Source organism: Corynebacterium sp. ACRPO (assembly GCF_022347205.1).
Taxonomy (GTDB): Bacteria; Actinomycetota; Actinomycetes; order Mycobacteriales; family Mycobacteriaceae; genus Corynebacterium.
Genome location: NZ_JAKRNE010000015.1, coordinates 1 through 54763 on the forward strand (window position 1 = coordinate 1; position 54763 = coordinate 54763).

A 54763-nucleotide genomic window follows, 5' to 3' on the forward strand; every position below is an offset into this window, starting at 1 on the left:
GGGCTGGTTCGGGCTGGGATTGGGCGTCGACAAGCGGGGCGAGGGCGCCGGCATCCGCGTTGACCGTGTGGGCATCGACCACGGCGAGGAAGGGGCCGTTGACGCCGGGGCCGAAGCCCTCGGACATGATGTCGGCGGCCTTGCGCTGGGTGGTATCGGGATTGGAGGTGGTATCGGCCGGAAGGGCGAGTTCCATGTGGAGCACCGGCGCGGTCATCGCGCCCAGGGAGAGCACGACCAGCGCCATGGCCAGGCCGGGGACCTTCTGGACCAAGCGCACCCAGCGGTTGCCCATGGTGGGCCCGCGGCGGCGCTTGCCCTTGCGGGTCGGATTGCCGGCCACGCCGGGAATGCGGCCGTTGAAGGCCTTATCGCCCAGCAGACCAAGCATCGCGGGGATGAGCGTAAGCGAGACCAACACGGCGATGGCGACGGTGCCGGCGGCGGCCAAGCCCATTGCCGTCAGGAAGCCAATGCGCGCAATGAGAAGCGCAAAAAGCGCAGTAAAGACGGTCGCGCCGGCAAAGACCACGGAGGAGCCAGCCGTGCCCACCGCCATGCCTGCGGCATCTGGCCCGTCCATGCGGCGACGCTCGGCGCGGTAGCGCGACAGGATAAACAGCGCATAGTCAATGCCCACGGCAAGGCCAATCATGATGGCCAGGACCGGGGTCATATTATTGAGCTCAATCCAGTGGGTGGCAATGAACATGCCCAGCGCGCCTAGTCCCACGCCGATGACGGCGGACACCAAAGGCATACCCGAGGCCACCAGGGAGCCGAAGGTAAAGATGAGCACGATAAAGGCAACGCCGAGGCCGATGATCTCAGAGGTGGAATTGACCGCGATTTCATCGCCGAAGCCGGCACCATTGCCCTCTACCGTGAGGCCGCGGTCGCGGGCAATATTCATTGCCTCGGTAACGGTGTCTTTATCGGCCTGCTCCACGCTATAGGGCGACTCGGCGTCGAAATTAAAGGTGGTATAGGCAATGGTCTCGTCATCATTGACCATGGCGAGGTTATCCGCGTCCGCGCGGGCGGATGCTTCCGGCAATCCCATGTCCGTGAACTGATGGATCACCTGGTCCTGCAGGCGAGGCGAGACCTCAAGCGGGTTGCCAAAGCGGGTGGTATCGCCCATCTCTAGGTTGTCCTCGAGGTAGGAGATGGTGGCGTCGATGGCTTCGCGGTTGGCGGGATCAGAAAGCTTCTGGCCGTCTGGAGCCTTGAAGACCACGTTGACCGAGGGCGAGTTGGCAGGGTTGCCGCCCTCTGGGAAGAGGTCCATGGTCTTGTAGGTGGCGTCGATGGACGGGGTTCCCTTGATGGAGAACTCGCTCGTCATCGGTTTCATCAGCAAGGCGGCGGCACCGCCGACGGCGGCGAGCAGCAGCAGCCATGCCACGATGACCTTCCACTTATGGAGGAAAGACCAGCGCCCAAGACGATAAAGCAGTTTAGCCACGGGTAGATGTACCTTCGCATTCGCGTGGGGGACGGGTTGAACTTTGCCCTAGTGTAGTTGCCGTGCCCCTTATTCCCTATTACTTAGCCGCCGGGCAGCCCGTATTCACAGACGATGCCAAGGCAGCGGGCCAAGAAAGAACCGTGGCCACCCGATGCAGTCAAGGACTCGATCGGGTGGCCACGGCGGAGCGGCGTAGACAATACGGCCGCGAGAGCGCGCTCGCTGTTTAAACGTACTTCGACAAACTCAGGCCGGGAAGAACGAGGTCAGAGAAGAAGGCGCTAATTTTCTTTACCTGCTCGATAACAGCAGCAATGGTCTTGCCTAGTTTGCCGAACGAAGAACCGTGGAAAGAAGAGCCATCGGCTGCAGCGTTGTCGCCCGAAGGCTTCTTTTCTGGGGTCCCCTGGTCAGATGGTTTAGCGTTTTCGGAGGCACCGTCGAATGCCACGGTGAGATCAGAGTTGGCATCGTCAAGCGGCTGCCCCACCGGGTACTTGCCCAAGAAAATGTCGGAGCCCGTTTGGGTTAGCGAGGTGGGGGCATCAGTTGTGGCGTAGGACTTGCCGGTTTCCGGCACCAAGGGTTCAGTAAGCGTGAAGGTAGAGATTGCGGCGTCATCGCCAGACAATTCAACCGGCTTGTTCTTAAGCGGGCCCGAGGCGCCCGTAAGTTTATAATCCGCAGTGATGGTGGCGTTTTCGCCTGCTACTTCTACCTTAATATCCGAGAATGTGAGATCCAGGCCGTAGGAACCATTAGGGCCGAAGCCTGGATAGCCTTGAATCTGCACGGATCCCTGAGTACCAATAGTGCCGTTTCCCTCAGCATCCAGCGTGGTGTGGGCGGCATCGACCGGGAAGGTGAAGTCCTTTCCTACCTTCTCCGCGCCTTCGGTGGTATTGATTATGCCTTTGGCAAGCGGATTGGTGTCCACGTGGTGAATGAAGGATTCCTTGATGGGCCAATTCAATTGGCCGGATTCCACGGCGGGGACATCGGCTGGAGCCTCATCGGCAGAGGCTACGGGCGCGGTGACGGCGCCGAGTGCAACCGCTCCAACGGCAATGACGGATGTTGTTTTCATGAATTTCTCCTCTTGAGAGCAGTGGTGAAGCTTTGCCTAAAACATTAGGCGAGCCTTACCTTAATTGGAAAATTAGAAAAAGTAAATCAGTGTCGCTTATCAAGCTCGGCGAAGATTCCCGAGTTGAAAGCGAATGCGCGCTGCGCCTCCGAGAGCAATGCCTCACGCTGCTCCGCAGTCAGCATGAGACTGTCTAGGCGTTCGCGGTAGCCCTTGCGGTACGGCGGAATCTTGCCGATAGCACTGAAGTCATAAAAGTTCAGTGCATCCGGTTCGATGTCATAAAGCGTGCCGAGGCGCGCGGCAATCACCTGGCCGCCGGAGATATCACCGAGATACCGAACATAGTGGTGGGCTACCACTTCTGCCGCACTGCCGGATACCTCTTCTAGGCGGGCAACGTAGGATGCCGTGGCCGGCAGGATCCGGATCTTTTCGCGCCAGTCGCTACCGACGAGCGCCGCCAAATCCGCCTCCAGAGCGAAGCGCCGCTCAAGGCGTGGATCGGCCACCGCACCGGCGATTGGAGTATGCGCCACACTGCGGACTCCATGCTCCAGAGACTCATAAACAAACCACAGCTGGCCACTCAAATCGGCTGCGGCCTCAGCGCTCAGCTGGCCCGACATGAGCCGCTGCATAAACGCCGAACCCTCCGCGTTCTCGTGAGCCTGGGCGGTCTCCTCGCGCAATGCGACGGATAATGGTTTCTTGAGCGTCACAGTCACTGACTTCCTCCAAAGTAATGCTTACCTAATGTCTAAATATAAAAGTAAGGTTAGGCAACCCTTATCTACAAGGCTTGTGGGGAGAAATCAACCAAAAGAACTAACTCCCCACCCCCGCAAGCAGTGCTCACGGTATTGGGATGTGGCTGCCGGCACGGGGCGCTTAGCTAACCCCTATTACCTGTGGAGAAGAGCACGCACGCTCTCAAGGGCGCCCGACTTTATAAAGGCCTGCCCAAGAATGGCAAACATGCTGCCAATGGTTGCTACGCCCAAGATGTAGTTCCACACCTTGGCAAAGCTAGAACCGGAGGGAGTGTCCTTCTCAGGCTTATCAGTTCCCGGCTTCTTAGACTCCGAAGATTCAGGGCTCTTTGAGGTCTCCGGCTTCTTCGGCGATGCCAGGGTCTGCGAGCTCGCTGGTGGCTGACTCCGTGGCTTCTCTTCCTTTTCCGGCGAAGCTACCGGCGGCTCCGGAGCAGGCTCATTCTGCGGCTTTTTCTGATCCTGCGGCAATTCTTCCTTCTTCTGGCCACAACCAGAGGAAACCTTGAGGGTTAGGTGGGCATCATCAAGCTCAGGCTTGTTCTCCGAGCTATACATGCCCATGAAGAGTTGGTCTACGCCCTCGATTTTTCCATCTTTTGTTCCCTGCTGCTCCTTGTACCGCACATCGCTGGCGGAAAGGGTGAGTGTATCGCCCTCCTTGGTCCATTGCGCCGTGCCGTGGCCAAAGATCCCATCCCCGGTGCGCTTATTGGCGTCGATGTGGTCGTCCTCGGTGTATTGAAGCATATTCTTACCCTCTACGTGATAAACCTCGTAGCCGGAACCGAGATGGGCTTCATTACCGGAGGTCTTGATGAAAGGTGCCACAACCGTGGAATGTAGAGCGCCGTGGTGACCGGTGAACGTGATCGAGGAGTCTTTGCTTTCGATATTGGACGACACCACATTGCCCTCCTCATCTACCGTTACCGTAGAGGTTTCAGGATCTACCTCGAAGCCGAAAGAGAAATCCTTCCCCTTAGGATCACCGGTTTGCGTCACTGGGCCACTAGTGGACCAATCACCAGCAGCGAAACCGGTTTTGAGGTAGGAACGCCACGAGTACTTAATTCCCCAGTTCAAGGAACCGGATTCTATGGTGCAGGTTTCTTCCGCAGAAGCGTGTGGCACGGTGAGTGCGGTCGCCGCGAGAGCAGTGACCACTACTTTCTTAAACATGGAAATCCTCCAATTTGTGTGAGAAGAGTGGGTTGATGGTGGGCGTTGCACGCTGCGGATGTACCCGCAGCCCCTCGACGGATATCGGCCAGCCATACGCTTGAGACAAGGTAGGACCGGTAAAGACCTCATCTACGCGCCCTTGGGCTGCTAATCCCCCGCACGCTAGGCATACGAGATGATCGCAATATGCTGCTGCCGCATTGAGGTCATGCAGCACCACGAGGACGGCGACGCCTGCCTCGCGGGCAAGGGCTTTTACTGAGCCCAACAGTTGTTCTTGGTGCCGGATATCCAGCGCGGCCGTTGGCTCATCGAGCAAGATCACCGGGGTATTTTGGGCAAGCACCCGTGCGAAGGCCGCGCGGGCACGCTCACCGCCGGACAGCGTGCTGATGTCTCGGCCCGCTAAGTGCGCGACGCCGGCGGTATCGAGGGCGGCGTCAATAAAGTCATCGTCAAGGTCTGCGTAGGCAGTTCCTTCCCACGGGCGGCGCCCCATCGCAACGACATCGCGGACGAGGAATTCGAAGGACACCGAGACGTCCTGGAGCATCACTGCACGCGTGCACGCGAGCTCTCGCGCTGGCGCCTTGGGCGATAGCCCACCCACGGTGATTTCACCGGAATAATCGATGTCTCCGGCAACGGCGGCAAGTACGGTGGATTTGCCGGCGCCGTTCGGGCCGATAAGCCCGGTAACTTCGCCCGCTTGGGCGGTAAAGGACACTTGGTCCACGAGGGTGTGCTCCCCCACGCGAACAGTTAAGTCTTTGACGTTTATCATCAGTGCGCTCCTTTGCGCATCATGCGCCGTAGCAGGATGAAGAACGTGGGACCGCCCACCAGCGCGGTGAAAATGCCGATGGGAAGATCCGCAAAGGGAATCATCGTGCGCGCTGCCACGTCAGCGAAACCAATGAGCACAGCACCGCCAAGGGCGGAAGCCGGCAGCAGGATGCGGTTTTCTGGTCCGACGATGCTGCGCAGCAGGTGGGGAACGATAAGTCCCACAAAGCCAATGAGGCCGGCGAAGGAAACGGCCCCTGCAGTCAACACTGCCGATGCCACGATCGCCACGATGCGCAGCCGTGGCACGTTCACACCGGTATGCGCGGCGGCGCGCTCGCCGAGCGCGAGGACGTCTAACTGCTTACCCAGGCGCAAGGCCACTGCGAGGCCAACCACCACGATGGGCAGTACCGCCCACACGTGTTTCCACTGTGAGCCGTTGAGGGAGCCCATCTGCCAGAAGATGATCGCTTCGCGGTTGGCGGTCGGCGCTAGGTACACCATGAAAGAGATAATGGCGTTGCATACCGCATTGATGGCGATGCCGGTGAGAATCAGGTGCACCACAGCCACCCGTCCGTTGTGGCGCGCAAGCTGATAGATGATGAAGGTAACCAGCAGCGCGGTCAGGAAGGCCGCGGCTGGAACGGTAAAGGTACCGAAGAACTCGATATTAAAGACGATGACCACGGCCGCACCAACGCCCGCACCGGAGGTAACGCCAATAATGGAGGGTTCTGCCAAGGGGTTGGCAAATACCGCCTGCATCAGCGTGCCGGCAACGCCCAAGGCCGCGCCCACCACGAGCCCCAAGGCCAAACGCGGTAGGCGGATGCCCCACACCACACTTGCGGTCAAGGAATCCTCCCCGTGGCCAGCTGCCAAAATGCGAAAGAGATCAGACAGCGGTACATAGTATTGCCCCAGCACGACGGAGATGAGCGCCGCGACAACGGTGAGGATCCCCAGCAGTACGAATATCCAAGTCCGCTGCGTGCGTCGGCGTGCGAAGGTGTCCGGGTCCTTACTCATTGTCCGGGTCATACACAGCCTTTGCTAGCTTCACCAGCGTTTGCCCAGTCATGGGACCAAATGCCAACGACTGGCCGTCCGGGATGGTCACGATGCGCTTCTTTTGGCCGGCGGTGGTTTGAGCAACGCCGGGCCGCTCCAGCAAGCCGTCAATTCCGCCGGTGGATTCCAGGCCATTGGTCATCATGATGATCACCTCTGGATTGATGCGCGCCAGCGCCTCAGCATTAGCGGGTTCCGCATAGGAAAGGTTGTTTTCTGCAGCCACATCCACACCGCCAATGCCTTCAATCAGATCTTGCGCACCGGTACCATCACCCATGATGAAGAAGACGCCACCGTTTCCGCGAGCGTAAAGGAACGCCATGCGCATTGGATCATCGGGAACCAACTTCTTGATGGCTTCCTTTGCCTCGTCGATTTCCTTGGTGGAACGATCCGCCAGCTCGCGTGCTTCATTGGGCAGGCCGAGGGCATCGCCAAGCGTGGTGATGTCCTCACCCACCGAATCGATCGTGCGCTCAGGTTCCATCACCACGGTGGTGACACCCGCCGCGCGGATTTGATCGATGGCATCGCGCGGGCCAATGGAATGGTCTGCAATGACGAGCGTCGGCTGCAGCTCCAGCACCGCCTCCACGTTGATGTTGTGGCCACCTTCGGTCACCACCGGAAGATCGGCCAGGTTGGGCTCGGTAGAAGAAACTGTGCGGCCGACGATATTATCCGCAAGCCCCAAGCCGCTAAGGGTATTGGTATAGGTGCCATAGATATCCAAAGCCAGGATGCGGGAGGCATCGGTGACGGTAACGTCGTTACCATCGGCATCGGTAAGCTCCACCGGAAGCGCCGGCTCTGCCTTATCAGTAACCGGTTCGATATCGTCAAAATCTTTGACGTCACTGACACCTTCAAAAGATCTGGGATCCGAGAGATCAGCGGGATCCGGTAGCTGATCGGTATAGCTTCCCTGCACACCGCACGCGGTAAGACTGAAGATGCACAGGAATGGTACGAGGAAACGAAGAACAAGTTTCACGGCAATCTTTCTAAGAGTTGTTCATGACAAGCCGGCTGGTGGAGCCACCGGCGATGATCAATCCGACAATGAAGAGCAGTAGATAGGTCGTCGGGTTATCTAGGCTCCCGCCGGGAGACGTCGCGGACTTGACCTTGAATTTGTTCGATCCGTCCTCGTATCCCTGCCCCGAGTCACCGGCTAGCACTGGATCCCCGGCCCCGGCATGAGCGCCGCTTTTGGAACTAAGAGTTCCCTTTCCGTTTCCGCCTGCGCCAGATCCACCGGATCCGCCGGATCCAGAACCAGAGCTAGATCCGCCACCACCGGATACGGCGGCGCAATCAGCGCTTCCACCCAAGGTGGCGTGGAAGCTCAACGGGTCCAGCTGGGTGCCTGGTTCATAGAACTCAGCGAGTGCCTGGGAACCGGCTTCAGAAAGCGATACCGCAGCTTCACCGGACACGGCGTCCGTGCCGATGTCGAGGGATTTAAAGTTCAGGGTGCCAATAACAGTGCGTCCAAAGTCATTCTTCTTCCCTTCCATATTGGAAGAGCGCACGTCAGCAATAAGCTCGCCAGAATTGCCGTTAAAGGTGATTTCCAGGTTGGCGATGTTAAGGTCCAACTTGCCGTGGTGCCCAGTGAACTGCATGCTTCCGCCATATTGCACGGAGCCCGCGCCATCTTTTACGGCACCAGAGTTACCCGTGAATTGGAAACGCCCATTGTCATAGCCAACACCAGAGAGATCCCATCGGCCCTGGGCAATGGATCCGGTGATATAGGACTGGAAGGATTTCTTTAAACCCCACTGAGCAGTGGCTTGAGTAACACCAGTAGCCTCACAGACGGCACCGTCCCCGCCAGATCCTCCCTCGCCCGAACTACCTGAGCTCGGGGTGCCAGAGCTCGCAGATCCAGAGTGCGCAGGACCAGAAGCCGCTGTTTTGCCAGCACCTGAAGCACCGCTGCCTCCGCCCGAACCAGAGTTGCTCGGTGATGAATTTCCCGATGCAGAGTTAGTAGAAGCCGAGTTTCCTCCAGTGGAGTTCGACGTACCCGAAGTAGAACCACCCGAATTCGAGTTCGATCCACCCCGGTTATTGAAAGACTCCAACTCATCCAGGAACGCCTGGGTATTGCCCATGAACGTAGTAATCCCGTTCATCGTGTCATTGGTTTCAGACAAGATGTCCATAGCTTCCTTGTTAAAGCCCGTGAAGGAACCCGTAATGGAGGTCAATGGGCGCTTCCCACCGGAATCAGAGCCAGAACCGGATCCGGCGCACGAGCCGTCGAGCGCAATGCTGCCGGAGGACGGATCTAAGGCTTCGCCCGGCTGGTAGAAGCCGGTAAATAGCTTGGCCCCGCCGGAGGTCAGAGCGGTAGATCCAGACAAATCAACCTTCCCGGCACCATCTTCGACGGGGTTGGCCAGATTAATGGTGGCGATTACCTCATCATTGCCTTGGATCTTTTTACCGCGGCTGAGGTCTTGGCGGTTCATCTCATAGGAGACGTAGTCCACGGAAATCTGCGCTTGCTTTCCAGAGGCCTTGACCTTGAAGTCCGACATCGTCATGTCCAAGATCCCATCGTGGCCGGTAAAGCTCAGCGTTCCATTGAACGGAATCGTGACGTTTCCACCAGACGCATCGGGCTTTCCTGGGGTAAAGACGAACGCACCATCGCCCTGTTCGTCGCCTGTAAAGCCAATGCCATTGGCACCCCATCCACCGTGGGCGATATTGCCCTTGACGTAGCTGCGGAATGACTGCTTGATACCCCACTTCCATGTGCAGGATTCATCTGCGTGGGCCACTGGAGCAGATGACAAAAGTGGGGCGAATGCCGCGACGAGGAAAGCAGCGACGATGATGCCGAACGCCGACTTCCACAGTTTTCCAATCATATTGAGAACCTTGTTTCCGTGTCTAAAGACGATATAGGCTAGGCTTGCCTTAGTGCAGTAAGTTTATCCTGTCCTAGCTTCTTCCAACTGTCAATAAACCACCCCTATAAGAAGCAAAGAATGCAAAACGACTCCCGCAAAGACATCTTCACCAGCATCTATCCAGATGTGGATCCCACACAGAACTTCCCACTCACGTTCGGTGAACGCTTATCCTTAGCTCTTTCCGTCGGCGTATTTATGTTCGGCGGCGTAAGCGGCAACCTGCTCATCGCCAGTATCGGATTGGGCTTTGTGGTCGCCTGTTCCTTGACACTTGGCCATAAAACGCCACGCCGCATCCGCGCAGAGGCCCGTAGCCGATTCCCACGGGAACCGTGGGCCGAACAACCCAGCTTCCTCGTGCCCGTCGCATGGATCGTCATCGCAGCAATCGCGGCCCTGGCGTGGTGGTTTACCCCCGTGAAATACCTCACGTGGACCGCGGGCATTATTGCTGTCGTCGCGGCTATCGCAACGTGGTTCCTCCCCACCCTGCAGCACCGCCGCGCGCGGTCTGCACGCGCAAAGCAGGACGCTTTAGCTACCCCAGCGCCCCAAGGCTCCCTGGCGGAGAAAAACTAAAATAGGCCCCGACCTGCATTAACAGGTCGGGGCCTCGCGCGGTGGCGGCGGGATTTGAACCCGCGGTTGGGGGTTACCCAACAATCGCTTTCGAGGCGATCACCTTCGGCCGCTCGGACACGCCACCGCGTTCCAGATTACGGGAGTGGGCCCGAGCGACAAAATCGCTGCGCCGGCGGGGTGCCAGCGCAGCGATATGAGAAACGGGGACGAGGATTAGTCGTCCTTCAGGCCACCGATAACCTCGTTGGCCTTGTCCTTGATGCCTTCGGCAGCGTCAGACAGCTTGTCCTTAGCCTCGGAGGTGACCTGGTCGGCCTTGCCCTCGTTAGCTACGTCCTTGTTGTCGGTAGCTTCGCCGTAGGCTTCCTTTGCCTTGCCTACAAGGCCATCCTTCTTGTTTTCCAAATCGCCCATGTTCACTCCTTTGAGTAGACGGTTGTTGTATGACAACCAGTGTACGCACGTTTAGCGCAGGCCGTCGAAGAAGTTTCGGAGCAACCCAGCGCATTCGTCTTCGAGCACGCCGCCGCGGACCTGCGGGGTAAAGGGGGCGGTGGGGGCACGCAGGACATCGATAAGCGAGCCGCACGCGCCGGTCTTGGGCTCGAAGGCGCCAAAGACCACGGAAGAAACACGGGCAGCTTGCAAGGCGCCGGCGCACATGGCGCAGGGTTCTAGGGTGACGACGAGTTCGCAGCCGGAAAGCCGCCAGCCATCGCCGTGCACGCGAACGGCCTGGCGAATGGCCTCGACCTCGGCGTGGGCGGTCGGGTCCGCAAGCTCTTCGCGGCGGTTGACGCCGGTGGCAAGTTCGGTTCCGGCGGCGTCGTACAGCACCGCACCCACGGGGACGTCGCCGGCTGGCGTGCGCTTGGCGACGTCTAGGGCGCGGCGCATCCGAGCCTCAGCGCGCAGCAAGAGCTCAGGCGTTAACAATGACGTCTTCCAACTCATCGCCAAAGCCGAGCTCGCCGGCGATGCGCAGCAACATATCGGAAGGCCAGTCCTCATCATTGTCAATGATGTAGCCCACCTGGTCCTCGGATAGACCAAGGTCAGCGAAGATATCGAAATCGCCCTCGCCATAAGGATCGGCCTCTTCGGGGTCCACATCCGGGATTTCATGATCGTTGATATCCATGAAATCGGCGGCGAAGTCATCGTCCACGCCATAGGTAGCATCCGAGATGAGCATCTTCACCCCGCCCGGCACTGGGCGCACGGCAATAAAATAGGCATCCTCCACGCACAGCAGCGCGAACGCAGCACCCTCGGAACGCAGGCTGCGCACCGCATTGATGGAGGTCTGCGGATCCTCAAAGTCATCGTTGAAGCTGCGCACCAGCCATTGGCCCGCGTTGCGGGCGACGGTTACTGCGAAGGAGTAATTTTCGTTGCTCATACCTCGTGAGATTAGTCGTGTTGTGCCACAATTGTCATCGTGAGTTCTCAAGATGTTCAACGCCCTATCTGCATTATTGGCCTCGGCCTCATCGGCGGCTCTTTGCTGCGCGATCTCGCCGGATACAATCACCACGTTTTTGGATACAACCACTCCACGTCCGGCGCCCGCACTGCAGTAAAGCAGGGTTTTGACGTCACCGATGATCTTCCGGCGATTTTGACCCGCGCGGAGACGGAGAACGCGCTCATTGTCATAGCCGTGCCGATGGGCGCTGTGGGAAGCGTCCTCGATGCCATTCAGGAGCACGCGCCGAGCTGCGGTATTACGGACGTCGTTTCCGTTAAGACGGCCGTGCGCCAGCAGGTGCTGGAGCGCGGAATGGAGTCGCGCTATGTGGGCGGCCACCCGATGGCGGGCACGTCAAAGTCCGGTTGGGATAACTCGCAGAAGGATCTGTTCCGCCGCGCGGCCTGGGGCATTACCTATGACTACGCCGCCGAGTGCGAGGCGCGCGGGGAAAAGATTCCGAAGCAGTGGATTGAGACCTTCACCGAGGTCGTGCGCATGACCCAGATGGTGCACGCAGAGGCGGTGCCTATCCGCGTGGCTAATCACGATGCCGCGGTGGCGCGCATTTCCCACCTGCCACACGTCTTTGCGGAGATCCTCGCCGTGGTGGGCGATAACGGCGGAATCCTGGCGCAGTCCCTGTCTGCCGGTTCTTTCAAGGACGCTACCCGCGTGGCCGGCACTCACCCGGAGCTGGTGCAGCAGATGTGCGAGACCAATGCGCCGGCGTTGGTGGAGGCATTGGACGAGGCCTTGGACTTGCTGCACGACGCCCGCGAGAAGCTCGACTCCCCTGAGCCTTCCATCGCTGAGCTTACCGACGCCGGCTACCGCGCCCGCACCCGCATCGACGCCCGCTCCGGCGCGCGCAAGGAATCGGTCTCCCCGATCAAGATTTCTTCCCGCCCAGTGCTGCGCCTGCACCCAGGCGGCCCGAAGTGGGTGGCGCAGTTGCGCCAATCCGAGTCCCTGGGCGGACGCATCGAGATTTTCTAGCCTTTGCGGCCGCGGTTGCGCAGGCGGGGAATCCGCGCCAGCACCGCGGCGGCGATCAGGCCGACGGCTGCTATGCTCCCATAAAGCCCCGCACGATCTGCACTGGTCTGCGGGGTTTTCGGCGGTTCAGGGGTGGTCTCTGCGGTAAGGATTGCTTCCTTATCGCGGCCGCTCACCACGCCTTCTACCCAGTCCTTGGTGCCGGCCAGCGTGGTGATTGCCGCGCTTGGCGAGGGCAAGTCCGGATCCCCATTCGCCGTTCCCGCGGTGGCCAAACCGGCAAGCTTTCCGTCGACGAAGAAAGGCCCGCCGGAGTCGCCGCCCTGCATGCCTGCGCGGCCGGTGGAGTGCACATCGAGGATCGCGCTTTCAATCAGCGGCATCGCTTCGCCGGCCGGTACGCTTTCTGTCCCCTCTGGTGCGCTGAGCCCCGGCATGGCCTCGGCCGCGGGAATGCTTTCTCCGCCAGCGGCATCCTCGGCGGCAACCTCGGCGCCAACCTCGGAGGCGTCTGCGGCACCTGGTTCGGTGGAGCTAGCGGGGCCAGCAGGGCCGGCGCCGAGGAGCTCGGCCACTTCCATCTCCGCCTGCGGCAGCTGCCCGCGGCGCGCCATAGATGAACTGCTGCTCCAGCCGTAAAGCGTGCCGCGCTGACCGGGTTCTGGCACGTGAGTGGAAATCTCGGCCGGGGTGGTGTCGGTGACGGGGGTGGTGAGGTGGAGAAGGGCGGCGTCGGAAAGCGGGGATAGCGCCCACGAATCGGCGTCGTAGGTGGTGCCATTGATGCGGGCCTGCGTGCCCTCATTGTTGACGGACTCGAGGCAATGGCGCGCGGTAAGCACCCACTGGGCGGCTACGAGGGTGCCGGTGCAATCGCCGAAGCTGCCCACGCGCCCGATTTTCAACTGCGCCACGGTGCGAGACTCCGCCGAATCTTGGGCCGGCTCGCCGTGCTCGAGGGCGCTGGCAGGGGCGGCGGTTAATGCCACGATGCCGGCGGTAAGCAGGGCGGGGAAGATTTTGTGCTGCATGATTAGTCCTTCTTTCCGGCAGGAACGGCGATGGCGATGATCTTAGCGACGGCCCATTCGGCCGGCCCCTTCCCTATCAGGCGGCGCCATAGGCTCGCGAGGACGAGGAAGAGGGCGATAAACGCGCAGGCCCACCCGGTGTTGTGGAGGGAGACGTGACTTTGCCAGTAGTAAGCGGTGAGCACATGCAGGATGTAGATGCTCAGCGACATCGCCCCCAGCGCAGCAAAGGGATACGCCAGCTTAGGCACCGCCCGACCGATAAGCAGGCATAGGTGCAGGACGATGGCGGCTACGGCGATGGACAGAACAATCTCTCCTAGCACGCCGGTGTGGCCGGTAAAGCGCAGCCAGCCAGGCATATCCGGGGTAAAGCGGAAGTAAAAGCCGGCTGCCGCAACGGCCGCGGCGATGGCAGTGGACACCCACTGGGCAGCGGCACGGGCGCTGCGGATATAGATCTCATAGAGCAGCATGCCAGCAAGGAAATAGGCACAATAGGCCAGCAGCGGATAGACCTGCGGAAGGGTCAGCGGCGCATATTTTATGGTCGCGGCGGCGGTAGCAGCGGCGAGAAGCAGGAGCTTCCACCACCAGCGCAGCGGCGGGACCCAGGACACCAGGATCATCGTGATGCCGATGACCACGAGGACGATTTGAATCTCACCGCCCACGGGCAGCAGGGCGAGGCCGATAAGTGTGATTATGCAGCCGCGGGCGATGATGCGCAGGAACGTGGTCGCCGTGAAATCGCGGGAAATAAGCATCAACGTGACGCCGGCCAGAACGGCGAATAGTGCGGCGGGCAGGCCATTTAAAGTGACCTTGGTATGCCACACCAAGGAGGCCATATGCAGAACTATCATGCCGATAATCGCAAGTGAGCGGGCTATATCGAGCCCTACAATGCGCGAGGGTGCTAACACTTAGCGTTCTCCTTCAAGACGGAGGGGAACGCGTCGCGGCGCTCCCCTTGTTAATAAAGACTTTCTTTTTCTACTAAGCCTGTCTGGAAGGTTGCTGCGAATATTTTATACGTGTCCTGCATTTTATAAGTGGATTGCGTGAGACTTGTGCGAACCTAGTCGGCGGACCTAGTCGCGGAAGGAACTATCGCGGCGCTTGCGCGAACGGGAAGGATCGGCGGCCAGCTTTAGAAGCGGGGCTGCGGCGATGCCGATGGCCAAGCCGGCCACAAAGAGCCAGAACATGCCAGAGCCCAGCCACAGCATGAGGCCGAGGATGGCGCCGGCGAGGAGGTCTTCATAGAGCGGAACTTAGGTGAGGCGGGCTAAGATACAAGAAAAGCCGCCCGAAGGCGGCTGATTTTGTGCGCCCGGAGGGATTCGAACCCCCAACCTTCTGATCCGTAGTCAGATGCTCTATCCGTTGAGCTACGGGCGCAGACCGTTGGTAAGCAGTGCGTGCGCTCTGCTGTGCAACGAGAATTTACTATACCCACGGTCCGGAAAACTAACAAATCGCCTGTTCACCCGGCGTTCACCTGATGGAAATGGAGACAATTAGGGAGCGATGAGAGCGGCAACTTCGGCGTCGGAAAGCAGAGCGCCCCGGAGCGCCCTGAGGGTGGACTGGTGATCGAGGTCGATACCGATAAGGACAATTTCGGTACCGGGCGTCACGTCATTTGCAGCCCAGAGCGAAGCTGGCACGATTTGAAGGTTAGGCCCAGCCTGCTGCCAAGCGTGGGCGAGTTGAAGATCGGTATCGAGCCAGCAATACCCCTTAGAGCGCACCAGGCCGGTACTGGCACGAAGGGCGGCGAGCAGACGGTCGCGGTTAAAGGGGCGGTCGGCGCGGAAAACGACGGAGGAAATGCCATATTCCTCGGTTTCAGGCGTGTGCGGCTTAGCCAGCTCCTCGGCGTAGCCATGGTAAGCCGCGGCAGTGGCGGCGTCGTACAGGTGGGCATCGAGGACCAGCCGTGGGGCAATGGCACCATCGGTGACCATTACGACTCGAGCACGGGGGTTCATAGCACGAACGGTTGCGATGACGCGTTCGGTTTCGGCAGCATCAACCAGATCGGTCTTGGTAACAAGGATGAGGTCAGCAAACTCGACTTGGTCCACGAGTAGGTCTGCCACGGTACGATCATCGCTGGGTGTGGCCTCAATATTCTCAGACGCGAGGCTCTTGCCTCGACGCAGGTAATCAAGAAAGGTGGAAGCATCCACGAGAGAGACCATGGTGTCGATAGGGGCGACGTCGGCAAGCGTGGTGCCGTCCGCAAACTCCCATTCAAAAGTGGCGGCCACGGGCATAGGCTCGGAAATGCCAGTGGACTCGATGACGATCTGATCGAAGCGGCCGGAGCGGGCCAGCTTACCTACGGATTCGATGAGATCCTCGCGCAGGGTGCAACAGATACAGCCATTGGATAGCTCAACAAAACGGTCTTCGCCGCGCTCGAGGTGCCCCTCGCCAGCAACGAGGGCGGCATCGATATTGACCTCGGAGAAGTCGTTGACGATGACGGCAAGCTTGCGCCCTTCGCGGTTGGCAAGCAGGTGGTTCAAGAGCGTGGTTTTTCCGCTGCCCAAAAATCCGGACAGTACAGTAACGGGTGTAGCCATTCCCTAATGGTAACGTTTTTCATTAGGGAATGGCTACGAAGCTCCTAACCTTAAATGGACAGGCCGAAGATTGGCACTGCCAGCAAGTACACCGTCAGGGTGATGAGGAAGATGCCGATGATGTTGAGGCCGAGGCCACCCTTGATCATCTCGCCGATCTTGACGTAGCCAGAGCCATAGGCAATGGCGTTCGGCGGGGTGGCAACTGGGAGCATGAATGCACAGGTTGCCGCCAGGGCCACTGGGATGGTGAGGAGAAGGACGTTGATATCGCCATCGGCAGTAAGCCCCACGCCCACGGCGACGCCGCCCATAATCGGAATGAACGTGGCTGCCGTCGCGGTATTGGAGGTGATCTCCGTCAGGAAGAGCACCAGCGCAGCCACGGCAGAGACGATGAGGACAACCGGCAGGACGCTAAGCCCCTTGGCCATCTCACCAATCCACAGGGACAGGCCGGAGGAGTTAAAGACCGAGGACAGCGACAAGCCGCCGCCGAAGAGCAGGAGGACGTCCCACGGCATTTCATTGGCCGTCTTCCAGTCCAGCAAGCGGATACGGCGCTGGTTGTCCGCGGGCAGGATAAAGAGCAAGATGCCGGCGGCGATGCCCACGATGGCATCGTCATAGTTCTCAAATTCCTTGAGGACCAGCGGCAGGGTAACCCAGGCTGCGGCAGCGAGGACGAAGATGATGCCCGTCATGATCTGGGGGCGGGTCCAGGGGCCGAGTGCCTTAATTTCGTCATTAATGAGCTCGCGCCCGCCTGGAATATCCTTCATCTCCGGCTTGAAAATGGTGATGAGCAGCGCCCAGGCAATCAGCAAGAAGATTGCTGCAAGCGGCACACCAACCGCCATCCACCGGCCGAAGCCGAGGGTAACGCCCCAGGTATCGGCCATATATGCATTGAGGAAGGCATTCGGCGGGGTGCCGATGAGCGTACCCAGCGAACCGATGGAAGCGGAGTAGGCAATACCCAGCATCAGCGCCGTGGCAAACTTCTTTTGCTTCTCCCAGCCGCCTACGGTTTCCGCGGTAAGCGCGAGCACCGAGGTACCGATCGGCAGCATCACCACGGCCGTGGCGGTATTAGATACCCACATGGACAAAAAGCCGGTGGCCAGCATGAATCCCAAGATCAGGCGCTTGGGCGAGGTGCCGATAATCTTCACCACGTACAGCGCTAGGCGGCGGTGCAGGTTCCAGCGCTGCAGGGCAAGCGCGATCAGGAAGCCACCCATGAACAAGAAAATGGTCGCGGACGCGTATGGGGCGCCTACTTCCTTAATCGTGCCCACACCGGCGAGCGGGAAGATGACCAGCGGCAGCAGCGCGGTGGCGGCGAGCGGAATGGCCTCGGTCATCCACCACACACCCATCAAGATGGTTACTGCGGCGACGGTGCGGATGGCACTGAGCGTGTACTCGGCTTCCGGATCTGCACCCGCGGAGCCCTGTACGGTCTCGATCGCATTCGAGGGAAAGATAAAGAAGACCAGTACGGCCAAACCCAAGCCGATGAAAAGGCCGATGAACTGGCGGCGCCACTCGCTGCGCGGCGCCCCGGGGGCCTCGTCACCTTCGGTGTGGGCGGTAGATTCGTGAGTATGCGGGGTGGTCATACCGCGCGCTCCTTCACATAGAGGGGATTGTGCTGTGGGTTATGCTCCGTATTTCCCAGTTTATTAGCTAGGCCGAGGCAGCAGACCGAAAGTTATCCAGTTCACTGCGAAGCATGCACTGACCATACAAAACATGTGACGCAGAAACCATATCCCGCCACACGCAAGCACCCCCGCACCCCCATAGAGCACACATCGCACCTGCCCGAAACCGGAAATGTCCCCACCACTTCCCCACCCCCGAACCGCAGGGAGGCGTGCTAGATGCCCAGCACGGTTTTGGCAATCAGGAAGTAGATAATCAGGCCCGTGGCATCGCAGAAGGTAGAGATGAAGGGGTTGGAAAAGACCGCCGGATCGGCGCCGATGGTCTTAGCCACGATGGGCATAAGCCCGCCGACGGTCGCGGAAATGGAACAGATCAAAAACAGCGTCGAGCCGATGACGAGGCCGATGCTTAGGCCATAGACCAGGGTGGCCAGCGCCAGGCCAGCTAGTCCCAGCACGGCGCCGAGTAGCATGCCGACGCGCAGCTCGCGCCACATGACGGCGAGGAGATCGCGCGTGCGGACGTCGCCCAGCGCCAAGGCACGCGTCACCGTGGTAGCCGCCTGGTTGCCGGTATTTCCACCGGTACCGGTCAGCAGCGGAATAAAGAGCGACAGGACCACGGCCTTGGCCAGTGTGTCTTCAAAGGAATCCAGCACCTGCACCGTCAGCAGTGCAGAGACGGCCAGCACGAGCAGCCACACGATGCGCGAGCGCACCAGCTTAAGCAGCGGCGTCGACAGGTACGGCTGCTGGAGGGCCTCGGTACCGCCGGCGCGAGCAGAGTCCTCGCTATCTTCTTCCTCCACGATATCGGTGGCATCGTCCCACGTCAGCAGGCCGACGAGGCGGTGCGACTCATCCACAATGGGCAACGCAAGGATATCCAATGGCAGGAACCACCGCGCGGTTTCCTCGGCATCAGCACCGGCACGAGCAAAGATGGGATCGTGCATAATATCGGCCATGGTCAAAGCGGCATCGGCGGTAAAGATTTCACGCAGGCTCACCACGCCCACTAGGCGCCGATCTTCGCGCGTGATGGGCACGGTATAGATGGTTTCTAGCTCATTCGCCGTCTCCCGCAGTTTGAATAGCGCGTCCTTAACGCTCATCTCTGGGTGGATGACGGGCACCTCGGGCGACATACGGCGGCCCACCGAGCCCTTGGCATAGCCCAGCACCACGCCCGTGACATCGCGCTTGGATTGGGTCAGCGAGCGCAGCAGGCGGTCCGCAATTTCCGCGGGCAGCTCGTCCAACAAGGCCACGCGGTCTTCCGGATCGAGCTCATCAAAGAACTCATAGACATCGGAATTGCCCAGCTCATCGATGATATCCGCCTGGTGCTTGGCATCGAGGGCATCAAAGACGGCGATCGATTTTTGGCGCGGCAGCAGGCGCAGGGCCAGCGCCGCGCGGATGGCATTTTGCCGCTCGACGACGGCGATGAGATCCTGCAGCGGCACCCTACCCAAAAGTTCTTGCAGGCGCGGGGCCTTTTGTGGATCGATGGCGTCTTCTTGTTTCAGCCACGCTTCGACGATATCGCTAGCCTGCTCGGTGGTCTCCGCCATCGCCCTGCCTTTCTCTCTGGGATTAAGCTCCCTGAGTATTAATTACAGCCCATTTAGACTACGCCATGCTGCAGGGAATGCCGCTAGCCGGCAACCTGCCGGTGACCGGTTACCGCAAGGTGCGGCGTATCCCCGTCCAGCGTGAGGTTTCCGGTGAATTCTTGAGTAGCGCAGCAAGCCGGGTCATCGTCAGCATAGGCACGCCAGGTAACGGTGACCGTGTCTTTGGTCCACTGCAGCTGCTGGATATGCCCGCGCGCGGGTGGCATTCCCTCGCGTTCCCAATCATCCACCTTGGTGATGTAATTCAGGTCGTTGTCATAGATGAGCAGGTTATCCGGCCATCCCGTACCGCCCTTATTACAGACGTAGGTAATAACGGCTTCGTCCCTGCCATCACCGTTGATATCCGCGTAGGCGCCCATTGGCGTATCGTCCTGATTCAACTTCAGACCGGCCATCGCATGGGGGTAGCCAGCCTTCAGGCTTTCCGGCAAATTGCCGCCTTCTAGGTTGCCAGCTTGGTTCTCACATAGTGCCGGCACCCACAAACTGTCTAAGGCTTCTACCGGGATGATTTTGTTTTCCCCGCCAGCCTCGGTGTCTTTGCCTTTGCCGGCATCGGCTACGGTTTCTGTGTCATCTGCGGAACCATCAGCGGAGTCTTCCTCGGCTTCGGTCGCGGTATCGGATGCGACCGCCGCAGAGGAGCTCGGGGCAGTGCCGGTGAAATTCGGCTTATCCGCGGGCTCGGCGGGCTCAGGGGAATTGGAACAGCCGTTCAAGGCGGCAACGGCGGTCGCCGCGAGGACGACAAGAGGGAGAGATAGGGATTTAGGCATAGGCATAATATACAGCGCCACGGCTCCCCGAGCCGGGTGAAAACCTAGAAGAAAAGCCCCCACAGCGCGAAGGCGGCCAGCAGGGACACGAGCCCCGCGGTGCTCGCAAGGATGACCGCGTGGGGAAGGGAGCGGTGGGTGGATAAGGCGGCGTCGACAAGCGCGGCACGCTGCCACACCGCCAAGGCCAACGCCACAACACCGGCGGCTAGGAAGACTAGTGGCAAGAAGACGTGCACGCTTACCGCCCGCATTACCCCCAGCACCACCAAGGACAACGCCAAAAGGGTGCGCTGCCACGATAGCCGGGTGCGTTCGGGCTGCAGGCCGGGATCAAATAGTGGGCTAGCCAAGAAACTCGCCCACTACTAGCGCGCCCGCTACCACCATAATCGCCACGACGAGCACTGGGATGGCAAAGCTAAAGGGCAAGGGGCGTTCCTCGCGCATCGCACGTTCGGACTGCTTCCAGTGCACCCACGCGACGAGCGGCAGAATAATGGCGACGACCAGCATGAATACCGACACCGCAGAGCGCAATTCGGCCGGCAGGGGAACGTCAAAGGCCTCCAGCGCCACACCGCCAGCAATCAACGCCAAGGAGGTGCGGATCCATGCCAAGAACGTGCGCTCATTAGCGAGCGTGAAACGCGGATCAGGGTCGGTGCCAACCGCAAACACCGAGCGGGGAAACCTCGAGTCACTCATGGGTACCACTTTATATTCATTCGCCATCCGCGTCGTGATAAGCCCGCGGTGATAAGCCCGCGCGACGTTTAGGCCTTCCCGTAGTCTCAAAGGCGCAGGCCAGCCTCTGAGTAATGGAGCATTCACACCCTATGTACCCGCCTGAATCGATGAGGTCAGATGGCGCCGCTATAGCAAAACCCCGACGGTCTGCGTGTGGGCGCGAATGGGTACCAGGCTTTCTGAATTAACCCGCTGGAGCGAGTTATAGTCGGGCACATGATTGAAGTTGCCGCCGTAGTTTTCCGTAATTCCTTTGGCCATGTCCTCACTGTGCGCAAGGAGTCTTCCACCAAGTTCCAGCTGCCCGGCGGCAAGCTGGAGGTCGGCGAAACCCCAGTACAGGCCGCGGCCCGCGAGGTCGCAGAGGAAATCGGCGTTAATGTCCGCCTCCCTGAGCTATCCCTACTCGGGACCTTCGATGCCCCGGCCGCCAACGAACCCGGCGAAACCGTGCGCGGACAGATCTTTACCTATCCGCGCCCCGTCCTTGCCCGCGCTGCCGCAGAAATTGCCGAAATCGCGTGGGTCGACCCCACCAACCCGGATCGCGAGCTCGCCCACCTCTTGCGTGACAAGGTCTTTCCCGCCCTACGCTCCTAAACCCCCGACCGGCTCCAAGGCGCTTTCTCGCTTCCTATTGCGCCTTCTAGGAGGACAACTTAGAGTTATTTTCATCAGGAATGATTGATGAAAGGACGTCCCGCCATGCCGCACCCATCCACACCTGGTCCTATCACAACGATTTGTTTCCTCGTCCTCGGAGTTATTAGCTCTGTGATCGCCATCTTCCTGGTGCCCGCCCTCTTCCACGAGGTCACTTCTTTGCGTGCTGCGGCATTTACCGGAAGCTTCATCTTCGGCATCGGTATGCTCGTGCTCTTCCGCCGCTGCGCCGCGTACCAGCGCTAATAGCAGAATTTTAGCCCTTAAGCCGAGCTTTGCGGCACCACCTAAAATAAGAAAATCCCGAGCTCGCACGCTCGGGATTAGATGGCGGAGATGAGAGGATTCGAACCTCCGGACCCCAGAAGGGTCAACTCCTTAGCAGGGAGCCCCATTCGGCCGCTCTGGCACATCTCCACGGTTCGCAAGGAACCTCGTTTGAGAATACCTGCCTGCCCCGCCGCTGCCAAACTAGCCCCCTGCTTTCGTGTCCGCAGCAAAGCCGCAGGCCCTAAAGTGGAAGGCATGATTCGCCCTGACCTGAAAGCCATCCCCGCCTACGTCGCCGGTGCGCGCAACGATGACGCGCTCAAGCTCTCCTCTAATGAGGCGGCGCATCCGCCGCTGCCGGAGGCGGCCGCGGCCATGGCGGAGGCCGTGACGAAGGCCAACCGTTACCCGGATATTGCGGCCACCGCGCTGCGCGAGGACCTCGCCGCGCACCTGGGTGTGGAATATGGACAGGTTGCGGTGGGCACCGGATCGTCCGCGCTGTGCCAACAGTTGGTGGAAATTGCCGCTACCCCTGGTGAAGAGGTCCTCTTCCCCTGGCGCTCCTTCGAGGCCTACCCCATCTTCGCCCAGGTAGTCGGCGCCCACCCCATCCCGGTTCCGCTAGGTGCAGACCAGCGCGTGGATCTGCCGGCCATGGCGCACAAGATTACGGACAAGACTCGGCTCATCTTCGTGTGCAACCCCAATAACCCGTCCGGCACCACGGTGACCAAGGACGAGTTCGCCGCCTTCATGGATGCCGTGCCTGCCGACGTCCTCGTCGCCCTCGACGAGGCCTATATCGAATACAACCGTGCCACCAACATTCCGTTGGGTACGGAGCTGGTGGGCACTTATCCCAACCTGGTATGCCTGCGCACCTTCTCAAAGGCTTATGGCCTGGCCGGGGTGCGCATCGGTTATGCCTTTGGCCCGGAAAATATTATTGAGGCCCTCAATAAGGTGGCCATCCCCTTCTCCGCCAGCGCCGTAGCCCAGGTTGGTGCGCGCGCGGCATTGGCGGCGCAGGATTCGCTGCGGGAGCGCACCGATGAGGTCGTCGGCCAGCGCGAGCGCCTAGAAGAAGCCTTGCAGGACTGGGGAGTGCCACATTCCGAGGCAAACCATGTCTGGCTGCCGGCCGCGAATCTGGCCCGCCTTGGTACCCCGCAGGAGGTAGCCGCTCGCCTGGCCGAACGCGGCGTGCTCGTGCGCGCGTTTAGCGAAGGCATACGCATTACCGTAACCACCGAGGAAGAAACCGACACCCTGCTGCAGGCGTGGAACGCAATCATAGGAGGCTAAATGCGATCACTTATTAACTTTGCCCTGAACGTCTTTGCCATCGCGGTGGCGCTGTGGGCGGTGGTCACCGTCATTCCCGGCATCACTATCACCCCGGCCGAGACCGGCAATTTCATCGCCATTGCCATCGTCTTCATCATTATTAATGCTGTAGTCATGCCGGTACTGCGCGTCCTCGGCGCGCCGCTGACCTGTCTGACGCTCGGGCTTTTCTCCCTCGTCATCAACGGCGCCGCGCTCATCATCGTGGAGTGGGCGCTCAATTCCCTGGACCTGGGAATCGGCCACCTCGTCATCGACTCTTGGGGCGCCGCGATTATCGGCGCCATCGTGCTCTCCATCGTCAGCAGCGTCATCAATTTCTTTACCAGTCCGCTGCGCCAGCGCGATTAGCCGCCCGCAAAAGGCGGCAGCACGTCCACGCGGGTCACGCCAACCAGTGGGGAATCCATGGCGGTGTTCCCGGCGCCGTCGATAAGAAAGCTACAGCGCCCCAAGACCTCTTTCAGGCTCATGCCGGCCTCGGTGGTGCCGGCATGTTCCTTGCCCAGCTGCGCCACCAGATCACCCAAGGTGGCGGGGGCTTCTACCTGCTCAGAAGCCACGCCCGCAGCGGCGCGGGCGGCGGCGAAATAGTGAACGGTCAACATGCCCTCTACTATGCCCCGCACGCCCATGCCATGTCGAGACCGCGGGTAAACTAGCCGCCATGCGCACACCCGAGACTCACGCGCGCGAGGTCGCCGCGGCCCTGCCCGCACGCCAAGCCACCACCGTGCCCCTCACCCAGGCGCAGGATATGGTTCTGGCTGCGGATATCCACGCCGGTTTCCCCTCCCCTCGCTTTGATAACTCCCAGATGGATGGCTACGCCCTCCCGCAGTGTGCGGCCGGGACCTACCCGGTGGGCCCCACCATCGCGGCCGGCACTGAGCCCGCCCAGGTACTCGACAGCCCGCTTTCCAGCGCCTGCCCCATCATGACTGGCGCCAAGGTACCGGAAGGAACTGCAGCCATCGTGCCCATCGAGCGCTGCGAACCACAAGAATTCCTCGCTCCGGGTGACCGCATTACCGTGCCAGAGACCTCGCCAGGCCAATTCATCCGCCGCACCAGCTCCGACCTGGAAGAAGGCGCCCTCCTCGCCGCCCGCGGCGACAAGCTCACGCCGGTGCGCTTGGCCGCCCTCGCTTCCCAAGGAATCGACGCGGTAGAGGTCTACCGCCCCGCCCGCATCCTTATCTGCACCGGCGGCGCGGAAATCGGCCACGGCAGCGCCGCCATTCCGGATGCCAATGCGCCACTTTTAACGGCAATGGCCGGCCGCGCCGGCATCGACGTCGCGGGCTATATCACTACCGACGATGACCCCAAGGCCCTAGAGCGCGCTTTCACAGAAGCCATCGCGCAGCACCACCCGGATGCCATCATTACCTCAGGCGGAATCTCCGCGGGGAAATTTGAAGTAGTCCGCCAGGTACTCGAAGGCTGGTTCGGCCATGTGGACCAGCAGCCCGGCGGCCCGCAGGGCATCGCCACTTTTCACGACACCCCAGTGATCTGCTTGCCTGGAAACCCCATTTCCACGTTGGTGAGTTTCCGCCTCTTTGTCGCCCCTGCGCTCGGTTGGGCGCCGGAGCCTTTCCACGTCCCCCTTGCCGCGGGTATTGACGGCCTCCCGCACAAGGAGCAATTTCGCCGCGGGCGCGTCGATTCCCGCGCCCATATCCTCGGTGGTGCCAGCTCCCACCTTCTCGCCCAAGCGGCAGACGCCACCCATCTCATCCGCATCCCTGCCGGTCAACGCCTAGAAAAAGGCCAGGAAGTGGAGGTTTACCCACTATGAGCCCACAGCGCACCGCCATCGTCATTGTCGCCTCTACTCGCGCCGCCGCGGGCATCTACGACGATCGCTCCGGTCCCATCGCGGTGGAGTTCTTGCGCCGCAAGGGCTTTGACTGCCCCGACGCGCGCATCGTCCCCGATGCCGAGATCGCCGCCGCCGTTGCCGCCGCCTTCGCGGAAAAGCCCGCGGTCATCCTGACTTCTGGCGGCACTGGGCTGACGCACGATGACCGCACGGTCGAGGCCGTCGCCCCACATATCACCCGCGAGCTGCCCGGCATCGCGGTCGCCTTCTGGCAGAAGGGATTGGAAAGCGTGCCCACCGCGGTGGCCTCTCGCGCCATTGCCGGCGTCAATGACTCCACCTTTGCCATGACGCTTCCCGGTTCTACCGGCGGGGTAAAAGATGGCTGCGCGGTTTTGGAAGAATTAATCGTTCCGATCGTCGATATGTTAGAAGGAAAACATGAGCACTGATCCCTCCTATGTGGCCGAGCAAACCGGCTGCACCATTGGCACGCTGCTGAGCGATCAACGCCTTGAATCCCTCCTTGGCGCTGCCAAGGAAGAGGCCGCCACGGCCGCCATGGGTGCTGTCGTCACCTTTGAGGGCATCGTCCGCGATCACGATGGCGGACGGCCAGATGTCACCCTTCTTTCCTATAGCGCCCACCCATCTGCGCCAGAGAAGCTGCAAGACGTCACCGATTCCGTCGCAGCCAACCACCCAGTGCGCCTGTGGGCCGCCCACCGCACGGGGGTTCTCAAGGTTGGCGACCTCGCCTTTGCGGTAGTAGCGGCCGCCGCGCACCGTGGCGATGCCTTCCGGGCCGCCGAGGAATGCGCCGATCGCGTCAAGGCGGAAGTCCCCATCTGGAAGGAGCAGAGCCACGGCGATGGTTCCACCAATTGGGTGGGCCTGGAATGAGTATCCGCTATGCCCGCCAGGAAGCGCTCTGGGGCGGGGAGGGCCAGCGCAAGCTCAGCGACGCCCACGTAGCGGTCATTGGCGCCGGCGGCCTGGGCTCCCCGGCCCTGCTTTACCTCGCCGGCGCGGGGGTGGGCCGCATTTCGCTTTTCGACGACGACGTGGTCTCCCCCTCCAACCTGCACCGCCAAGTCATCCACACCACCGCCACCATCGGTACACCGAAGACGGATTCCGCCGCGACCGCCGTGCGCGCGCTCAATCCAGAGGTGGACATCACCTGCCACGGCCGCCTCGAATCAGCGACAGCGCTCGAGCAGCTACACGGCTGCGATCTCATCCTCGACGGCACCGATAACTTCGACGCCCGCTACCTCAGCTCCTGGGCTGCCCACGAGCTCGGCATCCCGCACGTATGGGCCTCCATCCTCGGCTTCGACGCACAGCTCAGCGTGTTCTGGTCCGGCCACGGCCCCGTCTACGAGGATGTCTTCCCCACCGCTCCCGCACCCGGCGAGGTTCCTTCCTGCTCCCAGGCCGGAGTTCTAGGACCAGTGGTCGGCATTGTCGGCTCAGCCATGGCGCTCGAAGCGCTCAAACTCATCACCGGCGTAGGCACCCCACTCATCGGCACGCTCGGCTACTTCGACGCCCTTTCCGGTACCTGGGAATATATCCCGCTTCAGTCCACCGGCGCACAACCTACTCAGCCTGCCGACGCCCCCGAGGTCCGCGAGGTTCCCCTACACGCCCCGCTTATCGACGTCCGCACCTCCCCCGAGCGCGCCCAATCCGCTATCCCCAATTCCACTCACTTTGAGCTCGACCGCATCCTCGCCGGCGAAGATCCCGACATCGAACCAGATGCTGCGGCCGTAATCTACTGCGCCAGTGGCATCCGCTCCGCCCAAGCCGTCGATATCCTCCGCAAACGCGGCTTCCCCCACGTCGTCTCCTTGCGCGGCGGCATCAATTCCTGGCTCGAGCAGCAGTAACCGAATGTCCCTTGACAAGACCGCAGCCTAACGGTCGATTTTGGTTTTATGCTCCTTATTTCGCGCAAAAAGGAACCAGACAAGTGGCCCGAGGAACGGGTAGGCAAATGCCGCCATCACAAGCAATACCTTGACGCCTCCGCTATATCCCGAACGGATGATGGAAATAAGAGAGGCCACCCAAAAGACCAACAGCCCAATAACGATGACGGCTCCTAGCCCGCTCCATAGCCAGCCATACGATGCCGGTATCTGCTCCTCAGCCAAGTAGGAAATGTAATTTGTCATAGTCGCCTCAACGTTAACGGTGTTTGAAGTCCGTACCTCAAGGTAGAAGCTCAATGTAAACGCTGTCTGGCCGTGGACTTAAGTTTCACTGTCGCTCAGCGAAACCGTCCCACAACGTGAGTAGGCACCCTACCGAATCGGTAGGGTGCCTTAAATACTGCACTCCCTCACTCAGAAGCTATAAGCTTCTATGCTCCTTTAATTTAGAAAGGAAGCTTAGGCAGCTGCGGAGACGGCGGGATTTGAACCCGCGGAGGTATTACCTCGCCGGTTTTCAAGACCGGTGCATTCGGCCGCTCTGCCACGTCTCCACGTTGTATTTCGTAAACGCTCTTCGCGCCTACGAAGCAACTTAGTCAGTGTACTAAATTGATAGCCCGGTTTCCCAAAAAGCCACCTGCAGCACTGAATGTCACCGTAGGATACTCCGAATTTCGTGGCACAGGACACACAAGGTTCGTTAGATTGGGCCCATGACTACAACACACATGAAGGCTATCGTTCAGACCGACCCGCAGGATCGTCGGTCCTTAGAGCTCCACGAAGTCGCTGTCCCTCAGCTGCGCCCCGGCGAAGTGCTCGTCAAGGTGCAGGCAACCGGCGTTAACCGGGGCGATATCCTGCAGACGATGGGTGCCTATCCGCCGCCACCAGGGGCATCGGAAATCTTGGGCTTAGAAGCAGCAGGCACCATCGCCGATGCCGGGGATACGAACTGGGAGGTAGGCACCGAGGTGGGCTGCCTGCTCGCGGGTGGTGGCTACGCCGAATACGTTGCGGTTCCGCAGGGCCAGCTGCTTCCCGTGCCCAAGGGGTTGAGCATTGAGGAAACTGCAGCGGTAGTTGAGGTCGGATGCACCGTGTGGTCCAACCTGGGCATTGAAGCGGGCCTTCACGAGAGCCAGCGCGTCCTCATCCATGGCGGGGGCGGCGGCATTGGCACTTTTGCCATTCAGGTAGCCAAGGCGCTCGGCGCAGAGGTGGCGGTTACGGCTGGCTCGCAGGAGAAGTTGGAGCGTTGCCGCGAGCTGGGCGCCGATATTCTCATCAACTATAAGGAGCAGGACTTCGTAGAAGAGTTGAAGGGAAGCTGCGATGTCGTTTTGGACATCATCGGTGCGAAATATCTGGAAAAGAATATGAAGTGCCTGGCTAAGGACGGCAAGCTCATCATCATTGGCATGCAGGGCGGCACCAAGGCGGAAATCAACTTGGGCGCCATGCTGCCCAAGCGCCTGACCATCCAGGGCACGACGCTGCGCGCCCGCGACTTAGAAGACAAGGCACAGATTGTGGCGGGCACGGTAGAAAATGTGTGGCCCATGTTGGAAGACGGCCGCGTAAAGCACGCGCTGCACGCCACTTACCCGCTTGCCGACGCCGCCCAAGCCCACACCGCCCTAGACAGCGGCGAGGTCACCGGCACCTTGGTTCTTAACGTTTAGGCCAGCGAGGCTACGACGCGGATGAGATGCTCGACGTCGTGATGGGTGTTGAAGGGTCCGAGCGCAACAGTAACGGCACCGCCAATTTCTTCCACGCCCATCTCCGTGAGCAACGGGGTCTGCGGGGCAAGCGTGGTAACAAGGCCGTTATCGAAGAGGCGCTTGTACACGGTCTCGGCCGGAACACCCTTTACTGCGAAGGTGAGGCGCGGCAGGCGATCGTCGGAGGCGCCCGCGGCCGCTTCCCCGGTCACGCCAAGAATATGCACGGCGGGCAGGGTACTCAAGAAGGAATAGAGGTCAGCGCGCAGATCTTCCAGGTAGACGCTGAGCGCATCCATAGAGGCGCGCAGGCGCTTGCGGCGCGAGCCGCTCTCCCCACCGGCGAGGGCGGCAAGATGGTCTACAAGCGGTCCGACACCGCCGGCCAGACCAGAGGAAATGGGCGTTTCCAGCTTGCGGGCGCCCTTGCCGGTATGCACCGGATCGAGGGAGTCGAGGCGGCGGAACATGCGGGTATCGCGGAAGACCAAAGCTGCTAGCTGCGGTCCGCCCAGCAGTCCCAGGTCGAGGCCCAAGATATCGGCGCCGAGATCATCAAAGTTGATGGGGCGGTAGGGGGCGATCGCAGAGACGTCGAGAAGCGTCCAGGCGCGGGAGCGCTCATGGACGGTGTCAATGATCTCGGCGGCCGGGGATACCGTGCCCAAAAGCTCGTGCGCGGCGGAAAAAGCGACAAGTCGCGTGGAGCCATCGACAAGCTCGGCAAATTGGAAACCTGGCAGCTCACCCGTGCCCAAATCTGGCTGGGCCCACCGGGTTTCTGCCTTGACCTCAGAAAACGCCGAGTACAAAGACGGCGGATCCAGTTTGGAGAGCACCACCGAGGAATTGCTGCCCAACAGCGGGCGGGCCGCGTGCGCCAAGGACTGGTACAACACGGGCAAGGACGGGCCAAGCACCACGCGGTCTGCCTTGGACCCGGTCAGATCCGCTACAGCCATGCGTGCGGCGGTGTAATTACCATCGCCTTCCAAACGGCCCGGCGCGGGAGTGGCAGAGTGGGCGCCGCCTGGCCCCTCCTGGGTGGCCACTGCAGTAGACATCCGGAAGGAGCGCGCCACGCCGGAGGCGACGCGCTCAGAAATTTGGGGCACCGCGTGCGCGTTGAGGTAGGTCCAACCATCAGATAGCCCGGTGTATAAACCGCGCACACTGAATACGTCGTAGTGTGCCGAAGCTCCTGCTGGCATTACGGTCCCCTTCTTTATCGCACTAGGCATCGCCACACAGTGGCGGTCGGTTCCCTACTGTATACGCGTTTGTCCCAAGTTTCCCAAATCTGAATTTTCGCTGGATACCGCTGTTTTCGCAGGCTGGCGGCGTGTAGTTCCCGTTTGCCCAGCCCGCGCGCTAGGGTGTTGAGCGTGCAAGATAACAATCAACTGCGCGCTGATATCGCCCGCATGACCTCCCAGCCAGACGGCGAGGCCACCCCAGCGTCCCAGTCCGAGACCCTCAAGGCCGCCTTCGCGGACCTGGCGCAGGGTGCACAGCAGCGCGAGCTGTGGTTCAAACTGGGCATTCAAGATATTAAGCAGCGCTACCGCCGCTCTGTCCTGGGCCCGTTTTGGATCACCATCGCCACCGGCGTGATGGCCCTTGCCTTGGGCCTGTTGTATTCCATGCTCTTCCAGATTCCCGTCGCGGAGTTCCTCCCCCACGTCACCGTGGGCCTTATTATGTGGACCTTCATCTCGGGCTGCATCAAGGAAGGCTCCACCGTCTTCATTGACAACGAAGGCTTGATTAAGCAGCTCCCCGCCCCGCTTTCGGTACACGTATACCGCTTGGTGTGGCGCCAGACGCTGTTTTTGGGCCATAACCTCATCATCTGGTTGCTGCTTATCCTTATCTTCCCGCGCAACTTGGGGTGGGAGTTCTTCCTCTTCCTCCCAGGTTTGGCCTTGTTGCTGGTTAACGGCGTGTGGGTCACGATGTTCTTTGGCATCATCGCTACCCGCTTCCGTGACGTCGCTCCGCTGCTTGAAGCACTGACCCAGCTGCTGTTCTACGTCACCCCGATTGTGTGGATGACCAATACCTTGAAGGAGCAGGGCGGTGCGGTGTCCAGCCGCGCCCGCATCGCGGAAATCAACCCACTCTATCACTACCTGGAAATCGTCCGTGCGCCCATGATCGGTGAACCGGTGGCCGCCTACCACTGGTGGATCGTCATCGGTTGCACCGTACTCGGCCTGCTCATCGCCGGCTTGGTCATGCGCAAGTGGCGCTTCCGCGTCAGCTACTGGGTTTAAGCCCACGCCCTGCACTTCCTGAGATTCCTGGAAAGGATACAGACTGATGGTCTCGATTGATACGTATAACGCGTGCGTGGACTTTCCCATCTTTGATGCCAAATCCCGCTCGCTAAAGAAGGCCATGCTTTCTTCCGCCGGCGGCGCCATTGGCAAAAATGCCCAGAACACCGTCGTGGTGGAGGCGCTAAAGGATATTAACCTGCACCTGCGCGAGGGCGACCGCGTGGGTTTGGTAGGCCATAACGGCGCCGGCAAGTCCACCCTGCTGCGCCTTTTGTCTGGCATTTACGAGCCCACCCGTGGTTCTGCCGATGTGCGCGGCCGCGTGGCCCCCGTCTTTGATTTGGGCGTGGGCATGGACCCGGAGGTCTCTGGCTACGACAACATCATTATCCGTGGCCTCTTTTTGGGCCAGTCCATCAAGCAGATGAAGAAAAAGATGGATGAGATTGCGGAGTTTTCTGAACTCGGCGATTATCTCTCCATGCCGCTGCGCACCTATTCCACCGGTATGCGCGTGCGCTTGGCGCTCGGCGTGGTGACGTCCATTGAGCCGGAAATCCTGCTGTTGGATGAGGGCATCGGCGCCGTCGACGCTGCTTTCATGGCCAAGGCCCGTGTACGCCTGCAAGAGCTGGTGAAGCGCTCCGGCATCCTGGTCTTTGCCTCCCACTCCAATGACTTCTTGGCGCAGCTGTGTAATACCGCGCTGTGGATCGACCACGGCGAGATCCGCTCGGTGGGCGAGGTTTCCGAGGTCGTCGGTGAATACGAAGGCCCTGAGGTGGGTGAGTACGTGCGCGACCTGCGCGAGCGTTTTGAAAATGAGGACACCAGCGGCAACTAGCTGAGCATACGCAGCAACTGGTCCCCCACACCTTTCACGTCCACCCGCAGCCCTTCTGGCCGGTGATAGTCCGTGGCGCTCAGTCGCGCGCTAACCACCGGCCGGTTGACTTTTTCTGGGCCGGCAGGCTCTTCCTTTTTCTCGGTACTTATGCGGTAGCCCATCTTTTCACTCACCCGGGCTGAGGCAAGGTTGGTCTCTATCCAACTGGTGCGCAGCAAATGCGCATCGAGGTGGGAGAAGGAAAACTCGGCCACCGCTTGGCGGATAAGCGTGCCATAGCCTTGGCTTTGGAAGCGGTGTAATACCCATGATGCGGTTTCCACCTCCCGCGCGGCCGCAAAGTTTTCTGCCACCAAGTCCACCACACCCACCATTTCTTGGGTTACAACGTCGCGGGCGATGAAATCCAGGGTCCACTTTTGGGTACATAGCTTTGCACGATGCTCCCACCGGTGCTGCGCCATGGCGGCGGGGGTATTCATCTTCTTATCAAAGAGCCAAGGAAAGGCGTGCTCTGGGATATTCGCGCCATAGATATCTGCCGCACCGACTTGGACCACGCACGCGATGTCTTCATCGCGCATGACGCGCAGGTCGACTCCACGGCCAGTATCATCGCTGGCCCGTATGGTCACCGCAAAAGGCGGCCAGATACTTTCCATACGCTTCACAGTATCCACAACGCTGCGGTCATATCTACTTTTCGCTTCACCCACGCGGAGTGTTTCTGCGCTGGTCCCCTACCCCGGTGGCAAGATGGAACCCATGACTGCCACCCTGACTTCCACCGGTTCCACCGCCGCCGTCATTGTTACCCATCAGCGCGCCGAGCTACTGCGGGCCTCGCTTGAACAGGTAGTCCACCAAACCCACCCCGTGCAGTGGGTAGTCGTGGTGGATAATGGCGCGGAAGATGCGGTGCGCGAACTCGTCGAATCCATGGCGGGTGACCGGGGCGTCTACGTACCTTCGGAAACCAACCTGGGCGGCGCCGGTGGCTTTGCACTGGGCTTTCTTACCGCTCTTTCTTTGGGCGCCGATGCCGTGTGGTGCGCCGATGATGACGGCCGCCCTGCCGATCACGCGGTACTAGCGGAGCTGTATCGGGTGGCTGAAGCCAACCGCCTGCATGAGGTCTCCCCGGCGGTATGCAATATTGACGATCCCGGCCGCCTCGCCTTCCCCCTGCGCCAGGGGCTGGTATGGCGCCGCCGGATGGACGAGCTGGAGGGCGATTTCCTGCCCGGCATCGCCTCGCTTTTTAACGGCGCGCTGATTTCCGCCGCGGCCATGGAGATCATTGGCGTGCCGGACTACCGGCTGTTTATCCGCGGCGATGAGGTGGAATACCACCGCCGGCTGGTTAATTCCGGTCTCTCCTTCGGCACGGCGCTGACCACCAGCTACCTGCACCCGGACGGATCGGATGAGTTCAAACCCATCCTGGGCGGGAAGATGCATACCCAGTACCCAGAAGGTGAGTTCAAGCGCTTTTTCACCTACCGCAATCGCGGCTACCTGCTGTGGCAGCGCGGCATGCGCAAGCTACTGCCCCAGGAATTTGCCCGCTTTGGCTGGTTCTTCTTGGTCCAGCGCCACGACCCGGCCGGCTTTCTCGAATGGCTAAAGCTCCACAACCGCGGGCGCCAAGAAGATTTCCGCCGGCCGCACCAGGGCTAGGACGGATCCTGCTTGGCGACGACCCTGACTCCCGCCTTCCTGAAAATAATCCAGCGTTGCACCGCAAAGTTCACCACGGTGGCGGTGCCTTGCGAGATGGCAAAGGCCACCACCAGGGAAAGGGTGGAGTTCCACTCCCAGTGGACGTCAAAAAGCTCAAAGAGGAACTTATAGGCCACCATATTGACCACGAAGGTCACCCCGTAGGTGGCAAGCACCCCGGCAAAGCGCACCGCGGTGGCTTTGGCTTTAAAGGTCCAGCGGCGATTGAGCAAATAGGCCGCCCAGGTACCGACGATAAAGCCCACCGCCCGCGCCGGATCGGCGCTCAGCAGGCCGAAGCCGATCTGCAGGAGCCAGGTTAAGGAGACGTCGATAAGCGCGGCAAGTGCCCCCGTCACCGCGAACTTGGCGCTTTGCGCGCGCAGGCTGGTCGAGCGCGAAGCCCGCCGGGCCGCGCCGCGCCACGTCCGTGGGGAGGCTGCTGCCATCTATTTTTCCTTAAAGATAAAGGCCCTTTGAATGGCAAAGTTGGTCACCGTGGCCACGCCTTGGGCGATGACGAAGGCGATGGTGTCTTTCACCGCCCCTTCAAAGCCGAGGGCCATAAGCGGCTCATTGAGCACCCAGTACAGGAAGTTTTGGACCGCAAAGGTAGAGGCGTACAAGATGCCCACGGTCGCGGCCGTGCGGCCAGATACCTTCGCCCCAAAGGTCCACCGCGCATTGGCTAGGTAGGCGGCGATGGTGCCAAAGACCCAACCGATGGCCTTGGCGGCGGAACGGTGCAGCCCCAAATAGGTCAATAGCAGCGTGAGACCGTAGTCAATGGCGGCGGTAAATACGCCCACGGAAATAAAACGCACCAGCTGGGTGTGCAGCGAGGTGGACGAGGGCTTTACTTCTACGGCGTCGTCAGCGGAATTAGTCACGAGTGAGTAGCCTACCCGCGCAAGAGCGCTCGGTACATGTCCAACCGATCCACCGGCGCGGCGGATCCGGCGCCATAAGCGCCTACCCCGGCCAATTGCTGTAGAGACGCCGCACACAGCTCCCGCACGTCGGCGCCGGAGAGCGCCGTACCATCGTCATTGACCCAGCCGAGCGCATCCATGGTGGTCTCCACGACGGAATCGGTCAGCTCCGCGCCGCCCATGCAGGATAGGGCGAGCGCCATGGACCAAAAGGCGTCTTTGCCTTCATGGGTCACCTCGCGCGGCAGGCTGGCGAGCACGCGGGCGGTATGCGGTGTGAGGTCGGTTTCCCTGCCTAGGTCCATCGCTTGCAGCAGCGGGACAAAATCATAGAGTTTGGTGCGCTCAATCAAATTGCGCACGGGGGACGATACCGTGGAAAAGACTTCATCGGTAACCTCTTGGCCGGTCAATTCGCGGTTGACGCTGGTCAGCTCAAAAGGCTGAAAGAGCGATCCGGAGCCACCCACGCACAACGCCTCTGGGGTGCCATTATCGCGGGGATAAATCTCGGCTACTACTAGCTCGAAGTCCCACAGTCCCCAGGCGAAGTCGATTTGATCGCCCTCGCGCCACAGGAATTCGGAGGCCTGGCGCTCCGGATCGATGCGCGGGCCACGGGCCTCGGTGTGTTCATAAAAGTGCCAGGGAGATTCCTCCTCCGGCAGGCCAAAGCAGATGCGCAGCACGCGGTGCAGCTCGGTGAAGGTCAGGGCATCGCTAAAACCTATCTGGCGGTGCACCTCGCCATCGGCGCGTATATTCGCGGCTTGGCAGATGATGGTGAGGGGCTCGCGCTTGAGGGATACCACGCCATCGGCGCGTTTGGCCCGCGCCTGTGCGATATCGGTGACCCCTGCGTTCATGAGCCCCACCATACGCAAGTTTTAGGAAGCTAGTTTTGCAATATCCCGTGCTTCTAGCTCACTAATGAGGAACGTCAGCGCTGCACCAATGGCACCCAAGAGGGTCCACGGCCGCTTGGCACCGCGCTTGCGCAGGAACTTCACCATGCTGCGGGAAAGGGCAACGTTCATCCAGCCGCCCAGGATGAGCAGCAGCACCACTGCGGCAAAAATAGCCCACAGCTTGAGGCCTTGATCGGCACTATCCTGCGGCGAGCGCGGCTCATCACCGTCCTGCTCAGCGTGCGCGTTGGTATAGGCCACCAGGGCGCCAAAGCCAAAGAAAGACAAGGTATACGCGGTGATCAAACCGCCCTTGGACGTGATCCAATCCGGATAGGAGGTCGCGATGCCCACGGCGGCGGCCTGGGTGATGCGGCCAGCCAGGGTGTCATCGAGGGCGTAGTTGTCTTGGCGCTGATCGTGCATCTCACGGTTGTTGGTCATAGCGACTACTTTAAGCGGCGGTAAGCTAATGCGCATGTACTCGGAAAAGACAGAGCATATGACGCCGGCGCAACAGGCGGCACAGGATGTGCGCGCGGAGGACGATAAGCGCAACGGCCACTTCGAGGCCACGGAGCATACCGATGTGCCGTTGAGCCCTTTCATGACTCGCCTGATGGCAGAGGAATTGCCCATGCTGGATTCCTCCTCACGGGCTCGCGTCTATGAACTTTTGCGGGAGTATGATGGACCGATTATTGAATCCCAGGAGGAGCTGCCGGAGGAGATCCGCACACTCATGGATCTGTAAACGGGCACATTCGGGCAGTACAAACGTCCGTTTTGTACCGAATATCACTCGGTTCACTCCAACCACCCTCGTGTGAGCTAGGTAGGCTAGAGAAGCGACATAAATCCGTCGAGCAAAGAGTAAGAGATGGAATTACATACCACTGAAAAGTCCCTGCACGGCTGGGGCCGCACCGCCCCGACGACCGCCCACGTTCTCGCCACCGAAGACGTGGACGTCATTAAGAAGGCCGTGGCCCAGGTTGCAGAAGATAACTCGGATAAGCCCGCCCACCTGCGCCGTGGCGTCATCGCCCGCGGTATGGGCCGCTCCTACGGTGACCCCGCCCAAAATGGCGGTGGCCTGGTCATCGACATGCAAAAGCTCAATAAGATCCACTCCATCGACCCGGAGTCCGCTCTGGTGGACGTCGATGGCGGCGTCACCTTGGATCAGCTGATGAAGGCCGCCCTGCCATATGGCCTGTGGGTTCCGGTTCTACCGGGCACCCGCCAGGTCACCATCGGTGGTGCTATCGGCCCGGATATTCACGGCAAGAACCACCACTCCGCCGGTTCCTTTGGTAACCACGTGGTCTCCATGGAGCTGCTCGTAGCCGATGGACGCGTGCTGCACCTGACCCCGGAGGGATCCGAGGATGACCCGAGCGGCGACCTCTTCTGGGCCACCGTCGGCGGTATGGGCCTGACCGGCATCATCCTGCGCGCCACCATCCGCATGACCAAGACGGAAACCGCCTACTTCATCGCGGATACGGACCGCACCGATAACTTGGATGAGACCATCGCCTTCCACTCCGATGGTTCCGAGCACAACTACACCTATTCTTCCGCCTGGTTCGATGTCATCTCACCAGAACCAAAGCTGGGCCGCTCCACCATTTCCCGCGGCTCGCTGGCCACCCTGGCACAGCTGGAAGAGCTCGCCCCGAAGCTGGCCAAGGACCCACTGAAGTTCAATGCGCCGCAGCTAATGACGGTGCCGGATATCTTCCCATCCTGGACCATGAATAAGCTCTCCCTCTCCGCCGTGGGCTTGGCGTACTACACCATGGGCGCACCGGCGAAGAACCAGGTCAAGAACCTGACGCAGTTCTACCAGCCGCTGGATCTCATCGGCGAGTGGAACCGCGGCTACGGTTCCAAGGGCTTCCTGCAGTACCAGTTCGTGGTACCGACCGAGGCCGTGGAGCCGTTCAAGGAGATCATCCGCGATATGCAGCGCTCCGGCCACTACTCCGCCCTCAACGTGTTCAAACTCTTCGGTGAAGGCAACCGCGCGCCGCTGTCCTACCCGATGCCGGGCTGGAATGTCTGCGTGGACTTCCCCATTCGTCCGGGCCTGGGCAAGTTCCTGGATGACCTGGACCGCCGCGTGATGGAATTCGGCGGCCGCCTCTACCTGGCCAAGGAATCCCGTACCTCCGCGGAGAACTTCCACAAGATGTACCCGGGCATGGAAGGCTGGCTGAAGACCCGCAACGAGATCGACCCGACCGGCGTCTTTGCCTCCGATATGTCCCGCCGCCTCGAGCTGCACTAATCACTGGAAATAACACCTTTAAGGAGATTTACTGACCATGCTTAATGCAGTAGGCCAAGCACAACACATCCTGCTTCTGGGCGGCACCTCTGAGATCGGCCTCGGCGTCGTCTCCGAGTTCCTGCAGCGCGGCCCGGCCAAGGTCACCCTGGCCGCCCGCCCGGAGTCCCCGCGCATCGCGCAGGCCAAGGCTGACCTAGAATCCCGCGGCGCTGACGTAGAGGTCTTGGACTTCGATGCCACCGACTTCGACTCCCACCCGGACGTTATTAATAAGGCCTGGGCCCGCGGCGACGTCGACGTAGCCATCGTTGCCTTCGGCACCCTGGGTGACCAGGAAGAGCTGTGGCAAAACCACGACAAGGCCGTCGCCTCCGCACAGACCAACTACACCGCACCGGTGTCCGTAGGCGTGCTCTTGGGTGAGAAGTTCAAGCACCAAGGCCACGGCACCATCATCGCTATGTCCTCCGTAGCAGGCATGCGCGTGCGCCGTTCCAACTTTGTCTACGGCGCTTCCAAGGCCGGCGTGGACGGCTTCTACATCAACTTGGGCGAGGCCCTGCGTGGCACCGGAGCCAACGTGCTGGTTGTCCGCCCGGGCCAGGTGCGCACCAAGATGTCCGCCGAGGCTGGCGACGCCCCACTGACCGTCAACGTCTCCGACGTTGCCGAGGCCACCGTCAAGGCCGTGCTCGATGGCAAGCAATCCATCTTCGTGCACCCGCTATTTGAGTACGTGTCTTTGGCATTCAAGTTCATCCCGCAGGCCATCTTCCGCAAGCTGCCGTTCTAAAACGCCTCAGCTTTCCGCGCTGGCGCCAGCCGGCCGGCTCGCCTCCGCCCCGCCCCCGCTCTTTCGCCTCGCCGCACACCCGCGGCGAGGGAAGTGACGGGGGCGGTGGTGTATCAGGGGGACGTCGGCAAGCAAGTGCTCACCTGCCCGCGCCAAATCTGGGCTGGGGGGCTTGGGTATGCGAAACTAATGGGCATGACAAGCACCGCTGTACCCGCCCAGTCAACGCCCGTGAGCGAGGATAACCGCACCGAGGCCTACCGCGCCGATGCGCTGACCCCTCGCGCGACCTTGCTGGGTATTGTGCTGGCCGCCCTGGCCGGTGGCGTGGTAACGCTGCTGGGCTGGTTTGCCTTCAAGACGGTCTCGCTGCCGTCCTTTAATACCTCCATGGTCACCCGCGCGCTGGCCACGGTGGGTGTGGTGCTCACGCTGGCCTTGGCCGGCGGGCTGTGCGTGTGGTGGCTCTATGACCACTACAAGGATTCCTTTACCCGGCCGCGCTGGCGAGCCTGGCTGACCTACGCGGTCACCTACCTCTCCCCGGCCCTGTTGACCCTGGCCGCCGTGGGCCTGCCGCTGTCCGCCTCCCGCTTGTGGCTCGATGGCGTACAGGTGGATCAGGCGTTCCGCACCCAGTTCCTCACCCGTTCGGTGGATGAGATGGGCTATGCGGACATGAACTACCAGGACATGCCGTCCTTCTATCCGATTGGCTGGTTCTGGTTGGGTGGCCGCTTGGGTGCGCTCATGGGAATTCCGGGCTGGGAGGTCTACCAGCCCTGGGCGCTCATCTCCATTGCCGTGGCCGGTTGTATTTTGGTGCCCATCTGGCAGCGCCTGACCAGTTCCCTGCCGGTCGCCACCGCCATCGCCCTGGTGACCACCGCGATTACACTCACCATCGCGGCCGAGGAGCCCTATTCCGCGGTCATTGCCATGGGGCTGCCCGCCGTTGCGGTACTTAGCGCCCGCGCCTTCCGCGGCTCCTGGCTGGCCACCCTGGGAGTAACGCTCTACCTGGGCATTTCCGCTACGTTCTATACCCTTTTCACCGGTGCGGCCGCACTTACAGTAGTCAGTCTCATCGCGCTGTTTACCGCGCTCTATGAGCATACGTGGCGCCCCATCCTGCGCCTGGTGATCATGGCGGTAGGCTCCATTGCCATCGCGCTTATCGCCTGGGGGCCCTACCTATGGGCGGTCATGCACTCACCGGCGCCACTGCAAACCACCGCGCAGCACTACCTGCCGGAGGAAGGCACGCAAATTCCAGTGCCTTTCTTGTCTTTCAGCATTGTGGGCTTCCTCTGCCTCATGGGGCTTATTTACATCGTCATCCGCCTCAATGACGTGGAGGTACGCGCGCTGGGCATCTCCCTCCTTGGCACCTACCTGTGGACCGTGGTGTCTATGGTGGCAACCCTGGCCGGCACCACGCTGCTCAGCTTCCGCCTCGAGGTGATCGTGGTGCTCCTCTTTGCCACCGCCGGCATCCTAGCCCTGGCAGAGATTCGTCTACTCGGCGTGCACCGCCTCTACCCGGCGCGGTTCTCCCACACCACCAATAAGCAGATCACCGCGGTCTTTGGCATCATCTTGGCCCTGGCCGGCGTCTTCTATGCGCAGCAGATCCCAGAGGCCAACGAGGACGCCATCGATCACGCCTATAGCGATACCGATGGCTACGGCGAACGCGCGGACCGCTTCACCAGCGATTCCGCCCACTACTACCTGGATATCCACAACTTCATCCAGGACCAGGGCTATACGCCGGATGAAACGGTGGTGCTCACGGATGAAAAGACCTTCATGTCTTATTACCCCTACTGGGGCTTTAACGCCTTTACCAGCCACTACGCCAATCCCTTGGGCGAGTTCAGCACCCGCAATGAACAGATTGAGACCTGGGCCAATGACTCCTGGGATATGCAGCCGGAGGAGTTCCGCAAAGCCTTGGATTCTGCCGCCTGGCGCGGCCCGGATGTCATGATGTTCCGCGGCGACCTGGAGAATAAGGACGATGGCTTCAAGTTCCACCTGGCAGAGGATATCTATCCCAACCAGCCGAATATTCGCTACCGCGCGGTCTTCTTCAATGCCGACGTTTTTGATAAGGGCTGGAAGTTGCAGCAAACCGGCCCCTTTGTAACAGCCGTTCGCACCAAGTAAGTTCACCCACACTTCCCGCCCGCGGCAGGGTGTGCCCGCGGGCCGAGGGGGTTATCTGACGTAAACTAATCGCCGTGTCAGATAGCCTCACTACGAATACCACCCAAGCGCGACCTGCCGCTGCCGGCTCCCGCTTCACCGCCGCCCCCGCGGGCCTGCGGTGGACCGCAATCATTGCCGGGCTGATTGGTTTCCTGTGTTTTGTAGCGACCCCGCTACTGCCGGTGACCCAAACCCAGTCCTCTTATGATTGGCCACAGCATGATTCCGTGCAGTCCATCAACGCGCCGCTCATTTCCGTCGCCCCAGAGGACCTGAAGGCCACCATCCCCATCTCCGCAGTCGATGAACTGCGCGAGGGCCAGTCCATGGTCTACGGCACCGTCCCGCCGGAGTCCAAGAAGGCCTCCAACCGCGGCCTTTTCGTCCGCGCGAATGACGAGGGCCTGTCCGTTGTGTCCTTGGATGAGGTGCTGCTTACCCTCAACGCCAAAGAGGTAGCCAAGCTCCCCAAGGACGCCAAGATTGACATTTCCGCTTCGGGCGATGGCACCTCCGTGAGCGTGGGCGAGCATGAAAAGACCACCGAGGAGGATCTGCGCCCGCAGGTCACCGGCGTCTATACCGAAATCGACGATAAGGCTGACGTGCAAGCCCTGCTTGACGACGGCCTCAATGTCCACGTCGATATCAACTCCCGCTTTACCTCGTCCCCGACGTTGCTCAAGACCATTGCCATGTGGCTGGGCATCGCCATGGTGGTCGTGTCCCTGTTCTGCCTGTGGCGCATCGACCGCCTCGACGGCCGCCGCTTCGGCTTCATGCCCGAGACGTGGAAGAAGGTGCGCCCGCTCGATGGCGTGGTCGCCACCATTTTGGGATTCTGGTACATCCTCGGCGCCAATACCTCCGATGATGGCTTCATCTTCTCCATGAGCCGCGTCTTCGATCACGCGACTTATATGGCCAATTACTACCGCTGGTACGGCGTGCCGGAGGCGCCCTTTGGCTCCCCCTATTACGACCTGGTTGCCGTACTCTCCCAGATTTCTACCGCCTCGGTCTTCGTGCGCCTGCCGGGCCTGATTTCCGGGCTCATCATCTGGTTTATCCTTTCCCGCGAGATGCTGCCGCGCTTTGGCCAGCTTGTCGACGGCCGCCGGGTCGCCCACTGGACCGCAGCGCTGATGTTCTTGGCCTTCTGGCTGCCGTATAACAACGGCACTCGCCCAGAGCCCATCGTGGCGCTCGGTGTGATGTTTACCTGGGCTTCCTTCGAGCGCGCCATTGCCACCCGCCGCCTGCTTCCGGCGGCCGTGGGCACCATCGCCGCAACCATCACACTGGCCGCCGGCCCCACCGGCCTTTTTGCCGTGGGCGTATTCCTCGTCAGCCTGCCGCACCTCTTCCGTGCCATGGCCGAGCGCGTGCCGTCCATGGGCGGTGGCGCCTTGGGCTGGCTTTCCCTCATCGCGCCGTTCCTGAGCGCTGGCACCGCCATCATGGTCGCCGCCTTTGGCGACCAAACACTCTCTACCGTGCTGGAATCCACTCGCGTGCGCTCCGAGGTCGGCCCCTCCCTGCCGTGGTACGCCGAGTACGCGCGCTACTCCACCCTCTTCCAGGAATCCGTGGATGGCTCGCTGACCCGCCGCTTCGCGGTCTTCACCATGCTCTTCTGCCTGGTGCTCATCGTGGCGGCCTTTATCAAGGACCGCCGCGTCGTTGGTGCTGCCGTCGGCCCGACCCAGCGCCTGCTCATCATCGTGGCGCTGTCCATGTTCTTCCTCATGTTCACCCCCACCAAGTGGACCCACCACTTTGGCATCTACGCCGGCGTGGCCGGTGTCATCGCCGCCCTCGGTGCCGTGGTGCTCTCTCAGTTTGCGCTGCGTTCGCCGCGCGCTCGCACCTTCTCCATCGCCGCGGTGGTCTTCTTGCTCGCCATCTCCTTCGCCGGCTGGAACGCCTGGTGGTACGTATCCTCCTTTGGCATTCCGTGGTGGGATCGCACGGTGCAGCTCAAGGCCATCGAGGCCAATAAGGTGCTGCTCGCCATCGCCCTCATCATCTTCGCCATCGGCGTGGTGCAGTCCCTGCGCCATAGCTACCGCAAGTCCCAGGCGGAAGAGGCGGGAGCACTCGCAGAGTTTGAGAAGAATGCCGCCGCCAAGGTCTCACGTTCGGCCGGCATCATGTCCGCGCCCATCGCCCTGGCCTGCGCCATCGTGGTAGCCCTTTCTTGTGCTTCCTTTGCCAAGGCCACCGTCTCCCAGGCGGATTCCTACTCCGTGGGCAAGGGCAACTTGGCTTCCCTGCGCGGCAATACCTGCGCGCTGGCGGATCAGACCATGGTGGAGACCAATACCAATGACTCCTTCCTGACCCCGGTAGACGGCGACTTGGGCGATTCCCTGGTGGATGAGGACGAAACCCACACCGGTTTCGACCCGAACTTCATCCCCGAATCCATCGAGCCGGAAAACCAAAACTCCGCCTCCGTAGGTGCCATCGCGGATGGCTCCAGCGACTCATCCTCCGATAGCGCGGAGACCGCTACCTCGGGTGCGGATACCGAATCCGGCGGCAACAGCGATTCCGCCGATTCCCAGGAGACGAAGAATAAGCAAGCCAAAAAGGACAAGAAGTCCAAGGAAACCACCAATACTTCTGAGGGCGGCGTGCGCGGCACCCAGGGCGTCAATGGTTCCACCATGCACCTGCCGTTCAACCTGGATTACACCAAGGTCCCGGTACTTGGCTCCTATTCGGAGGAGCAAGACTCCACCTCTGAGGTAACCACCAAGTGGTACAACCTGCCAGAGGCCAAGGACAATGCTCCCGTGCTGGCCGTATCCGCAGCCGGCAATATCTACCACCACGATGTCAACGGGGTGGAGCAGGAAGGCATGGAGCTTAGCCTCGAGTACGGCACCATCGATGACTCCGGCAAGGTCACCAATACCGGCGAGGAAGAACTCTCCGCCGTCGGCGCCACGCCGAAGTGGCGCAACCTGCGCCTGCCGCTGGATAAGCTGCCGCAGGACGCCAACGTGGTGCGCCTGGTAGCCACGGATGATTCCACCGATGAGGAAGATTGGCTGGCCTTTACCCCGCCGCGCGTGCCGGAGCTGGATACCATCAATAACCAGTTCTCCAAGGACACCCCGGCGCTGCTGGACTGGGCCGTAGCCCTACAGTTCCCGTGCCAGCGCACCTTTGACCACTTCGCCGGCGTTACCGAAATCCCGCAGTACCGCATCCTGCCGGATTCCTCGGCACAGACCTCGCTGACGGATTTCCAGTCCTTCTCCGGCGGTGGCGCCATGTCCACCGCGGAGGCGGTCAACTACTCCTACGAGATCCCGAGCTACCTCAATAATGACTGGGCCCGCGATTGGGGTGCCATTGAAAAGTACGAGCTGCGTACCGATTCACAGGGCAATGCCCCAGTCCCCGCCGAGATCGATTATGAGGACGTTACCCGCTCCGGTCTGTGGAAAGACTCCGAGATGAAGATTCGCCCCGAGGGCGAGGAATAGTCTCACCTGCGGCAGCGCCTCGGCCCCGCTGCGGGGCGCGCAACCGCCGCACAACCCAATCGCCTAGGAAAAAGATCACAAGCGAGGCGCCAAAGAGCGGCGCGATGATCGAATAGGCCATCACCCCCGCCAGCACGGCGGGGGTAATTTTTAGCTCGGGCAGGCCGCGGCGCGGCTTTATCCACCACATCCGCAGACCCGCGATACTCACCACGAGCAATCCCAAGGCCAGCGCCGCCAAGGCGATCTGGCTATAGATACCGAAGAGCGTCCCCATGTGCAGCTGGATGAGCCACGAGGTTAGCTGTGCGGCAAGCGGCCAGTCGGCGGAATTGATGCGGTCGATGATCTCCCCGTTCGGGGTCACTGCTACGGCATCACTGCGCAGCTTAAAGGCCGCACGAGCCTCGCGCACGCCCCACGCATCGCCTGGCTTTTCCGGTGGGGTCATTTCCAGAACCCCGGTCAATCCTTGGCTGCGTGCTGCCGACAATGCGGTTTGGGCCCCGACAAGTTTCGCAGCGCCCTCGTGTCCCGCATGGCCCGCATGTCCCTTGTGACCAGCGTGGCCGGAATGCTCCCCCGTCTCAGTGCTAGCGCCCACTTCCGCAACGGAGGTTGCCACGGACGGTTCCTTCCAATTCAGTTCCTCGCGCACCTTACCAATCGCGGTACCCGCCACCAGCGACCACGTCAGGCCGGTGACGGTCAGGAAGAGAAAGCCTGGCAGCAACCAAGCGCCCACGCGGGCATGCAACGTCAGCGGCTTGGAAAGCCGCTTTCTATTCTTCTGCTTACGCTTAAGCCACAGGTAAAGGCCAAGGATGCTCAGCGCACCGAGCCACGAGGCCGCAAGTTCGGCATAGAGGCGGCCAGGCTCGCCCAGCCACAGGGTGCGGTGGCCATTGGAGGCCCACGTACGGAAGGGCAGCGCGCGGGATCCGCCATATTGTTGTAGTTCGCCGGTGATATGCAGATCCACCGGATCCACAAAGACGGCGTGGGTGTAACTGGCGTTAGGTGCGCTGGGGTCTACGAATAGCACGCGGGTGGTTTCCTGCGGATCCTCGGAAGGCTCGACCTGAACCACGTGCCCATCTGGGTGTTCGCGCTGGGCGGCGGCAATCTGCTCGTCTAGGCTGCGCGGGTTGCCTGGCGCCGTGGCGGTTACCTCATCGTGGTAAATCCACGGTTCAAAGGTGGGCGCCAAGGCGTAGAGAAAGCCGCTTAACGCTGCGACTATGAGGAAGGGCGCGATGATAACGCCGGCGAATTTATGCAGGCGCGATAGCGCGCCATGGGTGGATATAGTCATGCGAAACTAGTCGCACCCTTGTTGAAACTAGTTCCCTTTTAGTATAGAACCGCCAGGAACCTCTTATTTTTCTAGCTCGCCTGCCAGAAACGCCGCCGCATCCCGCACGCGCTGCCGCGCCACCGCCGGGGTGGACACGCGGTGGGTGGAAACATAATCGCGCGCGGCGGCACCGGGCACGGAAACACGCGCGGCAATCTCATCCTCGGTGGCGGTCTGCACGAAAGTGTGCGGACCAAGCTCAGATAGGTCCGCTGGGATGCCGTATCCGGCGCGCAGGTCCTCCGGCAGATTTGCCAGGGCACCGAAGTCGGGGAAGGTGAGCAGGAGGGCGTCGGCAGGCGCCAGCGCCGCCAGCGCCCCGCCGGAGGAATAACCCCAGGTAGTAACGCTAGAAGCACCCTGCGCGCGGGCATAGTCGATGGCTTGCTGCACGGCAGTGACCATCTCCGCCACGGTGTGCTCGGGGGCAAGCGGATAATCCACGTCGATAATGGTGGTGCCGGATAGCTGCGCGGCGGCGGCTACCTCGGGGCGCCACTGCATCTCCAGCGCTTGGCCATCGCCGCGCCACCAGCCGCCCGAATGCAGCGACACCGCCCACCGGCCGGTGGGCGTGCTGGGCCGGAAAATGGCACCCACCTCGGACTCTTCTACGCTAATGCCTTCCGTGTACGCAGTACCTGGCAGCGCATGATCCACCGCAGTACCGAGCACCATCATTGCCGCGTGGGTGATTCGGTCCGGCAAGAGCGCGCAATATTGGTCCGCCTCAGGGGAGCCGCCCCCGGCCCACGGCGGGCGAAAATCCGGGGTGTCATAGTGGGCATCGATATAGGCAACAAGCTGCTCGAGCTGTTCCTTTTCCTCCATCTGGCGGTCTTGGCCACCGATGTGCCATTCCTGGCCGGGCTCCAGCGGGCGGTGCGGGTCCTGGTTAGCATCTGCGTTAGTCATGCCACCGAGCCTACGCGCACCGCCTACCGGCTAAAAAGGGCTACCAGATGGTGACGCGGTCCTCTGGCGCAATGTACATGGCGGAATCCTCCGCTACGTCAAAGGCCTCGTAGAACTCCGCAATATTGGCCGCGATGAGGTTGCAGCGGAACTCCGCCGGCGAGTGCGGATCAATAGCCAGGTACTGGGTAGCCATCTCCGGGCGGATGGCGGTGCGCCACACGCGGGCCCAGGATAGGAAGAAGCGCTGCAGGCCGTTATAGGTGTGCTCGGCCAACTCCGGCTCGGCGCCGTCTACCTCGAACTTCTCCTCCTTGCCCTGCAGGTCAATGCCCTTATCGGCGCAGTAGTTCTTGAAAGCCACCACAGCGATACCCAAACCGCCCAAGTCACCGATATTCTCGCCCAGGGTGAAGCTGCCGTTGACACCGGTGGAGTCGATGCCGGCTTCCTTGAGCACCGTCGGTACCTGGCCGTTGAACTGCTCCACCAACTTGGCGGTGAGCTTGTCAAAGGCCGCGCGGTCCTCCTCGGACCACCAGGAATTCAGATTGCCCTGGCCATCAAATTGCGAGCCCTGGTCATCAAAGCCGTGGCCAATTTCGTGGCCGATGACGGCACCGATGGCGCCGAAGTTTTCTGCGGCATCAGCATCCGGGTTATAAAACGGCGGGCGCAGGATGGCGGCCGGGAAGGTGATGTCATTGACTACCGGGTTATAGAAGGCGTTGACCGTCTGCGGGGTGGTCACCCATTCATCGCGGTCGGCCGGCTTACCAATCTTGGCCAGCTCAAAGTCATGGGAGAAGGCGGAGCCGGCGCGGGCATTGGCCAGCAGGTCCGCGCCCTTGCCAGAGACCTCGAGGCCGGAGTAATCGCGCCAGGAATCCGGGAAGCCAATCTTGGCCTTGAACTGGGATAGCTTTTCCAGCGCGCGCTCGCGGGTGGCCGGCGTCATCCACTCCAGCTGGGAAATGCGCTCACGGTAGGCGGCGATGAGGTAGTCCACCAGCTCATCCATCTCGCGCTTGGAAGAGGCCGGGAAGTGCTTATCCACAAATACCTGGCCAATCTCTTCGCCAACGAGGGACTCGGCCAAGCCCACGGCGCGCTTCCAGCGGTCGCGCTGCTGGGTAGCGCCGGAGAGCTTGGTGCCATAGAACTCGAAGTTCTTCGCGCCTACTTCCTCCGGCAACAAAGCCGCGCGGGAGCGCAGGATGTGCCAGGTGGCCCACAGCTGCCAATCGGCCATGCGCGCGGTGGTAAAGAGGCGCTCGAAGTGCTCGAGGTAGGACGGCATCATATTGACCACGCGGTGCTCTGGCAGGTTGCCGCCGGAGAGCAGAGCACGGGTCATGGTGGGCAACTCGCTAAATTCGCAGGGGTTATAGGTCTTAACCGCATCGCGGGTGGAGACCACGTCCCAATGGCCAGCGGCCAGCTCCTTTTCCAAGCCGACGATGCGATGGGCGGCTACCTCGGCGCCCAGGCCAAAGAGGCGGGCTGGGTCGAGGAATTCCAGCATCTCGGCCACGTGCTTTTCATAAGCGCTCAGCGTTTCCGCGTGGGCTTCCTCGCGGTAATAAGCCTCATCCGGCAGGCCCAGGCCGGATTGGATGACATAAGCAATGGCGTCCTCGGAACCGGAGTCCTTGGATACCCAGAAGGTCACCGGGGAGCCGACGCCGGTGCGCTCAAGTTCACCCAGGCGCTGCGCCAGTTCCTCTGGGCCGGCCGCGCTCAGGCGGTCCAGATCCGCGTCCAATGGAGCCATGCCGGCCGCGTTGACCCCCTCGGTATCCATAAAGGAGGCATAGAGCTTGCCCGGGCGGCCGGTGTCCTTGTCCACGATCTCGTGCACGAGTTCCTCCGCCTCATCGCGCAGCGCGTGGAAGGTGCCATCCACGCCGCGATCATCGGGAATGACGTGGCTTTCCAGCCAGGGTCCATTGACTAGTTGATAAAGATCTTTCATGCTTGCCACTCTAGGTCAAAGCAGCAAGATAAGGTGTGGGCTATGGAATTTTATCGCTTTCCTCCAGCGCATCCGCGGCGCCTTTTCCTCGCCGTTATTGCGTTCGTGGCGGTGGTTCTCGCTCTGCCCACAATTGTGCAGGCGGCGCTGGCGGATTCCTCCGCAGACGTCGAGCAGGTCACCCTGACCGAGCCCAGCCAGGACTGGGAGATTGACGTTCCCGATCTCTACTGCGAGCGAGATTATGAATCCCTCGCCAGCATCGGCTGGATCTGCGGCGATGTCAGCGTACAGGCCACCCTCACCGAGGATGCCAAGGACGATGCCACCACCTTGCGCCGCATGGTCCGCGCCCTCGCCATGACTTCCCTGCCGGCCGACGCCCCTACCTTCGACGGCACGAATGGAGCACTCCTGCTTGCCGACGCCCCCTCCTCCACCGCCGCCCTCTCCCTCGACGGCACCGGCGAAGACGAAAACAAAGATTGGGTGGTCACCGTGACCGGAAAGGGCGATCAAGCCCGAGCCACCACCTCGCGCATCTGGCATGCCTTCGGCCAAGAGGAATTACCCGCCGATGCTGATGCAGAATTCGCTGACTTCTCCGGGGAGTTGATGTACTAGATGTCCAAGCTCTTTCGCACCACGCTGTGGATCCTCTCCGGCATTGGACTCATCGCGTTCTTGGTCCAGACGCTGAGCACATTCTTAATCTCTCCCCTGATGGGCCTGCTCAGCCTGCTTATCGCCGCCGTGCTCGTAGCGTTGGTCATCTACCTGCTGCAACGCAGCCCCATGTGGGCACGCCCGGCGCGCCTGTGGGCCCTACTGGCTTTCCTTTGGGGCGGCGGGGTGGCCGTAGCCCTAGCGCTTATCAGCTCCGGTCCTATCATGCAGCTCGCTATCGGCACCGGCTGGGTCGATGCCATGATGTCCTGGAGCGGCGCCTACCCAGAGGAAATCTCCAAGGCCACCGGCGTTATCTTCGTGCTCATGTCCTTCCGCCAGCTCAACCGCCCCTGGCATGGCTGGACGGTGGGCGCAGTGGTGGGCCTAGGCTTCGAGGCCTGCGAAAACATCCTCTACGGCGCCATGGGTGCCACCATGCACCCCAATAGCGATATTCAGGGCCTATTTGAGATGTGGGGACTGCGGCTTATCGCCGGCCCTGGCCTACACGTCTTGCTCACCGCGCTGGCCGGCTGGGGCATCGGCTGGGCGCTCTATGCCGCCGGCAAACCGCTGTGGTGGCGCATCGGCGTCTTCCTCGGCTGCCTCGCCGCCGCTTTCCTCTTGCACTTTTGCTGGAACTATCTGCACGATTCCGAGGTGGCAGCCATCATCCAGGCCGTCACGGTAGCGCTTATCCTCTACCCGCTGAGCATATGGCTGGTGCTGCGCGGCAATAAGCTCGCCAGGTCCGATGAAAGCTATAGCCACAGCACTGCCGACGACGCCCTCGCCTACATCCGCTAGAGCTCGCCGCCTTCATACAAAACAAGCACGTTTCGCCCTTTTCATGCTCCGTGAGAGACGAAACGTGATTGTTTTGTCAATGCTATGCCCCGGCTTCTACGAGCAGCACTCCCCCGACAATGAGCACCACGCCGAGGGATTTCAGCCAGGTAAATGGCTCCTTGAATAGGAGGTAGGAGGCAATGGCGGTAAGCGCAACGCCAGTGGCAGCCCAGATGCCGTAGGCCACGCCCAGATCCATGCCGGCCTTGAGCACGAGCGCCAAGAAGCCGTATGCAGAGACATAGCACAGGGCAACGAGCGCCACCCAGAAGCGGCGGCCGGTTACCGCGGACATGCGCAGGCACAGCGTGCCGGTGACCTCAATGGCGGTGGCGAGGAAAAGGAGGAACCAGATCATTGCGGCGCCACCTCCACGGTGCGGTCGTGGTCCTTGTCCGGCTTAGCGCCCATTTCTACGCAGAAGACGCCGCCCATAATGAGCGCGATGCCGGCGAGTTTTACTGCGCCGAGCGGCTCGCCAAATAGCGCGGCGGAAAGCAACGCGGTGGAAATGACTCCACCAGATGCCCAGAGACCGTAGGCCACGCCCACGTTGACGCCTTCTTGCATCACGCGGTGCAGGAGCACAAAAGCAAGGATGAAGCAAAAAGCGGCCACGCCGTAGATCCAGAAATGATCCACTGCGTATTTCAGCGCGACGGTTCCCACGACTTCGCTGCCAATCGCGAGAAAGAGAATGACCCAGGCCCTCACTCCATCAACTCCTGTAATTCGCGGGCGTCGATTCCGTGCTCGTGCATTTTAACGCGGCCGTTGGCGTGCGCGATGGCCTCGCGATCCCAGAACTCCGCGGCGCGGGCGGGATCGTGGGAGGCGCCATCGGCGCGGACAACGCGCCACCAAGCGGTAGTGGCACCGGCACCGTGGCGCTTTAACACGGTGCCGACGTTGCGCGCACCGCAGCCAGCCACCTTGGCCACCTCGCCATAAGAGGTGACGTTGCCGGGTGGGATTACGGCAACGACTGCTAATACGCGCTTGACCAGAGGCGACTCACTCATCGCAATTATTGCGGGTCGAGTCCCAGCACGTCATCCGACTCGGTGGGCTCTTCTTCGGGGGCGTCTTCGACCTCGGTGAGGGTTATGGTTGCACCGGTGGAATCGGCCAAAAGGCACATGCGGCCAAAGGGCGAATCCCACGGTTCGCGGATGACCTCGCCGCCTAATTCCACGACCTTTTTCGCAGCGGCGTCGATATCGCGCACGCCCAAATAGGTCTGCCAGAAGCTTGGCACCTGCGGCGGGAACTGCCCCTCGGCGTTCCACAGGCCGGCAAACGGCGCGCCGTCTTCTTCTGCAGTGGCGTAAATGAAGTTCTCATCCTCGGACTGCATGGCGCGGATTTCCCAGTTGAATAGCTCGCCATAAAAATCCATCGCGCTCTGGAAGCCCGAGGTTGCGGTGAGCTCGTGCCATACCGGGGTGCCGGGCTCGCCGGCAGCGACAAAGTGTTCTGGGCCGGCGGGTTGGATGAGGCCGAACATGCCGCCGGCGGCGTCGGCAAGCAAAGCCATGTGTCCTAGCTGCACCTGCTGCGGCTCCACTAGGATGCGCCCACCCAGGCTCTCGGCGCGCTGGCAATCGCCCGCGATGTCCTTGGAAAGGAAGTAGGTCACCCACGTATCCGGCATGGGGGCCTCTTCCGGTTGCGGGATAAGCCCGGCGATGGGCAGGCCCTGCAGGCGCGCCATCTGATACGGCTTTTCCTCCGCGGACTCGGCGGAAACCTCCCAGCCCAGCACCTGCTCATAAAAGTGCGCGGACTTGCGCGGGTCCGAGGTGGTCAGGTCGATCCAGTAGGGCATGCCCACTTCAGCTTCGAATGCTGGCATCTACATATTCCTCCACTTTTCCGGATCAAAGTCATCGTCGGCCGTGGCTTCATCAAAGTAATCATCGTCATCGTCCGGCTCGCCCACGCGCGCGCAGGCATCCTCGATGCATACCTCATCGCCTGGGTGGAGCATGGCGCCCCGGCGCGTCTCGGGCTCGCCATTGACCGTAACTACGCCTTCTGCGATGAGCTCTTTGGCCTCGCCGCCGGTAGCCACCAAGCTGGCCAGCTTGATGAACTGGCCCAATTTGATGGAGTCGCCGTTGATAGGAATGTCTAGCATGCCGCCCAGCTTACCCAGCCCGCGCGCGGCTATCGCTACGGGTGGGCGATATGGAAGAAGTCCAGCACCGTATCGGTGGTCCACTCCGCTTTCACCAAACCGGAATGGTCCGTAGCCCCGCCGTTCCACGTGTGCGTGCCACCGTGGATGGTGTACTGCTCGGTGCGTGCATCACATACCCGCCAGGTGAAGTGCTCCACCGCTTCTTTCCGACGCCGCTTTGGAAACGGATTGCACCCATTCTCCCTCGCGATTCCGCGTAGCGATTGCTTCACCGAGCGGTAGTGCGCGCCGTGCTGGTGCCCGCCACCGTATTTCATGAGCACGTCCTCGGTGCCGTGAATATCCAGGTAATCGGTGGGTTCGCTGGTGCAGTCCTTTTCCACGCGGTCATACTTGGCCGCCGAGACCGTCGCCACCGCATTAAACAGTCCCGGCCGCTTGCAGGTCACCGCGCGGACGAATCCGCCACCATTGGAAAAGCCCACGCCATAGGTGGTATCAGAGGCGGGATAGTGGCGGCGAACGAAATCGATCGTGTCATCGACGTATTTGAGGTCATCGTCCAAGCTGGTTACCGCATACGGTGCCGGCGCCCATGCCTTGCCCGCGCCTTGGACGAAGACCGTGATGGCATCGCCCTGGGAGAGGTCGGTGCCTTTGAACATATTGCCGGCGTCCATCTCATAGCCGTGCATCGCCACGACCACGGGCAGGCGGTGGTGCTTATCCGCATTAAACGGCACGTGCACCACAAAACTGCGATGATTTTGCAGGTTAATGATCTGGTACTGGCCATTGGCCGTTGTGCCTTGGTCCGGCAGCGTGGTGATATAGCCATCGGCCGCGCCTTGCGATTCATTCGGCACGCTGCCCGGCCGCGGCGGTTCTTCCCCGCACCCTGCCATGAGCCCAGCCGCCGCGCATAACCCAGCACATAGGGCCAGTGCTTTCTTGCCTACCTTAATCACGGGCGCGCAGCTTCACCGCCGTGCCGGTCGCCGTGACCATCAACATGTCATTCGAGGTGCCCATGGGCGAATAATCAAAGGCGATGCCCACCACGCCATCCGCCCCGAGTTCCTGCCCGCGGCGCCACAGCTCATCGAGTGCCGCCTCGCGCGCTTTGATGGCCTCGCTTTCGTATCCAGCGGAACGCCCACCGGTGATATTGCGGAGGGATGCCCCGAAATCCTTCAGCATATTAATACCGATGACGGTCTCCCCGGCGATAATGCGGATATAGTCCGTAATCTCATAACCATCAACGGTATTAGTAGTGGTAAAAATCATGGACCCAGATTACATGGCTATAAGGCCACGCACTCCTTCAAAAAGGATGATGATGCCCAGCAGCAGGAAGACCACGCCGCTGACAATATCCACCCAGGCGGAATTCTTGGCCATCCACTTCGAGACCGCGCGGGTACTTAAAGCCACGCCTACAAAGAGCACGAGGCTTTCCAGAATCAATACGGCACCCACCATGAGATTGGCGCCAATGCCCATGCCGGGGTCGATGAAATTGGCAAAGATAGCGCCGAAGAAAATGACCACCTTGGGGTTCGAGAGATCGCAGATGAATCCCATGCGATAGGCGGTGGCCGCCTTGATAATGCCGTCCGGCGTAAACCCGCGCGGCTGCGGGACGCGGGTTTCGGTGCCCACTACGGTTGCGGGTGCGCGGCGCTCCTTAATGCCACCGGTAATGGCGGTATAGGCCATCCACAGCAGGTAACAGCCACCGAGAACCTGCAGCGCCACGAGGATGCCAGGGTGCGCAGAAATCAGCGCGGATAGCCCCGCCAAGGAGGCCACGGTCCAAATGGTAAGGCCGGTGGTACTACCAAGCGCCGCCCAGACGGCTGCGCGCGTAGAGCGCGCACCTAAGCGAATGATTTGCACTACGTCTGGGCCCGGCGAGGCCATCGCCGCGAACCACACGCCCATTAAGGTCACCAGGGCGCTAATAGCCACCTAACACCTCCATACTCGCATACGATTGGATTAACACATGCCACTATAAGAACCCTCTCACCTGCAGCGAAACAGGTAAGTTCTGTGATGTAGGTAGCTCCTATATCAGCTCTTTTATAGAAATCCACTACCTGTACTAACCGAAGAGCTCGAAAGCGCCCTCCACGACCATAATGAATCCCAGCACCGCAAAGATAAGACCAGAAACGATATCGATGGTCGCGAAATGATGCGCAATCCAGCGCGATGCCGCGCGCACAATGAGCGCAAAAGTAGAAAACCGCGTCACGGACATCGCCACGAGGATTACCGCCACCGCAACGGTCCACGTGGGCGACATATCGGGGCGAATAAACTGCGCGAAAACTGCGCCGAAGAATCTGCATCTAGTCGGTTACGGCAACTGGAATGGCGAGGGCTCGGTAATGCTGATGAGGGTGGGGTCCTTTGTCAAACACACTGCCCAGGTAGTCGCAGGCTGTGTCGATGAGACTCGGCGACACTCCGAATGGATGTCCGCGGTATCAAGGCCGCTGAACTATTCAAGTTGCGGGACAAAAAGAGTCTCGCAGTGACGCTTGGTCCCTGAGCAAGTTCGATCCTTCCACGATCTGCGCTGGAGACGCCGAGCGCTCGGGGCCCTTGACCGGCTGGGGCACGTGCCGGGTGGTGGCTCGCCCACAGCCCCCATGCCCACACGCACCGAGAAGGGACAGGTCACCGAGTACGGTCCCGATTCCACGGAGACGGACCGTGAACTCGA

61 protein-coding genes and 4 tRNA genes are annotated in these 54763 nt (G+C 61.0%); 21 read left to right on the plus strand and 44 right to left on the minus strand.

Annotation, left to right across the window (positions count from 1 at the left end):
- The 8 genes from MHY22_RS09490 to MHY22_RS09525 all read right to left on the minus strand — a co-directional run.
- Positions 1-1468, minus strand: a 1468-nt coding sequence (locus MHY22_RS09490) for an MMPL family transporter (RefSeq protein ID WP_239279071.1), incomplete at its 3' end; no start/stop codon positions are given.
- A gap of 229 nt (positions 1469-1697) precedes the next feature.
- Entirely contained in the window at positions 1698-2558 is an 861-nt protein-coding gene (locus MHY22_RS09495) for an HtaA domain-containing protein (RefSeq protein ID WP_049377319.1), read from the minus strand.
- 86 nt (positions 2559-2644) lie between these two features.
- The gene (locus MHY22_RS09500) at positions 2645-3286 is read right to left on the minus strand and encodes a heme oxygenase (biliverdin-producing) (RefSeq protein ID WP_049377320.1); all 642 of its coding nucleotides are present in this window, start codon (positions 3284-3286) and stop codon (positions 2645-2647) included.
- Positions 3287-3463: 177 nt separating this feature from the next.
- Complete coding sequence (locus tag MHY22_RS09505; protein ID WP_049377321.1) at positions 3464-4513, minus strand: HtaA domain-containing protein; 1050 nt, start codon at positions 4511-4513, stop codon at positions 3464-3466.
- Complete coding sequence (locus tag MHY22_RS09510; RefSeq protein WP_049377322.1) at positions 4506-5300, minus strand: ABC transporter ATP-binding protein; 795 nt, start codon at positions 5298-5300, stop codon at positions 4506-4508. Before MHY22_RS09510 ends, MHY22_RS09505 begins: the two co-directional genes overlap by 8 nt.
- Positions 5300-6349 (minus strand): iron ABC transporter permease, encoded by a 1050-nt coding sequence (locus tag MHY22_RS09515; RefSeq protein ID WP_049377323.1) that lies wholly within the window; start codon positions 6347-6349, stop codon positions 5300-5302. Before MHY22_RS09515 ends, MHY22_RS09510 begins: the two co-directional genes overlap by 1 nt.
- Positions 6330-7376 (minus strand): hemin ABC transporter substrate-binding protein, encoded by a 1047-nt coding sequence (locus MHY22_RS09520; protein WP_049377324.1) that lies wholly within the window; start codon positions 7374-7376, stop codon positions 6330-6332. Before MHY22_RS09520 ends, MHY22_RS09515 begins: the two co-directional genes overlap by 20 nt.
- Positions 7377-7386: 10 nt before the next feature.
- Positions 7387-9270, minus strand: coding sequence for an HtaA domain-containing protein (locus MHY22_RS09525; RefSeq protein WP_049377325.1), 1884 nt, complete (start codon positions 9268-9270; stop codon positions 7387-7389).
- A gap of 120 nt (positions 9271-9390) precedes the next feature.
- Here MHY22_RS09525 and MHY22_RS09530 point away from each other — a divergent pair, with 120 nt between their 5' ends.
- The gene (locus MHY22_RS09530) at positions 9391-9894 is read left to right on the plus strand and encodes a hypothetical protein (RefSeq protein WP_049377326.1); all 504 of its coding nucleotides are present in this window, start codon (positions 9391-9393) and stop codon (positions 9892-9894) included.
- Between the two features lie 39 nt (positions 9895-9933).
- On the opposite strand, the gene MHY22_RS09535 is transcribed toward MHY22_RS09530, so the two are convergent.
- The 4 genes from MHY22_RS09535 to MHY22_RS09550 all read right to left on the minus strand — a co-directional run bounded on the left by MHY22_RS09535 (position 9934) and on the right by MHY22_RS09550 (position 11299).
- Positions 9934-10021, minus strand: a tRNA-Ser gene (locus tag MHY22_RS09535).
- Between the two features lie 89 nt (positions 10022-10110).
- Positions 10111-10311 (minus strand): CsbD family protein, encoded by a 201-nt coding sequence (locus MHY22_RS09540; protein WP_005323174.1) that lies wholly within the window; start codon positions 10309-10311, stop codon positions 10111-10113.
- A 51-nt stretch (positions 10312-10362) separates the two neighbouring features.
- On the minus strand, positions 10363-10794 hold the full coding sequence (locus MHY22_RS09545; protein WP_239279111.1) for a nucleoside deaminase: 432 nt from the start codon (positions 10792-10794) through the stop codon (positions 10363-10365).
- A 25-nt stretch (positions 10795-10819) separates the two neighbouring features.
- Positions 10820-11299: a tRNA adenosine deaminase-associated protein gene (locus tag MHY22_RS09550; protein WP_225746105.1), complete on the minus strand. Its 480-nt coding sequence runs from the start codon at positions 11297-11299 to the stop codon at positions 10820-10822.
- Positions 11300-11338: 39 nt separating this feature from the next.
- On the opposite strand from MHY22_RS09550, the gene MHY22_RS09555 reads away from it, so the two are divergent.
- Positions 11339-12367 carry a prephenate dehydrogenase gene (locus tag MHY22_RS09555; protein ID WP_239279072.1) on the plus strand — a complete coding sequence of 343 codons (1029 nt, stop codon included), beginning with the start codon at positions 11339-11341 and terminating at the stop codon, positions 12365-12367.
- Here MHY22_RS09555 and MHY22_RS09560 read toward each other — a convergent pair.
- The 10 genes from MHY22_RS09560 to MHY22_RS09605 form a co-directional block, all read right to left on the minus strand.
- Positions 12364-13398, minus strand: coding sequence for a trypsin-like serine protease (locus tag MHY22_RS09560; RefSeq protein WP_239279073.1), 1035 nt, complete (start codon positions 13396-13398; stop codon positions 12364-12366). The genes MHY22_RS09555 and MHY22_RS09560 overlap by 4 nt on opposite strands.
- Positions 13399-13400: 2 nt before the next feature.
- Complete coding sequence (locus tag MHY22_RS09565; RefSeq protein WP_255718247.1) at positions 13401-14264, minus strand: DUF418 domain-containing protein; 864 nt, start codon at positions 14262-14264, stop codon at positions 13401-13403.
- Between the two features lie 228 nt (positions 14265-14492).
- On the minus strand, positions 14493-14630 hold the full coding sequence (locus MHY22_RS09570; protein WP_239279074.1) for a hypothetical protein: 138 nt from the start codon (positions 14628-14630) through the stop codon (positions 14493-14495).
- A gap of 99 nt (positions 14631-14729) precedes the next feature.
- Positions 14730-14802, minus strand: a tRNA-Arg gene (locus MHY22_RS09575).
- Between the two features lie 119 nt (positions 14803-14921).
- On the minus strand, positions 14922-15995 hold the full coding sequence (locus MHY22_RS09580; protein ID WP_239279075.1) for a GTP-binding protein: 1074 nt from the start codon (positions 15993-15995) through the stop codon (positions 14922-14924).
- Positions 15996-16045: 50 nt separating this feature from the next.
- Entirely contained in the window at positions 16046-17620 is a 1575-nt protein-coding gene (locus MHY22_RS09585; RefSeq protein WP_239279076.1) for a DASS family sodium-coupled anion symporter, read from the minus strand.
- Between the two features lie 260 nt (positions 17621-17880).
- Positions 17881-19245 (minus strand): magnesium transporter, encoded by a 1365-nt coding sequence (gene mgtE / locus MHY22_RS09590; RefSeq protein ID WP_239279077.1) that lies wholly within the window; start codon positions 19243-19245, stop codon positions 17881-17883.
- 83 nt (positions 19246-19328) lie between these two features.
- Positions 19329-20087, minus strand: coding sequence for an LppP/LprE family lipoprotein (locus MHY22_RS09595; RefSeq protein ID WP_239279078.1), 759 nt, complete (start codon positions 20085-20087; stop codon positions 19329-19331).
- Between the two features lie 44 nt (positions 20088-20131).
- A complete protein-coding gene (locus tag MHY22_RS09600; RefSeq protein ID WP_239194011.1) occupies positions 20132-20440 on the minus strand; it encodes a DUF202 domain-containing protein in 309 nt (102 codons plus the stop codon).
- Positions 20433-20795 (minus strand): YidH family protein, encoded by a 363-nt coding sequence (locus MHY22_RS09605; protein WP_204610495.1) that lies wholly within the window; start codon positions 20793-20795, stop codon positions 20433-20435. Before MHY22_RS09605 ends, MHY22_RS09600 begins: the two co-directional genes overlap by 8 nt.
- Positions 20796-21053: 258 nt before the next feature.
- Between MHY22_RS09605 and MHY22_RS09610 the strand changes: the two genes are divergently transcribed.
- Together MHY22_RS09610 and MHY22_RS11570 are read left to right on the plus strand one after the other, a co-directional pair.
- Complete coding sequence (locus MHY22_RS09610) at positions 21054-21437, plus strand: NUDIX domain-containing protein (protein WP_239279079.1); 384 nt, start codon at positions 21054-21056, stop codon at positions 21435-21437.
- Positions 21438-21611: 174 nt separating this feature from the next.
- Complete coding sequence (locus MHY22_RS11570; RefSeq protein WP_255718244.1) at positions 21612-21746, plus strand: hypothetical protein; 135 nt, start codon at positions 21612-21614, stop codon at positions 21744-21746.
- An 82-nt stretch (positions 21747-21828) separates the two neighbouring features.
- On the opposite strand, the gene MHY22_RS09615 is transcribed toward MHY22_RS11570, so the two are convergent.
- A tRNA-Ser gene (locus tag MHY22_RS09615) sits at positions 21829-21917 on the minus strand.
- A 108-nt stretch (positions 21918-22025) separates the two neighbouring features.
- Between MHY22_RS09615 and hisC the strand changes: the two genes are divergently transcribed.
- Both hisC and MHY22_RS09625 read left to right on the plus strand, forming a co-directional pair.
- Positions 22026-23078, plus strand: a complete 1053-nt coding sequence (hisC, locus tag MHY22_RS09620; RefSeq protein ID WP_239279080.1) for a histidinol-phosphate transaminase — start codon at positions 22026-22028, stop codon at positions 23076-23078.
- A complete protein-coding gene (locus MHY22_RS09625; RefSeq protein WP_239279081.1) occupies positions 23079-23471 on the plus strand; it encodes a phage holin family protein in 393 nt (130 codons plus the stop codon). It abuts the gene before it with no gap.
- On the opposite strand, the gene MHY22_RS09630 is transcribed toward MHY22_RS09625, so the two are convergent.
- Positions 23468-23728, minus strand: a complete 261-nt coding sequence (locus MHY22_RS09630; protein WP_239273722.1) for a MoaD/ThiS family protein — start codon at positions 23726-23728, stop codon at positions 23468-23470. The genes MHY22_RS09625 and MHY22_RS09630 overlap by 4 nt on opposite strands.
- A gap of 59 nt (positions 23729-23787) precedes the next feature.
- On the opposite strand from MHY22_RS09630, the gene MHY22_RS09635 reads away from it, so the two are divergent.
- From MHY22_RS09635 to MHY22_RS09650, 4 genes are read left to right on the plus strand one after another with little or no spacing between them, the layout of a single operon-like run.
- The gene (locus MHY22_RS09635) at positions 23788-24924 is read left to right on the plus strand and encodes a molybdopterin molybdotransferase MoeA (RefSeq protein WP_239279082.1); all 1137 of its coding nucleotides are present in this window, start codon (positions 23788-23790) and stop codon (positions 24922-24924) included.
- Positions 24921-25400: a MogA/MoaB family molybdenum cofactor biosynthesis protein gene (locus tag MHY22_RS09640; RefSeq protein WP_239279083.1), complete on the plus strand. Its 480-nt coding sequence runs from the start codon at positions 24921-24923 to the stop codon at positions 25398-25400. The genes MHY22_RS09635 and MHY22_RS09640 overlap by 4 nt, the downstream gene beginning before the upstream one ends.
- Entirely contained in the window at positions 25390-25851 is a 462-nt protein-coding gene (locus MHY22_RS09645) for a molybdenum cofactor biosynthesis protein MoaE (protein WP_239279085.1), read from the plus strand. Before MHY22_RS09640 ends, MHY22_RS09645 begins: the two co-directional genes overlap by 11 nt.
- Complete coding sequence (locus MHY22_RS09650; protein ID WP_239279086.1) at positions 25848-26846, plus strand: ThiF family adenylyltransferase; 999 nt, start codon at positions 25848-25850, stop codon at positions 26844-26846. The genes MHY22_RS09645 and MHY22_RS09650 overlap by 4 nt, the downstream gene beginning before the upstream one ends.
- A 27-nt stretch (positions 26847-26873) precedes the next feature.
- Here the strand turns inward: MHY22_RS09650 and MHY22_RS09655 are convergent, their stop codons facing one another.
- Both MHY22_RS09655 and MHY22_RS09660 read right to left on the minus strand, forming a co-directional pair.
- Positions 26874-27134, minus strand: coding sequence for a hypothetical protein (locus MHY22_RS09655; protein WP_239279087.1), 261 nt, complete (start codon positions 27132-27134; stop codon positions 26874-26876).
- Positions 27135-27361: 227 nt separating this feature from the next.
- A tRNA-Ser gene (locus MHY22_RS09660) sits at positions 27362-27445 on the minus strand.
- 177 nt (positions 27446-27622) lie between these two features.
- On the opposite strand from MHY22_RS09660, the gene MHY22_RS09665 reads away from it, so the two are divergent.
- Positions 27623-28579 carry an NAD(P)H-quinone oxidoreductase gene (locus MHY22_RS09665; RefSeq protein WP_239279112.1) on the plus strand — a complete coding sequence of 319 codons (957 nt, stop codon included), beginning with the start codon at positions 27623-27625 and terminating at the stop codon, positions 28577-28579.
- On the opposite strand, the gene MHY22_RS09670 is transcribed toward MHY22_RS09665, so the two are convergent.
- Positions 28576-29832, minus strand: a complete 1257-nt coding sequence (locus tag MHY22_RS09670; RefSeq protein WP_239279088.1) for an aminotransferase class V-fold PLP-dependent enzyme — start codon at positions 29830-29832, stop codon at positions 28576-28578. The two genes, MHY22_RS09665 and MHY22_RS09670, sit on opposite strands and share 4 nt — an antisense overlap.
- 213 nt (positions 29833-30045) lie before the next feature.
- On the opposite strand from MHY22_RS09670, the gene MHY22_RS09675 reads away from it, so the two are divergent.
- Positions 30046-30897, plus strand: coding sequence for an ABC transporter permease (locus tag MHY22_RS09675; protein ID WP_239279113.1), 852 nt, complete (start codon positions 30046-30048; stop codon positions 30895-30897).
- 46 nt (positions 30898-30943) lie between these two features.
- Entirely contained in the window at positions 30944-31747 is an 804-nt protein-coding gene (locus MHY22_RS09680; protein ID WP_005323203.1) for an ABC transporter ATP-binding protein, read from the plus strand.
- Here the strand turns inward: MHY22_RS09680 and MHY22_RS09685 are convergent.
- Positions 31744-32412 carry a GNAT family N-acetyltransferase gene (locus tag MHY22_RS09685; RefSeq protein ID WP_239279089.1) on the minus strand — a complete coding sequence of 223 codons (669 nt, stop codon included), beginning with the start codon at positions 32410-32412 and terminating at the stop codon, positions 31744-31746. The genes MHY22_RS09680 and MHY22_RS09685 overlap by 4 nt on opposite strands.
- Positions 32413-32506: 94 nt before the next feature.
- On the opposite strand from MHY22_RS09685, the gene MHY22_RS09690 reads away from it, so the two are divergent.
- A complete protein-coding gene (locus MHY22_RS09690) occupies positions 32507-33430 on the plus strand; it encodes a glycosyltransferase (RefSeq protein ID WP_239279090.1) in 924 nt (307 codons plus the stop codon).
- Here MHY22_RS09690 and MHY22_RS09695 read toward each other — a convergent pair.
- Genes MHY22_RS09695 through MHY22_RS09710 form a run of 4 tightly spaced genes read right to left on the minus strand, consistent with a single transcriptional unit; the run spans position 33427 to position 35756 of the window.
- Entirely contained in the window at positions 33427-33921 is a 495-nt protein-coding gene (locus tag MHY22_RS09695; protein WP_239279091.1) for a GtrA family protein, read from the minus strand. The genes MHY22_RS09690 and MHY22_RS09695 overlap by 4 nt on opposite strands.
- A complete protein-coding gene (locus MHY22_RS09700) occupies positions 33922-34362 on the minus strand; it encodes a GtrA family protein (protein WP_005323207.1) in 441 nt (146 codons plus the stop codon).
- 11 nt (positions 34363-34373) lie between these two features.
- The gene (locus MHY22_RS09705) at positions 34374-35282 is read right to left on the minus strand and encodes a plasmid pRiA4b ORF-3 family protein (RefSeq protein WP_239279092.1); all 909 of its coding nucleotides are present in this window, start codon (positions 35280-35282) and stop codon (positions 34374-34376) included.
- 9 nt (positions 35283-35291) lie between these two features.
- Positions 35292-35756: a hypothetical protein gene (locus MHY22_RS09710; protein WP_239279093.1), complete on the minus strand. Its 465-nt coding sequence runs from the start codon at positions 35754-35756 to the stop codon at positions 35292-35294.
- A gap of 34 nt (positions 35757-35790) precedes the next feature.
- Between MHY22_RS09710 and MHY22_RS09715 the strand changes: the two genes are divergently transcribed.
- The 5 genes from MHY22_RS09715 (at position 35791) to MHY22_RS09735 (ending at position 44118) form a co-directional block, all read left to right on the plus strand.
- Entirely contained in the window at positions 35791-36066 is a 276-nt protein-coding gene (locus MHY22_RS09715) for a hypothetical protein (RefSeq protein WP_198492349.1), read from the plus strand.
- A 126-nt stretch (positions 36067-36192) separates the two neighbouring features.
- Positions 36193-37608, plus strand: coding sequence for an FAD-binding oxidoreductase (locus MHY22_RS09720; RefSeq protein WP_239279094.1), 1416 nt, complete (start codon positions 36193-36195; stop codon positions 37606-37608).
- 37 nt (positions 37609-37645) lie between these two features.
- Positions 37646-38404, plus strand: a complete 759-nt coding sequence (locus tag MHY22_RS09725) for a decaprenylphospho-beta-D-erythro-pentofuranosid-2-ulose 2-reductase (protein ID WP_239279095.1) — start codon at positions 37646-37648, stop codon at positions 38402-38404.
- Positions 38405-38599: 195 nt separating this feature from the next.
- The gene (locus MHY22_RS09730; RefSeq protein WP_239279096.1) at positions 38600-40576 is read left to right on the plus strand and encodes a galactan 5-O-arabinofuranosyltransferase; all 1977 of its coding nucleotides are present in this window, start codon (positions 38600-38602) and stop codon (positions 40574-40576) included.
- Positions 40577-40650: 74 nt separating this feature from the next.
- A complete protein-coding gene (locus MHY22_RS09735) occupies positions 40651-44118 on the plus strand; it encodes an arabinosyltransferase domain-containing protein (RefSeq protein WP_239279097.1) in 3468 nt (1155 codons plus the stop codon).
- Here MHY22_RS09735 and MHY22_RS09740 read toward each other — a convergent pair.
- The 3 genes from MHY22_RS09740 to MHY22_RS09750 all read right to left on the minus strand — a co-directional run bounded on the left by MHY22_RS09740 (position 44057) and on the right by MHY22_RS09750 (position 48365).
- Positions 44057-45433, minus strand: coding sequence for a PepSY domain-containing protein (locus tag MHY22_RS09740; protein ID WP_239279098.1), 1377 nt, complete (start codon positions 45431-45433; stop codon positions 44057-44059). The genes MHY22_RS09735 and MHY22_RS09740 overlap by 62 nt on opposite strands.
- A gap of 63 nt (positions 45434-45496) precedes the next feature.
- The gene (locus MHY22_RS09745) at positions 45497-46390 is read right to left on the minus strand and encodes an alpha/beta hydrolase (RefSeq protein ID WP_239279099.1); all 894 of its coding nucleotides are present in this window, start codon (positions 46388-46390) and stop codon (positions 45497-45499) included.
- Positions 46391-46430: 40 nt separating this feature from the next.
- A complete protein-coding gene (locus tag MHY22_RS09750) occupies positions 46431-48365 on the minus strand; it encodes a M13 family metallopeptidase (protein WP_239279100.1) in 1935 nt (644 codons plus the stop codon).
- Between the two features lie 42 nt (positions 48366-48407).
- Here MHY22_RS09750 and MHY22_RS09755 point away from each other — a divergent pair, with 42 nt between their 5' ends.
- Together MHY22_RS09755 and MHY22_RS09760 are read left to right on the plus strand one after the other, a co-directional pair.
- Positions 48408-48989 (plus strand): hypothetical protein, encoded by a 582-nt coding sequence (locus tag MHY22_RS09755; protein ID WP_198492341.1) that lies wholly within the window; start codon positions 48408-48410, stop codon positions 48987-48989.
- A complete protein-coding gene (locus MHY22_RS09760) occupies positions 48990-49841 on the plus strand; it encodes a PrsW family intramembrane metalloprotease (RefSeq protein ID WP_239279101.1) in 852 nt (283 codons plus the stop codon).
- 82 nt (positions 49842-49923) lie between these two features.
- Here MHY22_RS09760 and MHY22_RS09765 read toward each other — a convergent pair whose 3' ends face one another.
- The 9 genes from MHY22_RS09765 to MHY22_RS09805 form a co-directional block, all read right to left on the minus strand.
- The gene (locus MHY22_RS09765; RefSeq protein WP_005323220.1) at positions 49924-50241 is read right to left on the minus strand and encodes a multidrug efflux SMR transporter; all 318 of its coding nucleotides are present in this window, start codon (positions 50239-50241) and stop codon (positions 49924-49926) included.
- Positions 50238-50597 carry a multidrug efflux SMR transporter gene (locus MHY22_RS09770; protein ID WP_239279102.1) on the minus strand — a complete coding sequence of 120 codons (360 nt, stop codon included), beginning with the start codon at positions 50595-50597 and terminating at the stop codon, positions 50238-50240. Before MHY22_RS09770 ends, MHY22_RS09765 begins: the two co-directional genes overlap by 4 nt.
- Positions 50594-50905 carry an MGMT family protein gene (locus MHY22_RS09775; RefSeq protein ID WP_239279103.1) on the minus strand — a complete coding sequence of 104 codons (312 nt, stop codon included), beginning with the start codon at positions 50903-50905 and terminating at the stop codon, positions 50594-50596. The genes MHY22_RS09770 and MHY22_RS09775 overlap by 4 nt, the downstream gene beginning before the upstream one ends.
- Before the next feature lie 5 nt (positions 50906-50910).
- On the minus strand, positions 50911-51738 hold the full coding sequence (locus MHY22_RS09780; protein WP_239279104.1) for a VOC family protein: 828 nt from the start codon (positions 51736-51738) through the stop codon (positions 50911-50913).
- Complete coding sequence (locus MHY22_RS09785; RefSeq protein WP_005323225.1) at positions 51739-52023, minus strand: RNA-binding S4 domain-containing protein; 285 nt, start codon at positions 52021-52023, stop codon at positions 51739-51741.
- Positions 52024-52058: 35 nt separating this feature from the next.
- Positions 52059-52994: an esterase gene (locus tag MHY22_RS09790; protein ID WP_239279105.1), complete on the minus strand. Its 936-nt coding sequence runs from the start codon at positions 52992-52994 to the stop codon at positions 52059-52061.
- A complete protein-coding gene (locus tag MHY22_RS09795; protein WP_005323228.1) occupies positions 52987-53316 on the minus strand; it encodes a YbjQ family protein in 330 nt (109 codons plus the stop codon). The genes MHY22_RS09790 and MHY22_RS09795 overlap by 8 nt, the downstream gene beginning before the upstream one ends.
- A gap of 9 nt (positions 53317-53325) precedes the next feature.
- On the minus strand, positions 53326-54000 hold the full coding sequence (locus MHY22_RS09800; protein WP_239279106.1) for a LysE family translocator: 675 nt from the start codon (positions 53998-54000) through the stop codon (positions 53326-53328).
- 136 nt (positions 54001-54136) lie between these two features.
- Complete coding sequence (locus tag MHY22_RS09805) at positions 54137-54340, minus strand: hypothetical protein (RefSeq protein WP_239279107.1); 204 nt, start codon at positions 54338-54340, stop codon at positions 54137-54139.
- Positions 54341-54763 lie beyond the last annotated feature (423 nt).

Excerpts from the sequence above, each read along its gene's own strand:
- MHY22_RS09630 (WP_239273722.1), bottom strand. The coding sequence starts at position 23,728 with ATGTTGACCGTTCACTATTTCGCCGCCGCCCGCGCCGCTGCGGGCGTG.
- MHY22_RS09495 (WP_049377319.1), bottom strand. The coding sequence starts at position 2,558 with ATGAAAACAACATCCGTCATTGCCGTTGGAGCGGTTGCACTCGGCGCC.
- MHY22_RS09640 (WP_239279083.1), top strand. The coding sequence starts at position 24,921 with ATGAGCCCACAGCGCACCGCCATCGTCATTGTCGCCTCTACTCGCGCC.
- MHY22_RS09680 (WP_005323203.1), top strand. The coding sequence starts at position 30,944 with ATGGTCTCGATTGATACGTATAACGCGTGCGTGGACTTTCCCATCTTT.
- MHY22_RS09780 (WP_239279104.1), bottom strand. The coding sequence starts at position 51,738 with ATGCCAGCATTCGAAGCTGAAGTGGGCATGCCCTACTGGATCGACCTG.
- MHY22_RS09595 (WP_239279078.1), bottom strand. The coding sequence starts at position 20,087 with ATGCCTAAATCCCTATCTCTCCCTCTTGTCGTCCTCGCGGCGACCGCC.
- MHY22_RS09580 (WP_239279075.1), bottom strand. The coding sequence starts at position 15,995 with ATGGCTACACCCGTTACTGTACTGTCCGGATTTTTGGGCAGCGGAAAA.
- MHY22_RS09715 (WP_198492349.1), top strand. The coding sequence starts at position 35,791 with ATGTACTCGGAAAAGACAGAGCATATGACGCCGGCGCAACAGGCGGCA.
- MHY22_RS09545 (WP_239279111.1), bottom strand. The coding sequence starts at position 10,794 with ATGCGCCGCGCCCTAGACGTCGCCAAGCGCACGCCAGCCGGCGACGTC.
- MHY22_RS09685 (WP_239279089.1), bottom strand. The coding sequence starts at position 32,412 with ATGGAAAGTATCTGGCCGCCTTTTGCGGTGACCATACGGGCCAGCGAT.
- MHY22_RS09710 (WP_239279093.1), bottom strand. The coding sequence starts at position 35,756 with ATGACCAACAACCGTGAGATGCACGATCAGCGCCAAGACAACTACGCC.
- MHY22_RS09730 (WP_239279096.1), top strand. The coding sequence starts at position 38,600 with ATGACAAGCACCGCTGTACCCGCCCAGTCAACGCCCGTGAGCGAGGAT.
- MHY22_RS09530 (WP_049377326.1), top strand. The coding sequence starts at position 9,391 with ATGCAAAACGACTCCCGCAAAGACATCTTCACCAGCATCTATCCAGAT.
- MHY22_RS09745 (WP_239279099.1), bottom strand. The coding sequence starts at position 46,390 with ATGACTAACGCAGATGCTAACCAGGACCCGCACCGCCCGCTGGAGCCC.
- MHY22_RS09665 (WP_239279112.1), top strand. The coding sequence starts at position 27,623 with ATGAAGGCTATCGTTCAGACCGACCCGCAGGATCGTCGGTCCTTAGAG.
- MHY22_RS09540 (WP_005323174.1), bottom strand. The coding sequence starts at position 10,311 with ATGGGCGATTTGGAAAACAAGAAGGATGGCCTTGTAGGCAAGGCAAAG.
- MHY22_RS09720 (WP_239279094.1), top strand. The coding sequence starts at position 36,193 with ATGGAATTACATACCACTGAAAAGTCCCTGCACGGCTGGGGCCGCACC.
- MHY22_RS09645 (WP_239279085.1), top strand. The coding sequence starts at position 25,390 with ATGAGCACTGATCCCTCCTATGTGGCCGAGCAAACCGGCTGCACCATT.
- MHY22_RS09585 (WP_239279076.1), bottom strand. The coding sequence starts at position 17,620 with ATGACCACCCCGCATACTCACGAATCTACCGCCCACACCGAAGGTGAC.
- MHY22_RS09805 (WP_239279107.1), bottom strand. The coding sequence starts at position 54,340 with ATGTCGCCCACGTGGACCGTTGCGGTGGCGGTAATCCTCGTGGCGATG.
- MHY22_RS09765 (WP_005323220.1), bottom strand. The coding sequence starts at position 50,241 with ATGATCTGGTTCCTCCTTTTCCTCGCCACCGCCATTGAGGTCACCGGC.
- MHY22_RS09570 (WP_239279074.1), bottom strand. The coding sequence starts at position 14,630 with ATGCTGTGGCTGGGCTCTGGCATGTTCTGGCTCTTTGTGGCCGGCTTG.
- hisC (WP_239279080.1), top strand. The coding sequence starts at position 22,026 with ATGATTCGCCCTGACCTGAAAGCCATCCCCGCCTACGTCGCCGGTGCG.
- MHY22_RS09755 (WP_198492341.1), top strand. The coding sequence starts at position 48,408 with ATGGAATTTTATCGCTTTCCTCCAGCGCATCCGCGGCGCCTTTTCCTC.
- mgtE (WP_239279077.1), bottom strand. The coding sequence starts at position 19,245 with ATGGCGGAGACCACCGAGCAGGCTAGCGATATCGTCGAAGCGTGGCTG.
- MHY22_RS09725 (WP_239279095.1), top strand. The coding sequence starts at position 37,646 with ATGCTTAATGCAGTAGGCCAAGCACAACACATCCTGCTTCTGGGCGGC.
- MHY22_RS09625 (WP_239279081.1), top strand. The coding sequence starts at position 23,079 with ATGCGATCACTTATTAACTTTGCCCTGAACGTCTTTGCCATCGCGGTG.
- MHY22_RS09505 (WP_049377321.1), bottom strand. The coding sequence starts at position 4,513 with ATGTTTAAGAAAGTAGTGGTCACTGCTCTCGCGGCGACCGCACTCACC.
- MHY22_RS09760 (WP_239279101.1), top strand. The coding sequence starts at position 48,990 with ATGTCCAAGCTCTTTCGCACCACGCTGTGGATCCTCTCCGGCATTGGA.
- MHY22_RS09795 (WP_005323228.1), bottom strand. The coding sequence starts at position 53,316 with ATGATTTTTACCACTACTAATACCGTTGATGGTTATGAGATTACGGAC.
- MHY22_RS09515 (WP_049377323.1), bottom strand. The coding sequence starts at position 6,349 with ATGACCCGGACAATGAGTAAGGACCCGGACACCTTCGCACGCCGACGC.
- MHY22_RS09560 (WP_239279073.1), bottom strand. The coding sequence starts at position 13,398 with ATGCAGCACAAAATCTTCCCCGCCCTGCTTACCGCCGGCATCGTGGCA.
- MHY22_RS09675 (WP_239279113.1), top strand. The coding sequence starts at position 30,046 with ATGACCTCCCAGCCAGACGGCGAGGCCACCCCAGCGTCCCAGTCCGAG.
- MHY22_RS09670 (WP_239279088.1), bottom strand. The coding sequence starts at position 29,832 with ATGCCAGCAGGAGCTTCGGCACACTACGACGTATTCAGTGTGCGCGGT.
- MHY22_RS09635 (WP_239279082.1), top strand. The coding sequence starts at position 23,788 with ATGCGCACACCCGAGACTCACGCGCGCGAGGTCGCCGCGGCCCTGCCC.
- MHY22_RS09565 (WP_255718247.1), bottom strand. The coding sequence starts at position 14,264 with ATGATAGTTCTGCATATGGCCTCCTTGGTGTGGCATACCAAGGTCACT.
- MHY22_RS09690 (WP_239279090.1), top strand. The coding sequence starts at position 32,507 with ATGGAACCCATGACTGCCACCCTGACTTCCACCGGTTCCACCGCCGCC.
- MHY22_RS09550 (WP_225746105.1), bottom strand. The coding sequence starts at position 11,299 with ATGAGCAACGAAAATTACTCCTTCGCAGTAACCGTCGCCCGCAACGCG.
- MHY22_RS09510 (WP_049377322.1), bottom strand. The coding sequence starts at position 5,300 with ATGATAAACGTCAAAGACTTAACTGTTCGCGTGGGGGAGCACACCCTC.
- MHY22_RS09525 (WP_049377325.1), bottom strand. The coding sequence starts at position 9,270 with ATGATTGGAAAACTGTGGAAGTCGGCGTTCGGCATCATCGTCGCTGCT.
- MHY22_RS09740 (WP_239279098.1), bottom strand. The coding sequence starts at position 45,433 with ATGACTATATCCACCCATGGCGCGCTATCGCGCCTGCATAAATTCGCC.
- MHY22_RS09705 (WP_239279092.1), bottom strand. The coding sequence starts at position 35,282 with ATGGTGGGGCTCATGAACGCAGGGGTCACCGATATCGCACAGGCGCGG.
- MHY22_RS09695 (WP_239279091.1), bottom strand. The coding sequence starts at position 33,921 with ATGGCAGCAGCCTCCCCACGGACGTGGCGCGGCGCGGCCCGGCGGGCT.
- MHY22_RS09785 (WP_005323225.1), bottom strand. The coding sequence starts at position 52,023 with ATGCTAGACATTCCTATCAACGGCGACTCCATCAAATTGGGCCAGTTC.
- MHY22_RS09650 (WP_239279086.1), top strand. The coding sequence starts at position 25,848 with ATGAGTATCCGCTATGCCCGCCAGGAAGCGCTCTGGGGCGGGGAGGGC.
- MHY22_RS09775 (WP_239279103.1), bottom strand. The coding sequence starts at position 50,905 with ATGAGTGAGTCGCCTCTGGTCAAGCGCGTATTAGCAGTCGTTGCCGTA.
- MHY22_RS09750 (WP_239279100.1), bottom strand. The coding sequence starts at position 48,365 with ATGAAAGATCTTTATCAACTAGTCAATGGACCCTGGCTGGAAAGCCAC.
- MHY22_RS09605 (WP_204610495.1), bottom strand. The coding sequence starts at position 20,795 with ATGAGTGACTCGAGGTTTCCCCGCTCGGTGTTTGCGGTTGGCACCGAC.
- MHY22_RS09655 (WP_239279087.1), bottom strand. The coding sequence starts at position 27,134 with ATGACAAATTACATTTCCTACTTGGCTGAGGAGCAGATACCGGCATCG.
- MHY22_RS09610 (WP_239279079.1), top strand. The coding sequence starts at position 21,054 with ATGATTGAAGTTGCCGCCGTAGTTTTCCGTAATTCCTTTGGCCATGTC.